Annotated in this window: 62 protein-coding genes, 4 tRNA genes and 1 rRNA gene (1 of these 67 only partly in view); all 67 read left to right on the plus strand. The window is 60.2% G+C overall.

Annotated elements, in window-relative coordinates:
- Positions 1–108 (plus strand): 5S ribosomal RNA (gene rrf, locus HV773_RS14930); the annotation flags it as partial.
- A gap of 142 nt (positions 109–250) precedes the next feature.
- Positions 251–336 (plus strand) — tRNA-Tyr (locus tag HV773_RS14935).
- A 54-nt stretch (positions 337–390) separates the two neighbouring features.
- Positions 391–464: transfer RNA gene (locus tag HV773_RS14940), tRNA-Gly, on the plus strand.
- Between the two features lie 32 nt (positions 465–496).
- Positions 497–571, plus strand: a tRNA-Thr gene (locus HV773_RS14945).
- Between the two features lie 110 nt (positions 572–681).
- Complete coding sequence (tuf, locus tag HV773_RS14950) at positions 682–1872, plus strand: elongation factor Tu (protein ID WP_129563002.1); 1191 nt, start codon at positions 682–684, stop codon at positions 1870–1872.
- Between the two features lie 70 nt (positions 1873–1942).
- Positions 1943–2018, plus strand: a tRNA-Trp gene (locus HV773_RS14955).
- A gap of 38 nt (positions 2019–2056) precedes the next feature.
- Positions 2057–2437, plus strand: coding sequence for a preprotein translocase subunit SecE (gene secE, locus HV773_RS14960; RefSeq protein ID WP_129563026.1), 381 nt, complete (start codon positions 2057–2059; stop codon positions 2435–2437).
- Between the two features lies 1 nt (position 2438).
- Complete coding sequence (gene nusG, locus HV773_RS14965; RefSeq protein WP_027821101.1) at positions 2439–2996, plus strand: transcription termination/antitermination protein NusG; 558 nt, start codon at positions 2439–2441, stop codon at positions 2994–2996.
- A 188-nt stretch (positions 2997–3184) separates the two neighbouring features.
- The gene (rplK, locus tag HV773_RS14970) at positions 3185–3616 is read left to right on the plus strand and encodes a 50S ribosomal protein L11 (protein WP_074987833.1); all 432 of its coding nucleotides are present in this window, start codon (positions 3185–3187) and stop codon (positions 3614–3616) included.
- Positions 3617–4312 carry a 50S ribosomal protein L1 gene (rplA, locus tag HV773_RS14975; protein ID WP_129563025.1) on the plus strand — a complete coding sequence of 232 codons (696 nt, stop codon included), beginning with the start codon at positions 3617–3619 and terminating at the stop codon, positions 4310–4312. It abuts the gene before it with no gap.
- A gap of 318 nt (positions 4313–4630) precedes the next feature.
- Positions 4631–5128 (plus strand): 50S ribosomal protein L10, encoded by a 498-nt coding sequence (gene rplJ, locus HV773_RS14980; protein WP_069269335.1) that lies wholly within the window; start codon positions 4631–4633, stop codon positions 5126–5128.
- A 75-nt stretch (positions 5129–5203) separates the two neighbouring features.
- Complete coding sequence (rplL, locus tag HV773_RS14985; RefSeq protein WP_103706970.1) at positions 5204–5575, plus strand: 50S ribosomal protein L7/L12; 372 nt, start codon at positions 5204–5206, stop codon at positions 5573–5575.
- A gap of 363 nt (positions 5576–5938) precedes the next feature.
- On the plus strand, positions 5939–10045 hold the full coding sequence (rpoB, locus tag HV773_RS14990; protein ID WP_129563024.1) for a DNA-directed RNA polymerase subunit beta: 4107 nt from the start codon (positions 5939–5941) through the stop codon (positions 10043–10045).
- Positions 10046–10066: 21 nt separating this feature from the next.
- A complete protein-coding gene (gene rpoC / locus HV773_RS14995; RefSeq protein WP_129563023.1) occupies positions 10067–14326 on the plus strand; it encodes a DNA-directed RNA polymerase subunit beta' in 4260 nt (1419 codons plus the stop codon).
- 251 nt (positions 14327–14577) lie between these two features.
- Positions 14578–14853, plus strand: coding sequence for a hypothetical protein (locus HV773_RS15000; RefSeq protein WP_129563022.1), 276 nt, complete (start codon positions 14578–14580; stop codon positions 14851–14853).
- 576 nt (positions 14854–15429) lie between these two features.
- Positions 15430–15795, plus strand: a complete 366-nt coding sequence (gene acpS / locus HV773_RS15005) for a holo-ACP synthase (protein ID WP_129563021.1) — start codon at positions 15430–15432, stop codon at positions 15793–15795.
- 21 nt (positions 15796–15816) lie between these two features.
- Complete coding sequence (gene fabG, locus HV773_RS15010) at positions 15817–16572, plus strand: 3-oxoacyl-ACP reductase FabG (RefSeq protein ID WP_129563020.1); 756 nt, start codon at positions 15817–15819, stop codon at positions 16570–16572.
- A 15-nt stretch (positions 16573–16587) separates the two neighbouring features.
- Positions 16588–17184 (plus strand): 3-hydroxyacyl-ACP dehydratase FabZ family protein, encoded by a 597-nt coding sequence (locus HV773_RS15015; protein ID WP_129563019.1) that lies wholly within the window; start codon positions 16588–16590, stop codon positions 17182–17184.
- Positions 17185–17195: 11 nt separating this feature from the next.
- Positions 17196–17486: an acyl carrier protein gene (locus HV773_RS15020; protein ID WP_129563018.1), complete on the plus strand. Its 291-nt coding sequence runs from the start codon at positions 17196–17198 to the stop codon at positions 17484–17486.
- Between the two features lie 60 nt (positions 17487–17546).
- Complete coding sequence (locus tag HV773_RS15025) at positions 17547–18746, plus strand: aminomethyltransferase family protein (RefSeq protein ID WP_175195317.1); 1200 nt, start codon at positions 17547–17549, stop codon at positions 18744–18746.
- A 204-nt stretch (positions 18747–18950) separates the two neighbouring features.
- Positions 18951–21509, plus strand: coding sequence for a beta-ketoacyl-[acyl-carrier-protein] synthase family protein (locus HV773_RS15030; protein WP_129563016.1), 2559 nt, complete (start codon positions 18951–18953; stop codon positions 21507–21509).
- Complete coding sequence (locus HV773_RS15035) at positions 21509–22783, plus strand: beta-ketoacyl synthase N-terminal-like domain-containing protein (protein WP_129563015.1); 1275 nt, start codon at positions 21509–21511, stop codon at positions 22781–22783. Before HV773_RS15030 ends, HV773_RS15035 begins: the two co-directional genes overlap by 1 nt.
- Positions 22764–23831: a hypothetical protein gene (locus HV773_RS15040; RefSeq protein WP_129563014.1), complete on the plus strand. Its 1068-nt coding sequence runs from the start codon at positions 22764–22766 to the stop codon at positions 23829–23831. The genes HV773_RS15035 and HV773_RS15040 overlap by 20 nt, the downstream gene beginning before the upstream one ends.
- A 64-nt stretch (positions 23832–23895) precedes the next feature.
- The gene (locus HV773_RS15045) at positions 23896–24603 is read left to right on the plus strand and encodes an ABC transporter ATP-binding protein (protein WP_129563013.1); all 708 of its coding nucleotides are present in this window, start codon (positions 23896–23898) and stop codon (positions 24601–24603) included.
- Positions 24587–25273 carry a hypothetical protein gene (locus tag HV773_RS15050; protein ID WP_129563012.1) on the plus strand — a complete coding sequence of 229 codons (687 nt, stop codon included), beginning with the start codon at positions 24587–24589 and terminating at the stop codon, positions 25271–25273. Before HV773_RS15045 ends, HV773_RS15050 begins: the two co-directional genes overlap by 17 nt.
- Entirely contained in the window at positions 25270–26598 is a 1329-nt protein-coding gene (locus tag HV773_RS15055; RefSeq protein ID WP_129563011.1) for an ABC transporter permease, read from the plus strand. Before HV773_RS15050 ends, HV773_RS15055 begins: the two co-directional genes overlap by 4 nt.
- 40 nt (positions 26599–26638) lie before the next feature.
- Entirely contained in the window at positions 26639–27394 is a 756-nt protein-coding gene (locus HV773_RS15060) for an SDR family oxidoreductase (RefSeq protein ID WP_129563010.1), read from the plus strand.
- Positions 27395–27404: 10 nt separating this feature from the next.
- Positions 27405–28268, plus strand: coding sequence for an outer membrane lipoprotein-sorting protein (locus HV773_RS15065; protein WP_129563009.1), 864 nt, complete (start codon positions 27405–27407; stop codon positions 28266–28268).
- 40 nt (positions 28269–28308) lie between these two features.
- Entirely contained in the window at positions 28309–29703 is a 1395-nt protein-coding gene (locus HV773_RS15070) for a hypothetical protein (RefSeq protein WP_129563008.1), read from the plus strand.
- Positions 29672–30652: an ACP S-malonyltransferase gene (locus HV773_RS15075; protein WP_129563007.1), complete on the plus strand. Its 981-nt coding sequence runs from the start codon at positions 29672–29674 to the stop codon at positions 30650–30652. Before HV773_RS15070 ends, HV773_RS15075 begins: the two co-directional genes overlap by 32 nt.
- Positions 30653–30783: 131 nt before the next feature.
- Complete coding sequence (locus tag HV773_RS15080; protein ID WP_217481915.1) at positions 30784–31710, plus strand: hypothetical protein; 927 nt, start codon at positions 30784–30786, stop codon at positions 31708–31710.
- 144 nt (positions 31711–31854) lie between these two features.
- The gene (gene recQ / locus HV773_RS15085; protein WP_129563005.1) at positions 31855–33702 is read left to right on the plus strand and encodes a DNA helicase RecQ; all 1848 of its coding nucleotides are present in this window, start codon (positions 31855–31857) and stop codon (positions 33700–33702) included.
- 302 nt (positions 33703–34004) lie between these two features.
- Positions 34005–34385: a 30S ribosomal protein S12 gene (gene rpsL, locus HV773_RS15090; RefSeq protein ID WP_027821136.1), complete on the plus strand. Its 381-nt coding sequence runs from the start codon at positions 34005–34007 to the stop codon at positions 34383–34385.
- Between the two features lie 185 nt (positions 34386–34570).
- A complete protein-coding gene (rpsG, locus tag HV773_RS15095) occupies positions 34571–35041 on the plus strand; it encodes a 30S ribosomal protein S7 (protein WP_006053291.1) in 471 nt (156 codons plus the stop codon).
- 133 nt (positions 35042–35174) lie between these two features.
- Positions 35175–37277, plus strand: a complete 2103-nt coding sequence (fusA, locus tag HV773_RS15100; protein WP_129563003.1) for an elongation factor G — start codon at positions 35175–35177, stop codon at positions 37275–37277.
- An 86-nt stretch (positions 37278–37363) separates the two neighbouring features.
- Complete coding sequence (tuf, locus tag HV773_RS15105; RefSeq protein WP_129563002.1) at positions 37364–38554, plus strand: elongation factor Tu; 1191 nt, start codon at positions 37364–37366, stop codon at positions 38552–38554.
- Between the two features lie 143 nt (positions 38555–38697).
- Positions 38698–39009, plus strand: a complete 312-nt coding sequence (rpsJ, locus tag HV773_RS15110; RefSeq protein WP_027819357.1) for a 30S ribosomal protein S10 — start codon at positions 38698–38700, stop codon at positions 39007–39009.
- Between the two features lie 200 nt (positions 39010–39209).
- Entirely contained in the window at positions 39210–39869 is a 660-nt protein-coding gene (gene rplC / locus HV773_RS15115) for a 50S ribosomal protein L3 (protein ID WP_129563001.1), read from the plus strand.
- The gene (rplD, locus tag HV773_RS15120) at positions 39869–40489 is read left to right on the plus strand and encodes a 50S ribosomal protein L4 (protein WP_129563000.1); all 621 of its coding nucleotides are present in this window, start codon (positions 39869–39871) and stop codon (positions 40487–40489) included. The genes rplC and rplD overlap by 1 nt, the downstream gene beginning before the upstream one ends.
- The gene (rplW, locus tag HV773_RS15125) at positions 40486–40800 is read left to right on the plus strand and encodes a 50S ribosomal protein L23 (RefSeq protein WP_028206513.1); all 315 of its coding nucleotides are present in this window, start codon (positions 40486–40488) and stop codon (positions 40798–40800) included. Before rplD ends, rplW begins: the two co-directional genes overlap by 4 nt.
- A gap of 2 nt (positions 40801–40802) precedes the next feature.
- Entirely contained in the window at positions 40803–41630 is an 828-nt protein-coding gene (rplB, locus tag HV773_RS15130) for a 50S ribosomal protein L2 (protein ID WP_129562999.1), read from the plus strand.
- A gap of 10 nt (positions 41631–41640) precedes the next feature.
- Entirely contained in the window at positions 41641–41916 is a 276-nt protein-coding gene (gene rpsS / locus HV773_RS15135; RefSeq protein WP_027797286.1) for a 30S ribosomal protein S19, read from the plus strand.
- A gap of 12 nt (positions 41917–41928) precedes the next feature.
- Complete coding sequence (gene rplV / locus HV773_RS15140; protein ID WP_004199272.1) at positions 41929–42258, plus strand: 50S ribosomal protein L22; 330 nt, start codon at positions 41929–41931, stop codon at positions 42256–42258.
- A gap of 11 nt (positions 42259–42269) precedes the next feature.
- Entirely contained in the window at positions 42270–43052 is a 783-nt protein-coding gene (gene rpsC, locus HV773_RS15145; protein WP_129562998.1) for a 30S ribosomal protein S3, read from the plus strand.
- A gap of 2 nt (positions 43053–43054) precedes the next feature.
- Positions 43055–43471 (plus strand): 50S ribosomal protein L16, encoded by a 417-nt coding sequence (gene rplP, locus HV773_RS15150; RefSeq protein ID WP_042269753.1) that lies wholly within the window; start codon positions 43055–43057, stop codon positions 43469–43471.
- A gap of 10 nt (positions 43472–43481) precedes the next feature.
- Complete coding sequence (gene rpmC, locus HV773_RS15155) at positions 43482–43676, plus strand: 50S ribosomal protein L29 (protein ID WP_028228156.1); 195 nt, start codon at positions 43482–43484, stop codon at positions 43674–43676.
- Positions 43673–43945: a 30S ribosomal protein S17 gene (gene rpsQ / locus HV773_RS15160; RefSeq protein WP_027797289.1), complete on the plus strand. Its 273-nt coding sequence runs from the start codon at positions 43673–43675 to the stop codon at positions 43943–43945. The genes rpmC and rpsQ overlap by 4 nt, the downstream gene beginning before the upstream one ends.
- A gap of 351 nt (positions 43946–44296) precedes the next feature.
- Positions 44297–44665: a 50S ribosomal protein L14 gene (rplN, locus tag HV773_RS15165; protein WP_028213345.1), complete on the plus strand. Its 369-nt coding sequence runs from the start codon at positions 44297–44299 to the stop codon at positions 44663–44665.
- A 9-nt stretch (positions 44666–44674) separates the two neighbouring features.
- Positions 44675–44983, plus strand: coding sequence for a 50S ribosomal protein L24 (rplX, locus tag HV773_RS15170; protein WP_027819348.1), 309 nt, complete (start codon positions 44675–44677; stop codon positions 44981–44983).
- A gap of 16 nt (positions 44984–44999) precedes the next feature.
- Positions 45000–45539 (plus strand): 50S ribosomal protein L5, encoded by a 540-nt coding sequence (gene rplE / locus HV773_RS15175; RefSeq protein WP_129562997.1) that lies wholly within the window; start codon positions 45000–45002, stop codon positions 45537–45539.
- A 7-nt stretch (positions 45540–45546) separates the two neighbouring features.
- Positions 45547–45852, plus strand: coding sequence for a 30S ribosomal protein S14 (gene rpsN / locus HV773_RS15180; RefSeq protein ID WP_028222620.1), 306 nt, complete (start codon positions 45547–45549; stop codon positions 45850–45852).
- A 14-nt stretch (positions 45853–45866) separates the two neighbouring features.
- The gene (gene rpsH / locus HV773_RS15185) at positions 45867–46262 is read left to right on the plus strand and encodes a 30S ribosomal protein S8 (protein ID WP_027819345.1); all 396 of its coding nucleotides are present in this window, start codon (positions 45867–45869) and stop codon (positions 46260–46262) included.
- Between the two features lie 18 nt (positions 46263–46280).
- Positions 46281–46811 carry a 50S ribosomal protein L6 gene (gene rplF, locus HV773_RS15190; protein ID WP_027819344.1) on the plus strand — a complete coding sequence of 177 codons (531 nt, stop codon included), beginning with the start codon at positions 46281–46283 and terminating at the stop codon, positions 46809–46811.
- Positions 46812–46823: 12 nt separating this feature from the next.
- Positions 46824–47189, plus strand: a complete 366-nt coding sequence (rplR, locus tag HV773_RS15195; protein ID WP_027819343.1) for a 50S ribosomal protein L18 — start codon at positions 46824–46826, stop codon at positions 47187–47189.
- A 14-nt stretch (positions 47190–47203) separates the two neighbouring features.
- Entirely contained in the window at positions 47204–47722 is a 519-nt protein-coding gene (gene rpsE / locus HV773_RS15200; protein WP_028206522.1) for a 30S ribosomal protein S5, read from the plus strand.
- Between the two features lie 11 nt (positions 47723–47733).
- Complete coding sequence (rpmD, locus tag HV773_RS15205) at positions 47734–47916, plus strand: 50S ribosomal protein L30 (protein WP_006400644.1); 183 nt, start codon at positions 47734–47736, stop codon at positions 47914–47916.
- Positions 47917–47950: 34 nt separating this feature from the next.
- Entirely contained in the window at positions 47951–48385 is a 435-nt protein-coding gene (gene rplO, locus HV773_RS15210; protein WP_028222618.1) for a 50S ribosomal protein L15, read from the plus strand.
- Between the two features lie 59 nt (positions 48386–48444).
- Complete coding sequence (gene secY, locus HV773_RS15215) at positions 48445–49791, plus strand: preprotein translocase subunit SecY (RefSeq protein ID WP_129562996.1); 1347 nt, start codon at positions 48445–48447, stop codon at positions 49789–49791.
- 8 nt (positions 49792–49799) lie between these two features.
- Positions 49800–50018, plus strand: a complete 219-nt coding sequence (gene infA / locus HV773_RS15220) for a translation initiation factor IF-1 (protein WP_004521905.1) — start codon at positions 49800–49802, stop codon at positions 50016–50018.
- Positions 50019–50038: 20 nt separating this feature from the next.
- Positions 50039–50155, plus strand: coding sequence for a 50S ribosomal protein L36 (gene rpmJ, locus HV773_RS15225; RefSeq protein WP_027819338.1), 117 nt, complete (start codon positions 50039–50041; stop codon positions 50153–50155).
- 35 nt (positions 50156–50190) lie between these two features.
- A complete protein-coding gene (gene rpsM / locus HV773_RS15230; protein WP_035531705.1) occupies positions 50191–50556 on the plus strand; it encodes a 30S ribosomal protein S13 in 366 nt (121 codons plus the stop codon).
- Positions 50557–50584: 28 nt separating this feature from the next.
- Entirely contained in the window at positions 50585–50989 is a 405-nt protein-coding gene (gene rpsK, locus HV773_RS15235; protein WP_006052224.1) for a 30S ribosomal protein S11, read from the plus strand.
- A 164-nt stretch (positions 50990–51153) separates the two neighbouring features.
- Positions 51154–51777, plus strand: a complete 624-nt coding sequence (gene rpsD / locus HV773_RS15240; protein ID WP_129562995.1) for a 30S ribosomal protein S4 — start codon at positions 51154–51156, stop codon at positions 51775–51777.
- Between the two features lie 124 nt (positions 51778–51901).
- Positions 51902–52879, plus strand: a complete 978-nt coding sequence (locus tag HV773_RS15245; RefSeq protein ID WP_103706956.1) for a DNA-directed RNA polymerase subunit alpha — start codon at positions 51902–51904, stop codon at positions 52877–52879.
- A 137-nt stretch (positions 52880–53016) separates the two neighbouring features.
- Entirely contained in the window at positions 53017–53409 is a 393-nt protein-coding gene (gene rplQ, locus HV773_RS15250; RefSeq protein ID WP_027797304.1) for a 50S ribosomal protein L17, read from the plus strand.
- Between the two features lie 257 nt (positions 53410–53666).
- Positions 53667–53999, plus strand: a complete 333-nt coding sequence (gene cutA / locus HV773_RS15255) for a divalent-cation tolerance protein CutA (RefSeq protein ID WP_129562994.1) — start codon at positions 53667–53669, stop codon at positions 53997–53999.
- Positions 53992–55653, plus strand: partial view of a protein-disulfide reductase DsbD gene (gene dsbD, locus HV773_RS15260; RefSeq protein ID WP_129562993.1) — the 5' portion only. Its footprint extends 321 nt past the window's final position; 1662 of the gene's 1983 nt are visible here — the first part of the coding sequence; it begins with the start codon at positions 53992–53994; its stop codon lies off the right edge, out of view. Before cutA ends, dsbD begins: the two co-directional genes overlap by 8 nt.

Consider the following 55653-nt stretch of genomic DNA (forward strand, 5'->3'; position numbering starts at 1 on the left):
GACCATAGCGAGCTGGTCCCACCCCTTCCCATCCCGAACAGGACCGTGAAACAGCTCCACGCCGATGATAGTGCGGATTGCCCGTGTGAAAGTAGGTAATCGTCAGGCTCCTTTACAAGCAAACCCCGGCCCTAAAAAGCCGGGGTTTTTGCTTTTCCGCTCTCCCTATAAGTGAGAGCGTTGTGGGTTCGACGCCGGATAAAGTGCTTGACACGGTTCGGATGTTAACCTACAATCATCAGTTCTCTACGGAGGGGTGCCCGAGTGGCTAAAGGGGGCAGACTGTAAATCTGTTGGCTTACGCCTACGTTGGTTCGAATCCAACCTCCTCCACCAGAATTCAGCTGTAATCAGGTTTGTGTCGGGAATCGACGGTAGTCAGCAAACTTAGCGGGTGTAGCTCAATGGTAGAGCAGAAGCCTTCCAAGCTTACGACGAGGGTTCGATTCCCTTCACCCGCTCCAGCGAAGCAATAAAGCGGTTCAGAGCAGTTTTTGCCCATGTGGCTCAGTGGTAGAGCACTCCCTTGGTAAGGGAGAGGTCGGCAGTTCGATCCTGCCCATGGGCACCAGCCGGTATCTAGCAGGCCTCCAGAGGCCTCGCATTGAGCAGGCAGCAGCAACTAGTGATTGTTTGCGCGCCCCGCGCAACGTACGGAAAAAATCCTCTTAGGAGTCGAAAATGGCCAAGGGTAAGTTTGAGCGGACCAAGCCGCACGTGAACGTGGGCACGATCGGTCACGTTGACCACGGCAAGACCACGCTGACGGCAGCAATCACGACGGTTCTGACCAAGAAGTTCGGCGGCGAAGCCAAGGCATACGACCAGATCGATGCAGCGCCGGAAGAAAAGGCACGTGGTATTACCATCAACACCGCGCACGTCGAGTACGAAACGGCTAACCGCCACTACGCACACGTCGACTGCCCGGGCCACGCTGACTATGTGAAGAACATGATCACGGGCGCGGCACAGATGGACGGCGCAATCCTGGTGTGCTCGGCCGCTGACGGCCCGATGCCGCAAACGCGTGAGCACATCCTGCTCGCCCGTCAGGTTGGCGTTCCGTACATCATCGTGTTCCTGAACAAGTGCGACATGGTCGACGACGCCGAGCTGCTCGAGCTAGTCGAAATGGAAGTGCGCGAACTTCTGTCGAAGTACGACTTCCCGGGCGACGACACCCCGATCATCAAGGGTTCGGCCAAGCTGGCGCTGGAAGGCGACACGGGCGAGCTGGGTGAAGTGGCGATCATGAACCTGGCCGACGCACTGGACACGTACATCCCGACGCCGGAGCGCGCAGTTGACGGCGCGTTCCTGATGCCGGTGGAAGACGTGTTCTCGATCTCGGGTCGTGGCACGGTGGTGACGGGTCGCGTCGAGCGCGGCATCGTCAAGGTCGGCGAGGAAATCGAAATCGTCGGTATCAAGCCGACGGTGAAGACGACCTGCACGGGCGTGGAAATGTTCCGCAAGCTGCTCGACCAGGGGCAGGCAGGCGACAACGTCGGTATCCTGCTGCGCGGCACGAAGCGTGAAGACGTGGAGCGCGGCCAGGTTCTGGCGAAGCCGGGTTCGATCACGCCGCACACGCACTTCACGGCTGAGGTGTACGTGCTGAGCAAGGACGAAGGCGGCCGTCACACGCCGTTCTTCAACAACTACCGTCCGCAGTTCTACTTCCGTACGACGGACGTGACGGGCTCGATCGAGCTGCCGAAGGATAAGGAAATGGTCATGCCGGGCGACAACGTGTCGATCACGGTGAAGCTGATCGCTCCGATCGCGATGGAAGAAGGTCTGCGCTTCGCAATCCGCGAAGGTGGCCGTACCGTCGGCGCCGGCGTGGTCGCGAAGATCATCGAGTAAGTTTTTGCCAGTCTCGTTGATCGGCTAAGTGGTTTCGGGGTTGGCGATGCCGCCAACCCCAAAATGGTTTAGGGGTATAGCTCAACTGGCAGAGCGTCGGTCTCCAAAACCGAAGGTTGGGGGTTCGATTCCCTCTGCCCCTGCCAACTTCTCGCACCTCTGGTGCGTTGTTCTTTAAGGTGTTATGGCGAATCCTTCCGTCGAAACTGTTAATACTTCCAGCGACAAGCTGATGCTTGCAGCGGGCGTATTGTTGGTTGTGGCCGGGTTCGTAGGGTTCTACTGGCTCGCTAGCCAGGAATGGTATGTCCGCGGTGCAGCGCTCGCAGTGGGCGTGATCGCGGGGGTGGTAGTCGGTCTTCTCTCGGCGCCCGGCAAGAGCTTCATCGCGTTTGCCAAAGACTCGTACAAGGAAGTTCGCAAGGTCGTCTGGCCGACTCGCAAAGAGGCCACGCAAACGACTTTGGTGGTCTTCGGTTTTGTGCTGGTAATGGCCATCTTCCTCTGGGTTTGTGATAAATCCATTGAGTGGGTGATTTTCTCGGCGATTCTGGGTTGGAAATGATATGAGCGATACACCGGCATCCCCGAGCGGAAAACGTTGGTATGTGGTGCACGCCTACTCCGGTATGGAGAAGAGCGTGCAACGTGCGCTTCAGGAGCGCATCGATCGTGCCGGCATGCAAGACAAATTTGGCCAGATCCTCGTTCCGACTGAAGAGGTGGTCGAGGTGAAGGGTGGTCACAAATCAGTGACCGAACGTCGTTTCTTCCCGGGCTACGTCCTGGTTGAAATGGAAATGACGGACGAAACGTGGCACCTCGTGAAGAACACGGCAAAGGTGACGGGTTTTGTCGGCGGGGCGCGTAATCGCCCGAGCCCGATTTCGCCGCGCGAGGTCGAAAAGATCATGTCGCAGATGCAGGAAGGCGTTGAGAAGCCGCGCCCCAAGACCCTGTTCGAAGTCGGCGAGATGGTCCGCGTGAAGGAAGGCCCTTTCACGGACTTCAACGGCAGCGTCGAAGAAGTCAACTACGAAAAATCGCGCGTCCGGGTCTCCGTCACCATATTTGGCCGCGCCACACCAGTCGAACTCGAATTCGGCCAGGTCGAAAAGCTGTAAAACGAACACGACGGATCGCATCTCTGGTGCGGTCCGTTTTTCCGCGCTTACGGTTCGCGTTATGGCCGTAGAGGAGCACCAGTAGTCCAATCTGCGAATGTGTGCGGTAGTTGGCACAGCGAAGATTGCGATGAAAGCGCGCTATCACTCACCTGAACGCTCACGCGTTCCAATGAGGTTTTTTCAACATGGCAAAGAAAATCATTGGCTTTATCAAGCTGCAGATTCCTGCAGGTAAAGCCAACCCGTCGCCGCCGGTCGGTCCGGCACTGGGCCAGCGCGGCCTGAACATCATGGAGTTCTGCAAGGCGTTCAACGCGCAGACTCAAGCGCTGGAACCGGGTCTGCCGATTCCGGTCGTCATCACGGCATTCGCGGACAAGAGCTTCACGTTCGTCCTGAAGACGCCGCCGGCTACGGTCCTGATCAAGAAGGCAGCGAAGGTCGACAAGGGTTCGGCCAAGCCGCACACCGACAAGGTCGCTACGATCACGCGCGCGCAAGCCGAAGAAATCGCCAAGACCAAGATGCCGGACCTCACGGCAGCCGATATGGATGCAGCGGTCCGCACGATCGCTGGTAGCGCCCGCTCGATGGGCATCGTCGTGGAGGGCGTGTAAATGGCTAAGGTTTCGAAGCGTCAAAAGGCCCTCGCAGCCAAGATCGACCGCCAGAAGCAGTACCCGATCGGCGACGCACTGTCGCTCGTGAAGGAATGCGCCACGGCGAAGTTCGACGAGTCGATCGATGTCGCAGTCCAGCTCGGCATCGATGCGAAGAAGTCGGACCAGGTCGTTCGCGGGTCGGTCGTCCTGCCCGCAGGTACGGGTAAGTCGGTTCGCGTTGCTGTGTTCGCACAAGGCGAGAAGGCTGAACAAGCCAAGGCGGCTGGTGCAGAGATCGTCGGCATGGAAGACCTCGCCGAGCAGATCAAGGGCGGCAACCTGAATTTCGACATCGTGATCGCTTCGCCGGACACGATGCGCGTCGTCGGTACGCTCGGTCAGATCCTCGGCCCGCGTGGCCTGATGCCGAACCCGAAGGTCGGCACTGTGACGCCGGACGTCGCTACCGCGGTCAAGAACGCGAAGGCGGGTCAGGTGCAATTCCGTGTCGACAAGGCCGGTATCATTCACGCGACCATCGGCCGTGCATCGTTCGAGCCGACCGCGCTGCGCAGCAACCTGGACGCACTCCTCGAAGCGCTGACCAAGGCGAAGCCGGCAACGAGCAAGGGCGTGTACCTGCGCAAGATCGCTGTTTCGAGCACGATGGGCGTCGGCGTTCGCGTCGACCAGTCGTCGCTGGCAGCTTAATTGCCGCAACAAGTTTTGCCGCGTTGACGCTCGATAGGGCGGCAGCGCGGATTTAAAGGGCTTTGGGCGGTTGTGAGATGGCATTTTGCGTCGCACGACCGGTTGTCAAAGACCGTTGGTGGAGGCGCAGTAGTTGGGTGCTTCCTTAATGCAAGCCAACGCAGATGGCGAACCCGAAAAAGTTTTGAAGTGTTGATGTGAGCAGGGCAGGCGGCAACGCCTGACAATGCAAGCTGATTTACTCCGGACTGGTCGGTCGCCGTTGTTGAATGCGGCACTTGGCGCAATCGCGTTGGGTGTCGAATCTGGAGGTTAACCGTGCCACTGAACAAAGAAGGTAAGCAGGCCGTCGTGGCTGAAGTCTCCGCGCAAGTCGCGAAGGCTCAGACCATGGTGCTGGCCGAGTATCGTGGAATCGCGGTTGGCGATCTGACCAAGCTGCGCGCGAAAGCGCGTGAGCAGCAGGTGTACCTGCGCGTGTTGAAGAACACGCTGGCGCGTCGCGCTGTCGAAGGTACCCCGTTTGCTCCGCTGGCAGAGCAGATGACTGGCCCCCTGATCTACGGCATCTCGGAAGATGCAATTGCTGCTGCGAAGGTCGTCAATGACTTCGCCAAGGGCAATGACAAGTTGGTCATCAAGGCTGGTTCCTACGAAGGCAAGGTGATGGACGTGGCAGGCGTGCAAGCGCTGGCCAACATCCCGAGCCGCGAAGAACTGCTCTCGAAGCTGCTGTTCGTTATGCAAGCTCCTGTTTCCGGCTTCGCGCGTGCTCTCGCCGCGCTGGCAGAGAAGAAGCAAGCAGAAGCTGCCTGATTTCAGGCAGTCGAACAAGCAAGAGCGAGCGAAGATCGCTAGCTGTTTCCGAATTCAAATCTGGAGTAATTTCAAATGGCAATCGCAAAAGAAGACATCCTCGAAGCCGTCGGCTCGATGTCGGTTCTCGAACTGAACGAACTGGTCAAGGCTTTCGAAGAGAAGTTTGGCGTGTCGGCAGCTGCTGTGGCAGTCGCTGGCCCGGCAGGCGCAGCAGCTGCTGCTGTTGAAGAGCAGACCGAATTCACGGTCAACCTGCTCGAAGCAGGCGCGAACAAGGTTTCGGTCATTAAGGCCGTTCGTGAACTGACGGGTCTCGGCCTGAAGGAAGCGAAGGACCTGGTCGACGGCGCACCGAAGCCCGTGAAGGAAGCGGTGCCCAAGGCTGCTGCTGAAGAAGCGAAGAAGAAGCTGGAAGAAGCCGGCGCGAAGGCTGAAATCAAGTAAGTTTCAGTGCGCTGTGCGAAGGCTGGCGGTTTATACACCGCCGGCCTTTTTGTGCTTTGTGGGGACTGCGTTTTTGTGCTCGATTTTTGAGAACTGGAGGCAGGATGCGGAACCTAGAAGCTAAAGAAAAACGTCGTTCGCCAGGTGAAAACCTCGAGGCACACGACGCTTCTCTTTGTCTTCTGAAGCGACTGCAGAAGGCAAGTTTGGTCGGGCAGCGGGCAAGTTATGACAAGCCGGTATCCGCTGCCGTCAGCCAGCGGTTGGTAGAGGCCAACCACCAAGCTTCCAGGGCTCGCGCAGCCATCGGGTCTCAGTCGGTGAACACTCGGGTCGTCCTACCCGCCGTGATTCGGAGATCGTATGCAATATTCCTTCACCGAGAAGAAGCGTATTCGCAAGAGTTTCGCGAAACGCCCCATCGTTCACCAAGTTCCTTTCCTGCTGGCTACCCAGCTTGAATCATTCAGCACGTTTCTGCAAGCAGAAACGGCGACCGCACAACGCAAACCGGAAGGTCTGCAGGCTGCGTTTTCGTCTGTTTTTCCCATTGTTTCCCATAACGGCTTTGCTCGTCTAGAGTTCGTGAGCTACATGCTCTCGCCGCCGGCATTCAACATCAAGGAATGCCAGCAGCGGGGCCTCACGTACTGTTCGGCGCTGCGTGCCAAGGTGCGTCTCGTTCTGCTCGACAAGGAATCGCCGAGCAAACCGGTCGTGAAGGAAGTGAAGGAGCAGGAAGTGTACATGGGCGAAATTCCGCTCATGACGCCTACGGGCTCGTTCGTCATCAACGGCACTGAGCGTGTCATCGTCTCGCAGCTGCACCGCTCGCCTGGCGTGTTCTTCGAGCACGACAAGGGCAAGACGCACAGCTCGGGCAAGCTGCTGTTCTCGGCACGTATCATTCCTTACCGCGGTTCGTGGCTCGATTTCGAGTTCGACCCGAAGGACGTGCTGTACTTCCGCGTCGACCGTCGCCGCAAGATGCCGGTCACGATCCTGCTGAAGGCCATCGGCCTCACGCCGGAACAGATCCTCGCGAACTTCTTCGTGTTCGACAACTTCTCGCTGATGCCGGAAGGCGCGCAGATGGAGTTCGTGCCGGAGCGTCTGCGTGGCGAAGTCGCGCGCTTCGACATTAGCGATCGCGAAGGCAAGGTCATCGTCCAGAAGGACAAGCGGATCAACGCGAAGCATATCCGCGACCTCGAAAACGCGAAGACCACGTTTATTTCGGTCCCCGAAGATTATCTGCTCGGCCGCGTGCTCGCGAAGAACGTCGTCGACGGCGATACGGGCGAAGTCATCGCGAACGCGAACGACGAAGTCACCGAAAGCGTGCTCGACAAGCTGCGCGAGGCGAAGATCAAGGACATCCAGACGCTCTATACGAACGATCTGGATCAGGGTCCGTACATCTCGTCGACGCTGCGTATCGACGAAACCGCCGACAAGATGGCCGCGCGCATCGCGATTTACCGCATGATGCGTCCGGGCGAGCCGCCGACCGAAGAAGCGGTCGAGGCGCTGTTCAACCGCCTGTTCTACAGCGAAGAAGCGTACGACCTCTCGAAGGTGGGTCGTATGAAGTTCAACCGCCGCGTGGGCCGCGACGAAATCGTCGGCCCGATGACGCTGCAGGACGACGACATCCTCGCGACCATCAAGATCCTCGTCGAGCTGCGCAACGGTAAGGGCGAAGTGGACGACATCGACCACTTGGGCAACCGTCGTGTGCGTTGCGTGGGCGAACTCGCGGAGAACCAGTTCCGCGCGGGTCTCGTGCGCGTCGAGCGTGCAGTCAAGGAGCGCCTCGGCCAGGCCGAAAGCGAAAACCTGATGCCGCACGACCTGATCAACTCGAAGCCGATTTCGTCGGCGATTCGCGAGTTCTTCGGTTCGTCGCAGCTGTCGCAGTTCATGGACCAGACCAACCCGCTCTCGGAAATCACGCACAAGCGTCGTGTTTCCGCACTGGGCCCGGGCGGTCTGACGCGTGAGCGCGCAGGCTTTGAAGTCCGCGACGTGCACCCGACCCACTACGGCCGCGTGTGCCCGATTGAGACGCCGGAAGGTCCGAACATTGGTCTGATCAACTCGCTCGCTCTGTACGCGCACCTGAACGAATACGGTTTCCTCGAAACGCCGTATCGCAAGGTCGTGGACAGCAAGGTGACCGACCAGATCGACTACCTGTCGGCGATCGAAGAAGGCCGTTACGTGATCGCTCAGGCGAACGCGGCAGTGGCCGACGACGGCACGCTGACCGACGAACTCGTCTCGTCGCGTGAAGCGGGCGAAACGCTGATGGTCACGCCGGACCGCATCCAGTACATGGACGTGGCGCCGTCGCAGATCGTTTCGGTTGCAGCCTCGCTGATTCCGTTCCTCGAGCACGATGACGCGAACCGAGCACTGATGGGTTCGAACATGCAGCGTCAGGCCGTGCCTTGCCTGCGTCCGGAAAAGCCGGTCGTCGGTACGGGTATCGAGCGCACCGTTGCGGTCGACTCGGGTACGACGGTTCAGGCGCTGCGTGGCGGTGTGGTCGACTACGTCGACGCCGGCCGTATCGTGATTCGCGTGAACGACGATGAGGCTGTCGCCGGCGAAGTCGGCGTGGACATCTACAACCTCATCAAGTACACGCGTTCGAACCAGAACACGAACATCAACCAGCGTCCGATCGTGAAGATGGGCGACAAGGTTGCGCGTGGCGACGTGCTGGCTGACGGCGCATCGACCGATCTGGGCGAGCTCGCGCTCGGCCAGAACATGCTGATCGCGTTCATGCCGTGGAACGGCTACAACTTCGAAGACTCGATTCTGATCTCGGAGAAGGTGGTTGCGGACGACCGTTACACGTCGATCCACATCGAAGAACTGAATGTCGTTGCACGCGACACGAAGCTCGGACCGGAAGAAATCACGCGCGATATTTCGAACCTCGCGGAAGTGCAGCTTGGCCGTCTCGACGAGTCGGGCATCGTGTACATCGGCGCGGAAGTCGAAGCAGGCGACGTGCTGGTGGGCAAGGTCACGCCGAAGGGCGAAACCCAGCTCACGCCGGAAGAAAAGCTGCTGCGCGCGATCTTCGGCGAGAAGGCTTCGGACGTGAAGGACACGTCGCTGCGTGTGCCCTCGGGCATGAGCGGCACGGTCATCGACGTGCAGGTGTTCACGCGCGAAGGCATTACGCGTGACAAGCGCGCGCAACAGATCATCGACGATGAACTGAAGCGCTATCGCCTCGACCTGAACGACCAGCTGCGCATCGTGGAAGGCGACGCATTCCAGCGTCTCGCCCGCATGCTCGAAGGCAAGGTCGCGAACGGTGGTCCGAAGAAGCTCGCGAAGGGCACGAAGATCGACCAGGCTTACCTGGAAGACCTCGACCACTACCACTGGTTCGACATCCGCCTTGCGGACGAAGAAGCAGCGGCGCAGCTCGAAGCCATCAAGAACTCGATCGAAGAAAAGCGTCACCAATTCGATCTCGCGTTCGAAGAGAAGCGCAAGAAGCTCACGCAAGGCGACGAACTGCCGCCGGGCGTGCTGAAGATGGTCAAGGTGTACCTCGCGGTGAAGCGCCGTCTGCAGCCTGGCGACAAGATGGCAGGCCGTCACGGTAACAAGGGCGTGGTGTCGAAGATCGTTCCGATCGAAGACATGCCGTACATGGCCGATGGCCGTCCGGCAGACGTTGTGCTGAACCCGCTCGGCGTGCCGTCACGGATGAACGTGGGTCAGGTTCTCGAAGTTCACCTGGGCTGGGCCGCTAAGGGTCTGGGCTGGCGTATTGGCGAGATGCTTGCGCGTCAGACGAAGATTGCAGAGCTGCGTGAGTTCCTCACGAAGATCTACAACGAGTCGGGCCACAAGGAAGACCTCGACAGCTTCAGCGACGACGAGATCCTCGAACTCGCGAAGAACCTGCGCGAAGGCGTGCCGTTCGCAACGCCGGTGTTCGACGGTGCGACCGAAGAGGAAATGGGCAAGATGCTCGATCTGGCGTTCCCGGACGACATCGCGCACAACCTCGGCATGACGCCGTCGAAGAACCAGGTGCGTCTGTACGACGGCCGCACGGGCGAAATGTTCGAGCGTACGGTGACCGTGGGCTACATGCACTACCTGAAGCTGCACCACCTTGTCGACGACAAGATGCACGCGCGTTCGACGGGTCCGTACTCGCTCGTCACGCAGCAGCCGCTGGGTGGTAAGGCGCAGTTCGGTGGCCAGCGCTTCGGTGAAATGGAAGTGTGGGCGCTCGAAGCGTATGGCGCTTCGTACGTGCTGCAGGAAATGTTGACGGTGAAGTCGGACGACGTGACGGGCCGTACGAAGGTGTATGAGAACCTCGTCAAGGGCGATCACGTGATCGATGCAGGCATGCCGGAATCCTTCAATGTGCTGGTGAAGGAAATCCGCTCGCTCGGTATCGACATCGACCTCGACCGCAACTAATCGGACTACGGAGAGAAGGCAATGAAAGCTCTGCTCGATCTATTCAAGCAAGTCCAACAAGAAGAAGTTTTTGACGCGATCAAGATCGGTCTGGCCTCGCCGGACAAGATCCGCTCGTGGTCGTTCGGTGAAGTGAAGAAGCCGGAGACCATCAACTACCGTACCTTCAAGCCGGAGCGGGATGGTCTGTTCTGCGCGAAGATCTTCGGGCCGATCAAGGACTACGAGTGCCTGTGCGGCAAGTACAAGCGCCTGAAGCACCGTGGCGTGATCTGCGAGAAGTGCGGCGTTGAAGTCACGCTGGCGAAGGTGCGTCGCGAACGCATGGGCCACATCGAGCTGGCCTCGCCGGTCGCTCACATCTGGTTCCTGAAGTCGCTGCCGTCGCGTCTGGGCATGGTGCTCGACATGACGCTGCGCGACATCGAGCGCGTGCTGTACTTCGAGGCATACGTGGTGATCGAACCGGGCATGACGCCGCTGAAGGCGCGGCAGATCATGACCGAAGAGGATTACTACAACAAGGTCGAAGAGTACGGTGACGAATTCCGTGCCGAGATGGGCGCGGAAGGCGTGCGCGAGCTGCTGCGTGCGATCAACATCGACGAACAGGTCGAGACGCTGCGCACGGAGCTCAAGAACACCGGCTCGGAAGCGAAGATCAAGAAGTACGCGAAGCGCCTGAAGGTGCTCGAGGCCTTCCAGCGTTCGGGCATCAAGCCCGAATGGATGGTGCTCGAAGTGCTGCCGGTGCTGCCGCCGGAACTGCGTCCGCTCGTGCCGCTCGACGGCGGCCGTTTCGCGACCTCGGACCTGAACGACCTGTATCGCCGCGTCATCAACCGTAACAACCGTCTGAAGCGTCTGCTCGAGCTCAAGGCGCCGGAGATCATCGTCCGCAACGAAAAGCGGATGCTCCAGGAAGCGGTTGACTCGCTGCTCGACAACGGCCGTCGCGGCAAGGCGATGACGGGCGCCAACAAGCGTCCGCTGAAGTCGCTCGCCGACATGATCAAGGGTAAGGGCGGTCGTTTCCGTCAGAACCTGCTGGGCAAGCGCGTGGACTACTCGGGCCGTTCGGTCATCGTGGTGGGTCCGACGCTGAAGCTGCACCAGTGCGGTCTGCCGAAGCTGATGGCGCTCGAACTGTTCAAGCCGTTCATCTTCAACAAGCTGGAAACGATGGGCGTTGCCACGACCATCAAGGCTGCGAAGAAGGAAGTCGAGAACCAGACGGCGGTGGTGTGGGACATCCTCGAAGAGGTGATCCGCGAGCATCCGGTGATGCTGAACCGTGCGCCTACGCTTCACCGTCTTGGCATTCAGGCTTTCGAGCCCGTGCTGATCGAAGGTAAGGCAATCCAGCTGCACCCGCTCGTTTGCGCGGCGTTCAACGCCGACTTCGACGGTGACCAGATGGCTGTTCACGTTCCGCTGTCGCTCGAAGCGCAGATGGAAGCGCGTACGCTCATGCTCGCGTCGAACAACGTCCTGTTCCCGGCCAACGGCGATCCGTCGATCGTGCCGTCGCAGGATATCGTGCTGGGCCTGTACTACGCCACGCGTGAAGCGATCAACGGCAAGGGCGAAGGCATGACGTTCACGGGCGTGTCGGAAGTGCTCCGCGCGTACGAGAACAAGGAAGTCGAGCTGGCCTCGCGCGTAAACGTGCGTATTACCGAGATGGTCCACAACGAGGACAAGTCGGAAGGCGCACCGGCATTCGTGCCGAAGATCTCGCTGTACGCGACGACCGTCGGCCGTTCGATCCTGTCGGAAATCCTGCCGCCGGGCCTGCCGTTCTCGGTGCTGAACAAGCCGCTGAAGAAGAAGGAAATTTCGCGTCTGATCAACACGGCATTCCGCAAGTGCGGTCTGCGCGAAACGGTGATTTTCGCCGACCAACTGATGCAGTCGGGCTTCCGCCTGGCAACGCGCGCTGGTATTTCGATCTGCGTGGACGACATGCTCGTACCGCCGCAGAAGGAAACCATCGTCGGCGACGCCGCGAAGAAGGTGAAGGAGTACGACCGTCAGTACATGTCGGGTCTCGTCACTGCGCAGGAACGCTACAACAACGTGGTCGACATCTGGTCGAACACGTCGGAAGCGGTCGGCAAGGCGATGATGGAGCAGCTCGCGACGGAACCGGTTATCGACCGTGACGGCAAGGAAACGCGTCAGGAATCGTTCAACTCGATCTACATGATGGCCGACTCGGGCGCGCGGGGTTCCGCAACCCAGATTCGCCAGCTGGCGGGTATGCGTGGCCTGATGGCGAAGCCGGACGGCTCGATTATCGAAACGCCGATTACCGCGAACTTCCGCGAAGGTCTGAACGTGTTGCAGTACTTCATCTCGACCCACGGTGCACGTAAGGGTCTGGCTGATACGGCACTGAAGACCGCGAACTCGGGTTACCTGACGCGTCGTCTCGTCGACGTCACGCAGGATCTCGTGGTTGTCGAGGACGATTGCGGCACGTCGAACGGCGTCGCGATGAAGGCCCTCGTGGAAGGCGGTGAAGTCGTCGAAGCGCTGCGCGACCGTATTCTCGGCCGTGTTGCGGTGGCGGACGTCGTCAATCCTGAAACCCAGGAAACGATCTACGCTTCGGGCGATCTGCTCGACGAAGATGCGGTGGAAACGATCGAGAGCCTCGGCATCGACGAAGTGCGCGTGCGCACGCCGCTGACTTGCGAAACGCGTTACGGTCTGTGCGCATCGTGCTATGGCCGTGACCTCGGCCGTGGCTCGCGCGTGAACGTCGGCGAAGCCGTCGGCGTGATCGCGGCACAGTCGATCGGCGAACCGGGCACGCAGCTCACGATGCGTACGTTCCACATCGGTGGTGCGGCATCGCGTGCGGCAGTGGCTTCGTCGGTGGAAGCCAAGTCGAACGGTACGGTTCGCTTCACGGCGACGATGCGTTACGTCACGAGCGCGAAGGGCGAGCAGATCGTCATCTCGCGTTCGGGCGAAGCCATCATCACCGACGATCACGGCCGCGAGCGCGAGCGTCACAAGGTGCCGTACGGCGCGACGCTGCTGCAACTCGACGGTGCGCAGATCAAGGCCGGCACTCAGCTTGCAACGTGGGATCCGCTCACGCGTCCGATCATCACCGAGTACGGCGGTACGGTGAAGTTCGAGAACGTCGAGGAAGGCGTGACCGTGGCCAAGCAGATCGACGACGTCACGGGTCTGTCGACCCTCGTCGTGATCGACGCGAAGCGCCGTGGTTCGCAAGCCGCGAAGAGCGTGCGCCCGCAGGTGAAGCTGCTCGACGCGAACGGCGAAGAAGTGAAGATCCCGGGCACGGAGCATTCGGTGCAGATCGGCTTCCAGGTCGGCGCACTGATTACCGTGAAGGACGGTCAGCAGGTTCAGGTGGGTGAAGTGCTCGCACGTATCCCGACCGAAGCGCAGAAGACGCGTGACATTACCGGTGGTCTGCCGCGTGTGGCGGAACTGTTCGAAGCACGTTCGCCGAAGGACGCAGGTATCCTGGCGGAAGTCACGGGTACGACGTCGTTTGGTAAGGACACGAAGGGCAAGCAGCGTCTCGTTATCACGGACCTCGAGGGCAACCAGAACGAGTTCCTGATCGCGAAGGAAAAGCAGGTGCTGGTCCACGACGGTCAGGTCGTCAACAAGGGCGAAATGATCGTGGACGGCCCGGCCGATCCGCACGACATCCTGCGTCTGCAGGGTATCGAGGCACTGTCGCGCTACATCGTGGACGAAGTGCAGGACGTGTACCGTCTGCAAGGCGTGAAGATCAACGACAAGCACATTGAAGTGATCGTGCGTCAGATGCTGCGCCGTGTTCAGATCACCGACAACGGCGATACGCGTTTCATCCCTGGCGAACAAGTCGAGCGTTCGGACATGCTCGACGAGAACGACAAGATGGTCGCGGAAGACAAGCGCCCGGCAACGTACGAGAACGTGCTGCTCGGTATCACGAAGGCGTCGCTCTCGACCGACTCGTTCATCTCGGCGGCGTCGTTCCAGGAAACGACCCGCGTGCTGACCGAAGCGGCGATTATGGGCAAGCGCGACGATCTGCGTGGCCTGAAGGAAAACGTGATCGTCGGCCGTCTGATTCCGGCTGGTACGGGTCTCGCCTTCCACAAGGCGCGCCGTGCGAAGGAGTCGTCGGATCGCGAGCGTTTCGACCAGATCGCAGCGGAAGAAGCGTTCGAGTTCGGTACGCCGGAAACCCCGGCTGCCGAAGAGCCGCAAGTGCAGCCGCAACAGCACACGACGGACGAGTAAGTTTCTGGCGAACATGTTTCGCCATTGGCTGAAAATGTCGGATGCAATCCGCCCGGGTCAACCGGGCGGATTTTTTTTGCCCGCAAGAACCGGGGCGCGATGCTTTGTCATGCCGCTCACGAACTGCCCTTCGAACACGCGGGTTCCCGGCACGGACGGGCCACGCATGCTAATGTGGCGCCTCGCGCGGCCCGCGCGTCTGTGGGACGGGCTTTGTCGTGTAACTTTCACCCATTCCGGAGGCGTGAATCATGTGGGTTGTTGGCGTTGGTCTGATATTGAATCTGGTGGCGTCGGTCGGCATCTTCTCGTATTTGCTGCACCAGGTCGGGATCCAGCCTGCGGCGATGTTCTTTGCGGTCTTTCTGGTCGTCTGGGCATTCATCATCATTGGATTCATCATGCAGGTCGCAGGAAAGGTGCGTACCGGCGCGCTGCTGATTTGTATCGGCTCGCTGGTCTTCGTGCCAGTCGGACTTGTCGCGATTATTGGCAGCATTCGGGTGGCGCGCAGGCGCGCTATCTGAGGTAATAACGCACTCTCGATGCCACGTTCGCGGCATCGAGTATTTTTTCGGATCTGGTGCACAATGAATATATCGATATCCTAAGTGAATGAATGTTTACTACAGTGGTTTCTGTTAAATCTGACGTATCTTGTTTTGAAAAATATTAATTAAATTTAGTGCGGCATCTTTTAATCCTCATTTTACAGATGAAATCCCGGTTGACCACCGGAATCATCCTCTCCAGCTCTGAATGACGTGCTCAAATGCGCGTCGAATTCTGTCTTGCGTCCGCCCTATCTAAGGCGTATTCCCAAGTGGGAAGTGGCTCTTTAAGGGCAATATTCTGTTGAGGAAAATCAAGCTGCAAGTCAAATCGCAGGAAATTTACAATTCTCTATTCTCTTACGGTCATCTAACGACTAAAGTTGCGCAACGCTGTAGTTCACGCCAGATGAAAAGCGCATGCTTCCAGATGGCCGATTTTTGAGCATTGAAGCGGAGAGCGTTTTGCGATAACAACGCTACAACGACCAAACAATGCTGGCGGCACTACAGCTTCAAATCAAATAAAGCGTACGGGGTATATCGTTAGATATGCGAATTGGTATAGACATCGTTGAAACGGGACGGATCGCGCAAGCGATCGAGCGCAGCGGCGAAGCATTCGTCGGGCGTTTGATTTCCGCTCAGGAAATGCTCGCCCACGCCGAGCCCGCTAATGTCGAGCGCCTCGCCGGCATTTGGGCTGCCAAAGAAGCCGCGGTAAAAGCACTCGGAACGGGCTTTCGCAACGGCATCACCTTTCACGACATCAAAATCCTTCACGATCCGCTTGGTAAGCCCTATTTCGAATTTTCGGGCGAGTTTGACAGGGTAATGCGGCTCGAAAATCTGATGACATCGATTTTGACAATCTCGCATTGCAAATCACATGCAGTTGCGGCGGCTGTGCTCGATTAATAAACCTGCAACAAAAAAATTATGGCCATCTATTCAGAACTTGAAGGTAAGACCGTGGTTGTGACGGGCGCCAGTGGCGATCTCGGTTTGGCGATTTGTCGCAAATACCTCGCGCTAGGCAGCAATGTGATCGCGCTATACAACAACACGAAGGCCAGTCTCGACGAGCTCGCGGCCGAACCCGAAAGCGCCGGGCGTTTGACCATCGCGAAATGCGATGTCGCAAACCGCGACGACGTCGAGCGTTTGCGCGGCGAACTGGAGCAGCGTTTCGAGGCCATTGACGTTCTCGTCAATAACGCCGGCATAAACAAAGACAACCTGGTTTCCACCATGACGTTCGAAGAGTTCGACGAGGTGGTGCGCGTCAATCTCCATGGGACGTTCAACATGACCCAGGGGATGTTGAGGCTGATGAGGCACGCGAAGCAAGCCAGCATCGTGAACGTCACTTCCGTAGCGGGCGTGACGGCGAGTTTCGGTCAGTCCAACTACAGCGCCGCTAAAGCGGGCATTTCCGGCTTCACGCGCTCGATTGCGAAAGAGCTCGCATCGAAAGGAATCCGGGTCAACGCCATTGCTCCGGGCATGATCGAGTCCCGAATGGTCAAGAAGGTGCCGCGCCATATCGTCCGGACCATCTTCGACGCTATTCCGCTGAACCGCTTTGGGCGTCCGGAAGAGATTGCCGAGGTGGTCGCGTTTCTTAGTTCTAACGCCGCAAGCTACATCGTCGGGCAGACGCTGGTGGCCGACGGTGGCCTTGTAATGCGCTAATTTGCGGAAATTTTCATGTCTAAACTAGATCGTAGTCTGATGCCCGCGCAGCAGTTGTTTGAGATCGGCGTGTGGCGATCGCCCATATTCATGGTGGACCGTATTGCCGATATCGTGATCGGCCCCAAGGCGAGCATTACTGCCGTCAAGCACGTCACCTTCAACGAGTCCTATATTGCCGGTCACTTTACCGACAATCCCGTCATGCCCGGCGTGATGATCGCGGAGATTTTCGGCCAGGCCGGCGAGTACTGCGCCTTCTTCAACGACGTCTGCGCGGCGTACGAGAAGGAGACCGGACGTGCCGCCAAGCGATTCGAAGACGTTGCTGAAATAATTAGTACACCAGAAGGAAGGCGAATCATCAAGGAACAGAAATCCCAGGTGATCGGGTTTCTTGCCGCCCAGAACGTCAAGTTCAAGAGGGTTGTTTATCCGGGTGACACGATTTATGCCGAGTGCCGGCTGGCGTTCACCGATACCCAAGGGTTCAATCACTTCAACGTGGAGGCGCGCGTTGGGCGCCACGTCGCTGTAGAGGGAACCATTATCAATTTCCGGACCTACCGGGACAAGCTCGGTAGCAATGTTGCTGCCGGAATCTCACGATAAAGAGCGAAAAAATGACCAACACAACGATCTTGGACGATGTCGAGCGACGCAAGGCAGTGCTCGAAAAACTCAAGGCGGGGCTGATTCAGCGTCTCAATCTTCCGCAGACCGTCGACCAAATCGACGACGACACGCCGCTGTTCGGCAGCGGCCTGCGTCTCGACTCGGTCGACGCAACCGAAGTGTTCGTGCTTCTCGACGAATCCTTTGGCATCCGCGTGTCGGAGGGCGACGAGCCTTCCTATCTGCGAAGCATCAATACGCTGGCGTCGTTCATTCTGGAACGCACCAAAGACGCGTAAGCCAACGCTGCCTGAAGAAAGTCCGATCAAAACTCGACACAAAGAGAAGACGAGCAAGCTATGACGAGCCTGAAAGACCTGCATATCAGCCACGGCGCAAAGATGGGCGTGCGCAATGGTGTTGAAATTCCGCTGAGCTACGGCGACACCGCGCGCGAAATCGCTGCCGCCCGCAAGCATATTCTGCTGACCGATTACTCCCATATGGGCATCGCGGAAATCGCCGGCGAGGATGCCTACGAAGTGCTCAATACCATCGTTGGCGGCGACGTTTCGGCGTTGCGCGACGAGCAAGGCATGTACACGGTGATGCTCGACGAGGACGGCAAGATCGTCACCGACGTCTACATCCTGTGCGATGAAGAGCGCTTCATCGTCGTGACGGAATGGCTGACGGGAAATCAACTGCGCGACCTGATGCAGGCCGCTGTCGACCGCTGCAAGGACGAATTCAGCGAAATCGACGGGGTGAAATCGCTCGATGGCGAACGTGGCGTGCTGCATTTCGAAGGCCCCTACGCATGGGAGCTGATGGCCGGGATGTTCGGCATGGACGTGATCGGCTTGCCGTTCCACGAATACATGTATGTCGGCGACGATGAAATTCTGTTCCGTGCGGGCAAGCACGGCGAGTTCTCGTACAAGATCATCATGCCGACCGATCGACTCGTCGATGTGTGGAAACAGGCCGTGGAAGCCGGCAAGAAGTTCGATATGGTCGTTGGCGGCCTCGACTATCAGCGTCAGGTGCGGATCGAGAATCCGTGCTGGGATCCGGCGGTACTGGCGGAGTTCTCGCGCTGCCCCATTGAGCTGCAGATGCAGTGGGCGCTGCGTTACACGAAGGACGATTTCGTCGGCAAGGCTGCGCTCGAACAACGTCTTGCACAGGGTGCGACCCGCCGCGCGGTGGGATTCGAGCTCCAGGGCGAGCACGCCGCCGCCGCAGTACAAGGCGACGCCATCTATTGCGGCGATCAGAGGATCGGCGAGGTGATGGTGTGCGGCACGGTCACGGAAGACGGCCGGCATGTGGGCCGCGCAATGTTGAACCAGGCGCTGGCCTATGCGGATATTGGTCCGCTGCGCGTGGTGACGGCGAAGGGCGATGCCCAGCTCAGAACTACCGCAATTCCGTTCCTGCGCAACTTCAGCTTCATGGTCAACCCGTCGGAGCACAGCTACGTCGATCCGGCGAAGCCGAAGCATCTGCTCGAGCAAGTCGAGCGCAAGAAGCAGGCGATGGCAGCGGCCAGCTGAGCGCCGAACGACGTAGTTCACGCAAGCATCGGGCAGTCGTGAAGACTGCCAGATCGATCCGCCTGCCGGGAGAGAGCAGGCGGATCGATACAAAGCCAAGGTAAGTGGCGATCAGGCGATTTTGCATCGGACTACATATCAATTGATGCCAGGTCGAGGCACCCAGAAATACTGGGTCCGGGTAGAGATAAGGTGGAAAAATATATGCAAACGCAGCGTAAGCGGGTCGTAGTCACGGGGATGGGGCATATGTCGTCCATCGCCGATAACGTGGACGAATTCAAGGCAGCGCTTTTCAATAAGGTCTGCGGGATTCATCCGAGCGAACACTATCAGCCCTGGTTCGATGGTGCGAACGCGTCGGAAGTGCTGCGCGATGTCGTCTATGAGGACTTGCCGGCCGATCGCGCGGAATTGCTCGACAAGGCCGCACTTTGGGCCTACAAGGTCGGCCACGAGGCGCTGAAGCGTGCGGATGCTTCGTCGGCGGAATTGCGGGCGAAAACGGGCTTGATCATCGGTATATCTTCCGCGGGCACGGAAGCCTATATGCCTATCCTCGAAGAGAATTACGAAATTTTTTCTCTCAGGAAAATGGTCGTTTCTGGCAGCTTCGCTTCGCCCAGCGCGATTGTTTCGGCGCTGCTCGGCCTGAAGGGCGGCTTCGAACTGGTGGCCACCGCGTGTACCGCGAGCACCAACGCAATCGGCATGGGGTTCGACCAGATTCAAAACGGCAAGAATCCGGCTGTGCTCGTCATCGGCACGGAACCGCTTTACCTGCCGACCTTTGCGGGTTTCTACGCACTGCACGCGATGAAGCGCGGCCCTGCGAGCCCGTTCTCGGGCGAACCGGGCATGTCGATTGGCGAAGGCGCCGGCGCGCTGATGCTCGAGGAGTACGAGCATGCGGTTGCGCGTGGCGCGACCATTTACGCGGAAATCGTTTCGTACGCAACGTCTGGGGATGCGTATCACGAGACGGCACCGGACCCGCGTGCGGAAGGCGCGGTCCAGGTGATGCGTTCGGCGCTGAACAATGCCGGCCTCGAGCCGCATGACATTCAGTACATCAACGCCCACGGAACCGGAACGGATGCCAACGACCGCTCCGAGACGCTGGCGATGAAGAAGGTGTTCCCCACTATCGCGAATATTCCGGTGAGCTCGACGAAGGCTTACGTGGGGCACAACATCGGGTCGGCCGGCATCATCGAATTGATCGCCTGCTACCTGACGCTGCCGGAAAAGAAGATTCTGCCGACGCTGAATTTCACCGTGCCGCGTCCCACGTGCGACCTGAACTACGTGCCCAACGAGTTTCAGTCGGCGGACGTTGGCGTGTTCATGAAGAACAACTATGCGTTTGGCGGCAACAACTGCTGCGTTATTTCCAGCACTCGCTCGGGTATCGTGCCGACAACGTCGTATGAGCCGAAGCGGGTCGGCATTACGGGTATGGGCGCAGTTGCATCGGCGGGGCATGACATCGAGGAAATCTTCGAAGTCGTCTGGAGCGGCAAGTCGTCTGGACGGAAGGTCAGGCTTACCGGCGAAGTCGAGGAAAGCCATTCGTTCGCGGGCCTCGTGGATCACCCGTCCGTGCGAAACGAAGTGAAGAGGCACCTGCTGAGTATTTTCAGCCCGGAAGTGGTCGAAACGCTCGGCGAGCGGGAGATCTGGGTGCACTCAGTCGACGACCTCGATCCGCGCAAGTATCTGCGCCGCTTCGACGAACGCAAGGCCAACCCCATTTGTACTTTCGCGTTGCTGGCCTTGACTCAGGCGCTCAAAGGCGCGAACCGGAAGATCCGTCGCGACGGTCACGACCTGGGGCTGGTGCTGGGCATGGCGAAAGGCCCGCGCACGACCGTCGAGACGTATATGCGCAGCATGATTCCGGAGCCCACCAAGGTCCGCACGTCGGAGTTTCCTGGCGCGCTGATGAATGCGATTGCCACGTTCTGTTCGATCACGGAAGGCATCAAGGGCTACAACACGACGCTGGCTACGGGCAACAACGCGGCATTCGGCGCGTTGGGTTACGGCTATGAGCTGATTCGTCAAAGCTTGCAGCCGCAGGTGATTGTGGGCGGTGCCGACGAGAGGCCCACGCAGTTCTGGTCCTATCTGCAAGCGATCAACGATGGCCTGCAACTGGCCGACCGTCCTGAAGCGTACGAAGTCTACGGCGAGAACGGCAAGGGCTACCTGATGGGCGAAGGCGCGGGCATGCTCTTCCTGGAGGATGTCGATTACGCCAAGGCGCGCGGCGTGCCGGTGCTTGCGGAGGTTCTCGGCTACGGCAGGGCGTGCGACGCAAGCTATTTCGACCGCGATGCAGTGGAGCCGCGATGTGCGTCGATCACGACGTCGATTCAGCAGGCGCTCGACGAGGCTGGAATCGGCTGCGACGAGATCGACCTGGTTTGCGGCAACAGCGACGGGACGGCGTTGCACAACGCGGCCGAACTGGGCGCGATTCGCACGATCCTGGGCGAGCGCGTGGCGCAGATGCCGGTGGTCAACTACAACGGCTACTTCGGCAATGTCGAGTCGTGCAGCGGGATGCTGAACATGATCGTCGTTCTGGAGATCATGCGCCGCGGCGAAATTCCGCCGATTCCCTATACGAAGACGTTCATCGCCAACGACATCCAGTTCGTCACCTCCCTCCAGCGCAAGCAGGTACGCACGGCGCTCGTCCTGGGCGCGACGGAAGGCGGCAATCACTACGCGTACGTGCTCCGGGCAGGTGCCTGATGACTGTCAACGTCCCGGTAGTGCTGGGCGGCGCCGGACTCCAATGTGCTTATGCGGGCAGTCCCGCCGAACTCGTTCGGCGGCTGACCGCCCGCGAGAGCGTGGCTGCCCAGCCGTGGTTCTCGAGCGATCGCGAAGCCACGGACCTGCGTCTTCCCGGGAATCCGCATCACGCGAGATTCTTCGTCGGGGAAGCGGCGCGGATGCCCATGATGGAGCGAGTTCAGCAAGTGCTGGAGCGAGTCATCGCTCAAGCACTGCAAAACTCGAATCTCGATGAAGCCAGCCTTGCAGACCCGGATTTGCGGGTCTATCTGGCCGGCCACGGCATGCGTCCCGATTACGGCGATTTCGCGGGTTACGAGAACCGGAACGACGAGGAAGATCGGCTGTATTTCCCGGAGAAACTCAAGGGACTGAATATCTCCAGTTACGCTCAGGACGAACTCGCTCATCGGCTTACGGCCCGGTATCGGCTGGCTTCACCGCCGATTCCGATCTATACGGCCAGTTGCTCCGCCATGTCCTCGCTTTACCTCGCCTGGCAGGCGATACGTTCGGGCTTCACGCGCAGGGCGCTGGTTGCCGGTTGGATGCAATACACGCTGCAGGACATTGTGTTCATGGGCGGGCAGGGCGTGTTGAGCGTCGGAAATTCACAGCCGTTCTCGGCGCAGAGCGGCGGCATGTTGCCTGCGGATGGCGCGTGCGCGCTCCTGCTCGAAGCCGGCGACGAAACGCCCAGCGTTACGACGTCGCCCGGAATACACATCGCCAGTTGCGTGTCGTATCAAAGCAGCGGAGAAGCGGGCGGCGCAATGACTGCGGATTTTCGCGCGATTGCCACCACGATGGAGCGGGCTCTCGAAGCAGCGGGACTCAAGCCCGAGGACATCGCATGCGTTGTTCCGCATGCCAATGGCGCGCCGGCGAGCGACAAGTCCGAAGCCATGGCGATGCTGAAGATATGGGGCAAAAACGGCGTGCCTGTCGTGACGTACAAGGCGCAGACCGGCTACATGTCGGTCTGTAGCGGGCTGCTCGATCTGTTTGTGATTTCCGATGCGCTCGCGAAGCAGGAGGTGGTTTCTGCTCAAACGCACCTGCCTTTCGACGACACGTTGCAGGTCGATGTCCATGCCAATCGTGACGTGCTGCCGCTCGCTGGCGGCCCGATTTTGAAGACCACACTCGGTCTCGACGGCTCCGTTATTGCGTGTGTCTTGACGCAGGGGCCACTGTCCGGAGGTTTGCATGAACTGCGTGGTTCCTGATAACGCGATCGGCGTGTTCGGGATAAGCATGGTGGAAAGCGGACATTCGTTCGTTCCCTTCGAGCCGAGCTGGTTCAACGCCAATGAAGCGCGTTTTTTCAAACAGGCGCAGCGGCGCCAGGCGCAGCAGGAATGGCTTTTCAGTCGATTCGGCTTGCCGGACACGGAGGTGGACAGCGAACAGATGCGCCGGGCCGCGTATCGCGAGGCGCTCAATGCTGTTGCAAAGGTGTGCCGAAATGCTTTCGACCAGGTGGGCAGGAAGCTGGAAACACAGATTCGCAAGCAACGGTCCGGATTCGTTTATTTCGACGCGTGGGGCGAGACGGCCACGTTCGAAGGCGCGAACAGCTGGCGGGACGTCATCAGTCTTGATCTGCTTCCGAAGCCGATCCTTCGGGACTATGGGTTCCGGGACTTCTCGTGCAAGGTGCGCGGGGAGCGCAATGGCTTCATGCACGCGATTCGTCTGGCGTCCGATCTGCTGAATTCCCATGAGATGGATACGGTCGTGGTAGCGGGTCTGTTTCGAAGCTTGCCCCTCATGGTGCTGTCTTCGGCGGCGGAGCGCGTGGCGTTGCATGGCGGAGCGCGCGCGAAGCTGGGCACGCCCTGCCCGAGTGTCGAGCGCGCCGGCTGTGTCGTGCTGCGCCGGCTTCCTGCGCAGGTCACGTCGATCGCCATCACGTCGTATAGCCAGTTGCCGGAGAGCCAGCAGCTTGCGCGCGAGCATCTCGCCAGCGAGTGGCAGACGCGCTGCAACGAGCGCACCGCATACGTCATGGCCGGCCTGCATCCGAGTGCCGCCATGCGTGAACTGGAGCGCGAGGCCTATGCGGCATCGGCTATTGGCAAGCGCTATCTCTCGGTTTGCGACGTCTATGGAGACAGCGGATGCATGAATCCCATGCTCGCGCTTTCCCATTTGACCAGTGCATCGGAGTGGCGAGCGCGTAGTCATGCGTTGATCAGCGCGGACGACGGGCGAGGCGGTGTCTGGGCGCTGGAATGCTGGAACGGCCTGCATGAAGCACAGGAGGTTGAGTGAGGAATGCTGAATATTTTTCGCAAGATGCATTGTGCGGCCGGCGGGCACGATGGGAGGAGCGGTCATGACGATTGACGTTCAACCCTTGCCGATCGTCCATATGCAGGGCGCTGGAAAGCGTTACGGAACTGGTGCCGGGGCGGTGCACGCCCTGAAGGGCATCGATCTCGCGATACGGCCGGGCGAATTCGTCGCGCTGTGCGGGCCGTCGGGCAGCGGCAAGAGCACGCTGCTGAATTTGATGGCTGGCATCGACGCGCCTACCGAAGGGCGCGCACTGCTCCTCAACCACGATTTCGGAAGTCTGAGCGACGTCGCGGCTGCTGCGCTGCGCGCGAAGACGATCGGCTTCGTGTTTCAGTTTTTTAACCTGCTGCCGGTCCTCAGCATATTCGACAACGTGTACTACCCGTTGATGCTCAACGGGCACAGCCGGGCCGAAGCGCGCGACGAAGTGATGTCGATGCTCGAGCGCGTGGGTCTGATCGCGCATTACAAACGCCGACCGGGCGAGCTTTCCGGTGGGCAGCAGCAGCGTGCCGCCATTGCGCGTGCGCTCGTGAAGCGTCCCGCGCTGGTCGTGGCCGACGAGCCGACGGGGAATCTGGATACGCATACAGGCGAGGAGATCGTCGATTTGCTGCTCGACATGAACAAAGAGTTGCAGACGACGTTTGTGATTTCCACCCACTCGCTGCAATTGAAGGACCGGGCGCGACGCGTCATTGAGATCGAGGATGGGAGGCTCAAGCGGGATGGGCAGCAAAATTAAGGCGCTATTGCGCGGCGCTATCGTCGCGACGCTCTTCGCGAGCGCGCAGGCTATGGCGGATACCCCGGCGAGCGATGCGGCGCAAAGCGCGGCGATGCTGTCCGCCCTGAGCAAGCAGAGCGCAGGCGACGCCCGTGCGCAGGCGATTCTCGCGATTGCGCAGCGCGTGTCGGGCTCCGACCTCGATCGCGCAGTGTCGGCACTCAGGACGACGCTCACGCGCAATCCAGCGGACCTCGACGCGAAGATGTACTACGGATACGGCCAGTTGCGCCTGGCGCTGCAGTATCTCGACAAAAAGAATTTCTTGCAGGCGGCAGAGCGCGCGAAGCAGGGATTTTTCTATGTCGACGAAGCGGCGGAGAGTGCGCCGGACAACTGGAGGCTGCGCTATCTGCGCACGCGAGTGGACGCTTTCTCGCCGCCTTCGAATGGACGCTGCGTGGTTGCGCTCAAGGATATCGGGTACCTCGATGCGGATGCGGCAGTGCCGCGCGATCTGATGCCGATGATCGGGCTCATGCGGGAGCGCGCTCAGGACGCGTGCCGCAAGAGCTGGTCGCTGGCGGGCGGCAGTCCTGAACGGGCCGCTTCGGCTCCGCCGCCGCCGCCGCTTGCGCCGGCCGAGATTGCCAGCGTGCTGGAACCCGTCGTGAAGGAGCTGCGATGAGCACTGCATTGTTTTATTTGTCGAACGCCGTGATGGTCTATGCCCTCGCGGTAGCGCTGGGCGCGTGCCTTTGGCGGCGCACCGACATTCAGTATGTTTTTCTGAACCTGTTTCGCCAGCGCAGGCGCTCGGGCATGACGTTGCTCGCCATCGTTCTCGGTGGTGTCGCGGTCTTTCTGTTCGGCGGCTTTGTCGACTACTCCTTCTGGGCTTTGCGCGAGCAGACGATCCGCACCAACGTCGGCCACATCCAGCTCTACGAAAAAGGCTATCTCGAGAGCGGCGCGGCAGTCGGCACCATGACGCATAGCATTTCCAACTATGACGAGATCGCGCGCATCTTGCGCACCGACCCGGTGATCGGGCCGCATATCAAGACCGTGACTGGCCGCATCGAGTTTTCGGGAATCATTTCCCGCTATGAAAGCGGCGTATCGACCTTTTTCACAGGCGTGGGCGTGGAGCCCGAGACCTCGCTCGAAATTGGCGCGCTCGATCGCGTGGTGTCCGGGAGCGATCTCTCGCGTATCCAGCCGCAGGGCGTGACGATCGGCTCGGGCGTTGCCGCGGCGCTGAAGGCGCAATACGACGACTACACCGATCTGCTCGTGGTGACGCCCGGGGGCGGGCAGAACGCGATGTCGGTACAGGTTCGCGGGGTTTTCTCCTCGGGCATCAAGGAGTACGACGACACCAACATCAAGCTGCCGCTCAAGACTGTGCAACGTCTGCTGCAGACCTCGAACGTGAGCCGGATCATCATCCTGCTCGACGACACGGACTATACCGACGCAGCCATGCGGCGCATCGACGAGATCATCAAGGCGCGCAATCTGTCGCTCGAAGCGCGTTCGTGGTCCGATCTCGCCGTGTACTACCACCAGGTCGTCAATCTGTTCGAGGGCATTTTCTTTTTCATCAAGGCGCTTGTCAGCGTGATCGTCGTCTTCATGATCGGTAACACGTTGATGATGAGTGTCATAGAGCGCACCCGGGAAATCGCGACGCTGCGCGCGCTCGGCCTTACTAAGCGCCACGTTGGCCGGCTCTTCATGCTCGAGGGCATCGTGATCGGCCTGCTCGGTGCGTTGATCAGCGTTGTGCTGGGGATCGGTCTCGCGGAGCTGATCAACATCAACGGCGTGCCGATGCCGCCTTCGCCGGGCTACACCCAGGGATATCTGGCTTTTGTCAGGTGGACCGGCGATTACCGCTTGTTCTGGTTTGCGTGCGCGCTGCCGCTGGTTACCGCTGTGATTGCATCGATCATGCCGGCGCGGCGAGCTGCAAATCTCGTCATTGCCGAAGCATTCCGATTTGTTTGAAGTACATATCAACATTTTTAGACCACCAAGGGAGAAGTAAATGAAGAAGCAGCGCGTTTTGATTACCGGGGCGGGCCGTGGCATTGGTTTCGCGATTGCACGGGTGCTGGCCGCGGAGGGCTACGACCTGTTGTTGAACTACCGCTCGGAGCAGGGTAAGTCGATTGCGAATCTGCAACGCTTCATGCAGAGCGATGAGGTGAAGGGTATCGATGTCAAGCTGGTCAAGGGCGATATCGCCGAGACCCGCGACGTCGAGAACATGATGAAAGCGCTGCGCGCCGATGGCGTCGATCAAATCGACCATCTCGTACTGAACGCTGCGGCCTCGCCCTTCAAGCCGTTCCTCGACATGAACAAGTTCGACTGGAAACTGCTGCTCAACAGCAACCTCGTTGGCAACGTTGCGTGCGTGAACGAAGTGGTTCCGATGATGAAGGATGGCGGCACGATCTGCATTCTCTCGAGCATGGGCAGCCGCGTGGTCATGCCGAAGTATCCGCTCGGCATCATGAAGTCGGCGCTCGAGAATCTTGTGCGCTACCTCGAAGTCGAACTCTATGACCGCAACGTGCGAGTCAATGGCGTCTGCGCCGGTCTCGTCAATACGGACATGGGACCGATTCTCAAGGAAATGTGGCCCGAAGCGGTTGCGCGCTTCGAAGCAGGCAATCGCCGCTGGGCGATCGAACCCGAAGAGGTTGCTGAAATCGTGGCGTTCCTGATGTCGCCGAAATCCTCGGCTATTCGCGGCGCGACGGTCCTTGCCGATCTGGGTGGCGGGTTGTCAGCTTGAGGAGGCGCCGATGAAATACAGGAAAGAAGCGCTGGTTGCGGCGTTGCTCGCGGGTGCTGCATCGGTCGCATCGGCAGACGATGCGATTCCGCTTGCTCCGCCGGCGCCCTCCGCGGCCCAGTCGTCTGCCCCGTCGGCGCCGAGCGAAAGCGGTGCTCCCGTGCAGCAGGACGCTCAGGCCCAGCAGATCATTCGCACGGCCGATCGCATCCGCGCGCCGAACGAATCGTTCCGCTACACCGTGAAGCTGAACGAGTTTCAGGGCGGCAAGAGCGTGATGCAGCAGACGCTCGACATCTCCATGCGCTTTTACAAGCCGGCGGAGCGTGCGAAGAAGGGCGATGCGCGCGCGCTCGTGCGCTTTGTCGAGCCGGTCAAGGACAAGGGCAAGGCCATGCTGTCGGACTACGAAAAGATGTGGTACTACGCGCCGGATCTGCGCCGGCCGATACCGATCTCCAAGCAGCAGCGGCTCATCGGGCAGATTTCGAACGGCGACGTGGTTGCGGCGGATTTCGATTATTCGTATGTCTCGCAGCTGCAGGGCGAAGAGGCTTGCGGCAAGACGACGTGCTATCGCCTCTCGTTGCAGCGGCGCTGGCCGTTCGTGACGTACCCGAAGATCATGTACTGGGTCGAGAAGGATACGTTCTATCCATGGCGAGCCGACTTCATGTCCGATTCCGGCGTGGTGATCAAGCGGTCGTATTACAGCGACTATCGTGCGGAGCTTGGGCAGATGCGTCCGCATCGAATCATCGTCGAGGATTCGCTTCGTAAGGAAAACTACACGACGATGGATTATTCCGATGTGCGCTTCGAGTCGCTGCCGGAAAGCTATTTCCAGGTCGACTATCTCATGCGGATGAACTGATCCGCACGAGCCGCTGTGGACATGACATGACAGGACAGAGATGGGGAAGAACCGGGTTGCATTAACGTGTTTTGCCGCGCTGGGGGCGCAGTGGTCCGCGACGCCAGCGCATGCGCTCGACTGCGCTTCCGCGCGCGGCTACGTGGGCCTCGAGGGCGTCGACACGTTCACGCGCGACAGCTTGTGGGGCGACGACGCGTTTCGCAGGAATTTCGCTTTTGATGGCTATGCCAGCGGGACGGTCTCGTGCCAGCTTTCCGAGCAGATCAGCGCGAAGGCGACGGCGGGCGCGCAGTACGCGGCGGGTACGGAAGATCCCGGCACGCTCGACGGCAAGAAGGACAGCGGCCTTGCCATTCTCAACGAGGGGTACGTCACCTGGAAGCCCTCTGATCAGATCTTCCTCGACGTCGGCAAAATCGAGCGCAATAACGGCAATCTGTTTTCGCAGAATCCGCTCGACGTGGTTCGCAATACGTCGGGAAATCTGCGCTCGACGCTCGTCAACAATGGCGACACGAACCGCTACGGGTTCTATCGTGAAGGGTCGGTGGGAGCGGGCGTGACCGCGTACAACGACTACGGCACGGTCGACCTCGCTTACTTGCCGAAACTTGCGACCAACAACGACCAGGCACAATCCGCGGAAAAATGGAGTTCGCTCGAGCGCACCAACTCCAACAATCGCTTTTACGCGGCATACACGTCTTCGGGGCTGAGCAATTTCAATCCTACCGTCGCGGCGGTGGTGGGCGACTACAACGTGCTCGCCCTGGGAACCAGCGGCTATTTGACGGACAACCTCATGCTGGGCGCGCAGGCGTCGGTCAGCAAGGGACAGCGCTGGCGCCATTTGAACATGGACAAGGCGGCGGCCATCCGCTCGTATGAGAACGTAGGCGATCCTTTTTCGATCGACCGGACCGGTGCGCGTACCGATATTGCCGTTGGCCTGCGCTACACCGATTCCGAGCGCACGGAATACGGCATCGAATACTACGGCCAGAGCCAGGGCTACAGCCGCAACGAATGGAAGAGCTACTTCGATACGGTCACGTTTATCAACGGCGGCTATGCGAAAGGCTTGCCGCCCCCCGTCGCCAACAGCCTGGCGTCGGGCTACGACCAATATTCGAGCCTTTTCGGCTCGGAGACGGACAACGCGAATCGCGGGGGCAACCTGCTCGGCAAGCATTATGCGACCGTCTTCGTCAGTTCAAAGAAGCAGGCGATTCGCAAGCTCGACTGGACCGCGTCGGCGACGACGAATCTGGTCGACGGCAGTGCGTACGTCAACGCACGAGTGAGCACCTATGCAAACAATCACGTCGAGCTGTACACGGGCGTATCAATGAGTTTCGGCTCGAGCCGTTCTGAATTCGGGCAATTCGGCAGGAGGGGATATGTTTATGCAGGAACGCGAATCATCGTTTGAGCGTGTGATTTCCGATCACGTTTTTCTGTTCCCGGGGCAGGGAAATCCGGCCATCGGCATGGGGGCCGAAGTTTGCGACGTGTCGCCTGCCACGACCGCTGTGTGGGACTGCGCGAGCGACTATTCCGGGGTCGACGTGCGCAAGCTGTGCCGCAGAGGGCCGATGACCAGGCTTACGCGCACGCGCTTTCAGCAGCTTGCCGTGACCACGGTGAGCGTCGCGATGTTCGAGCGCCTGCGCGAGAGCGTGGCGATCGAGCGGCCGGTGTTCGCCGGGCACAGTGCGGGCGAATACGCGGCGCTCTATGCGGCCGGCGCCTTCGACATGCCCACGCTCTTCAAGGCGATTACCGCGCGTGCCAACCTGATGGAGGAAATGGCCGAGGCGAGCGATGGCGCGATGTACGTGGTGAAAGGCATCGAGCGGCCCACGCTGCAGCGCATGCTCGACGAATCGGGCGCTAGTGAACGCGTGCAGATCGCCAACGACAATTCACCGCGTCAACAGGTCCTCTCCGGGACGGCATCGGACGTCAAGGCGATGATCGCGGAGGTGCAGCGCGGTGGCTACGACGTCGTGAAGCTGCCGGTCAACGGCGCGTGGCACAGCCATCTGATGGCGCCGGCCGTGCCGCGTTTGCGCGAGGCGCTTCGCTCGCTTGCGGTTCGCAAGCCGGTGCATCCGGTCTATATGAATCTGAGCGCCCGCATTGAAGAGGATGTGGACGTCATCGTCGAAAACCTGTGCGGCCACCTGACCCAAACGGTGCGCTGGCGGGAAACGATGGATACGATGCTCGCGCGCGGCTGCAAGCATTTCGCCGAAATGGGGGCGAAAAGAATGCTCACGCACATGCTCGCGTCGCATTACGCCGTGGGCGCGCAACTCGACGTTTCGTGCTTCGACGACTGGTCCGCGCAATGCGAGCCAGCCGAGCCAATCTGCTGAGCGAGGTTGCGATGGTGCCGAGTTCTTCCGAATACCTCCGGCGTCGTGTGAGCGCGACCGCCGCCGTGACTGCCGTGATTGCCGCTGTACTGGTGTCTTCGCTGACGCGTAACGCACCAGACCTTTCGATCGTGCAGGCGATTGCGGGGCTCGGCATGATTTCCGCGTCGGTTTTTTTTGCCATTGCCCGTGACAGTGGCGGCTATTGGTTCTACACGATTCGCGCGGGCAAGGTCTTCGATCAGAATCCGCAATGGCCGCCCGATACCGAGGACAGGACGTGGCAAGGCATGCTGGCGCGAAGTCCCTGGCTGGCGGCGGTGGTGGGCTTTGCGTTTGCGGCGCTCAGTTGTGCGTTAGCGATGACATTCGTTCCGCAGCATCTCGCCCTTTATGCCTGGTGCTACACCCTGGTGCTGCTGCCTGCCGCGACGGCGGGCTTTTCGCTTCTGGCGGCGCACGCGGGGGCTCACGACGCGCTGAGGATTCTCGGCGGCAAGTCCGCGGCGCCGTCGCCGCACCGCGCGCGGCGGCTGATCGCGGCCGATCTGTTTTTCGCTATTGTCACCAATTTCACACTGGTGCTGCCGGTGCGGGACAAGCCCGCCTACTCGCTCGAGCACGGTTACGGCTACGCGCCGTTCGTGGTGGCCTTTGCGATCTTGCTGGTGATTGTGTGCGCTTTCATGATTGGCTTTGCGTCCCGGTCAAGGCGCGCCACGTTGACGGGCGAACTGCTGATGGGCAAAGCGGATGAGCAGTTCATCAGGCTCGCCGGAGCGCCGAGCCGCTGGTTCGGCGTGTCCGCAATCGGTCGCTATACGCTCTATCTGGTATCCACCGTCATCTGGGCGGCGCTTGTATGCGCGGCATTCGAGAAGTGGGCGCCAGGGGCGGGCTTCGTGCCGCTTTATTGCGTTGCCCTCGTGCCGCTGGTGTTCATGTATGCCGGCGAGCGTTGCGTGTCGATGCACCGTGATCTGACCGAAGCCCGGGACGGCGAGCGCCGTGTGCTATTGACGTTCAAGGACGTGAAACTGGCATTGCCCACGGATTAGCATTGCCTGCCTGAGGGCGGGCGATGTCGGGCCGCGCGCCAGCCTGCCCGTCTGCCGATTGGCCAATGTCGCGGAGATTGGCGGTCGGGGCGGGTGGGGGTTGGTAAAATGCGGCAACTCCGCATCATCACCTGTGCCGCCTTCATGTCCCGCTCCCTCGAAATCCTCAACGAAGTCTTCGGTTATCCCGCCTTTAGAGGGCAGCAGGCCGAGATCGTCGAGCATGTCGCGGCGGGCGGCGATTCCCTGGTGCTCATGCCCACGGGCGGCGGCAAGTCGCTGTGCTATCAGATCCCGGCGCTCGTGCGCCACGAAGCGGGCCACGGCGCCGGCATCGTGGTGTCGCCGCTCATCGCGCTCATGCAGGACCAGGTGGCCGCGCTCACCGAAGTGGGCGTACGCGCCGCGTATCTGAATTCCACGCTCACCGGCGCCGAGGCCGCCGCCACCGAGCGCGCGCTGCGCGAGGGCGACATCGATTTGCTCTATGTCGCGCCCGAGCGGCTCATGACGGCGCGCTTTCTCGATCTGCTCGAGCGCGCGCGCATCGGCCTCTTTGCCATCGACGAAGCGCACTGCGTGTCGCAATGGGGGCACGACTTCCGGCCCGAGTACATTCAGCTCTCGATCCTGCACGAGCGTTTCCCCGACGTGCCGCGCATCGCGCTTACCGCCACCGCGGATGCGATCACGCGCGACGAGATCGTGCACCGTCTCGCGCTCGACGACGCGCGCATCTTCGTGTCGAGCTTCGACCGGCCGAATATCCGCTACCGCATCGTCGAGAAGGACAATGCGCGCACGCAACTGCTCGACTTCATCCGCGCGGAGCACACACGCGCCGACGGCACGACCGATGCGGGCGTTGTCTACTGCCTCTCGCGCCGCAAGGTGGAAGAGACCGCGGAGTGGCTGAAGGGGCAGGGCGTACGCGCCTTGCCGTACCACGCCGGCATGGAGTTCGAGGTGCGCCAGAAGCACCAGGAACTCTTCCAGCGAGAGGAAGGCGTGGTCATGTGCGCAACCATTGCGTTCGGCATGGGCATCGACAAGCCGGACGTGCGTTTCGTCGCGCACCTCGACCTGCCCAAGAGCGTGGAAGGCTACTACCAGGAAACCGGCCGGGCGGGCCGCGACGGGCTGGCGGCCAATGCGTGGATGGCCTATGGTCTCGGCGACGTCGTGCAGCAGCGCAAGATGATCGACGAGTCCGACGCCGACGAGCAGCACAAGCGCGTCCAGACCGGCAAGCTCGACGCGCTGCTCGGCCTGTGCGAGACGGCCACATGCCGCCGCGTGCGCCTGCTCGCGTACTTTGGCGAAGCGAGCAAGCCCTGCGGCAACTGCGACACCTGCATCGAGCCGCCGGCCACGTGGGACGCCACGCGCGAGGCGCAGATGGCGCTTTCGTGCGTGTTCCGTGCGCAGCGCGCGAGCGGTTTCAACTTCGGCGCCGGCCACCTGATCGACATTCTGCGCGGCAATCGCAGCGAAAAGATCATGCAGCGCGGGCACGAGAAAATTTCGACGTTCGGCATCGGCTCGGCGCTTTCTGAAGCCGAATGGCGTGCCATTTTTCGGCAACTGGTGGCGTTCGGCTATCTCACCGTCGATCACGACGGCTTTGGCGCGCTCGTGCTCACGGAGGCAAGCAAGCCCGTGCTCAAGGGCGAGCAGCAGGTCACGATGCGCCGCTATGTGAAGCCCACGCGCACCCGCACCTCGTCGAGCCGCACCAGCGAGCGCGCTGATCCGACCCTCGGCATGAGCCCGCGCCAGCGTGCGCGCTGGGAGCGCCTGCGGCTGTGGCGCACCGATACCGCGAAGAGCGAGGGCGTACCCGCCTACGTGATCTTCCACGACGCCACGCTGGCGGAGATCGCCCGCAACGGCCCCGAGTCGGTCGACGAATTGCGCGATATTCCGGGTATCGGCGCCCGCAAGCTCGAGCGCTTCGGCGAGGAGCTGGTCGAGGTCGTCGGCGACGATTGAGCGCGCTGGTGCAGCGGCACATCGCCGCGGCATCGGCATGGTGCGCCCGCTGCGTGTCACGCAACCGCCACATCCTCCGTCGTCCGAAATGTCGCAAGCCGTTGACTCGCTTGGCATTTTCGGAATATCATGCTGGGTTCCGGTTTCTGGGATGCTTGCGTGCGTCGGTTAGTTTGACTAATTCGTCGGCTGGTCAGCGCAAAAAATGCCTGCCATTTTCGGAATCCGGAGTTCGATACGCATGGTTTTCCGCTTTGCCCGGGAATAAATGCGTCGATTTTGTTCAATTTCAGGAATAAACAATGCCAACCATCAATCAACTGGTTCGCAAAGGCCGCACTTCGGAAGTCACGAAGAGCAAGTCGCCGGCCTTGCAGGACTGCCCGCAGCGTCGCGGCGTGTGCACCCGCGTGTACACGACGACGCCGAAGAAGCCGAACTCGGCACTTCGTAAGGTCGCCAAGGTTCGTCTGACGAACGGCTTCGAAGTCATTTCGTACATCGGTGGTGAAGGCCACAACCTGCAAGAGCACTCGGTTGTGCTGATCCGCGGCGGCCGTGTGAAGGACTTGCCGGGTGTGCGTTACCACATGGTTCGCGGCTCGCTGGATACCCAGGGCGTCAAGGATCGTAAGCAGGCTCGTTCGAAGTACGGCGCAAAGCGCGCGAAGGCTGCGAAGTAAGAGTCAAGTGTCGTCGTGCTCGCAAGAGTGCCGGCGATAAAAGCGACAGGTGCCGGATTGGCCGGTGCTGTCGAGTAAGTGGTCACCCGACCAGGCTGGTAAGTCGTGAGATGAATCGGGTTAGTTGGTGGCCGCGGAGCGTTGGGTTTTCTCCACGCTTCAACTGAAAAGTTAAAGGAAGAAACATGCCGCGTCGTCGCGAAGTCCCCAAGCGGGAAGTGTTGCCGGATCCGAAGTTCGGCAACGTTGATGTAGCCAAGTTCATGAACGTGCTGATGCTCTCCGGCAAGAAGTCGGTTGCCGAGCGTATCGTGTACGGCGCTTTCGAACAGATCCAGACCAAGGGTGGCAAGGACCCGCTGGAAGTGTTCACTGTTGCGCTCAACAACGTGAAGCCGGTGGTGGAAGTGAAGAGCCGCCGCGTTGGTGGTGCGAACTATCAGGTTCCGGTCGAAGTGCGCCCCTCGCGTCGTATGGCATTGGCGATGCGTTGGCTGCGTGAAGCCGCGAAGAAGCGTAGCGAGAAGTCGATGGCCCTGCGTCTGGCAGGTGAACTCTCCGAAGCGGCCGAAGGCCGTGGCGGCGCGATGAAGAAGCGCGACGAAGTTCACCGGATGGCAGAAGCGAACAAGGCGTTCTCGCACTTCCGCTTCTAAGAGAAAGCCCCTACCGGGGTTTGCTCAAAAAGCGGAAAAAAATCCGGGCGGGTGCGCTTATCGAGCGCCTCGCCCGTTTGTGTTCAGGCGCGTTGGGTCGAACCCGGCGCGCACCTCCCCATAGAGGATCAAAGTGGCTCGCAAGACTCCTATCGAGCGCTACCGCAATATCGGTATTAGCGCTCACATCGATGCCGGCAAGACGACGACGACCGAGCGCATTCTGTTTTACACCGGCGTGAACCACAAGATTGGTGAAGTTCACGACGGCGCTGCGACCATGGACTGGATGGAGCAGGAGCAGGAGCGTGGCATCACGATTACCTCCGCTGCTACCACCGCGTTCTGGAAGGGCATGGCTGGTAACTATCCGGAACACCGCATCAACATCATCGACACCCCGGGCCACGTCGACTTCACGATTGAAGTCGAGCGCTCGATGCGCGTGCTCGACGGCGCGTGCATGGTTTACTGCGCAGTGGGCGGCGTGCAGCCGCAGTCGGAAACGGTGTGGCGTCAGGCGAACAAGTACAAGGTTCCGCGTCTCGCATTCGTCAACAAGATGGACCGTACCGGCGCGAACTTCTTCAAGGTCTACGACCAGTTGAAGACCCGCCTGAAGGCAAATCCGGTTCCGGTCGTGGTGCCGATCGGTGCGGAAGACACCTTCAAGGGCGTCGTCGATCTGATCAAGATGAAGGCGATCATTTGGGACGAAGCCTCGCAAGGCACGAAGTTCGACTACGTCGACATCCCGGCGGAACTCGCTGACACGTGCAACGAGTGGCGCGAAAAGATGATCGAGTCGGCGGCCGAAGCCAGCGAAGAGCTGATGGAAAAGTACCTCGGCGGCGAAGAGCTGAGCGAAGCGGAAATCGTCAAGGCGATCCGCGACCGGACCATCGCGTGCGAAATCCAGCCGATGCTGTGCGGCACTGCGTTCAAGAACAAGGGCGTGCAGCGCATGCTCGACGCCGTGATCGACTTCCTGCCGTCGCCGGTGGACATTCCCCCGGTCAAGGGTGAGCTCGAAAACGGCGAGACGGCCGAGCGCCGCGCAGCCGACGACGAGAAGTTCGCGGCACTCGCGTTCAAGATCATGACCGACCCGTTCGTCGGCCAACTGATCTTCTTCCGTGCGTACTCGGGCGTCGTCAACTCGGGCGACACGGTGCTGAACTCGACCAAGGGCAAGAAGGAGCGCCTCGGCCGTATTCTGCAGATGCACGCGAACAACCGTGAAGAAATCAAGGAAGTTCGTGCAGGCGACATCGCTGCGGCGGTGGGCCTGAAGGAAGCGACCACGGGCGACACGCTGTGCGACCCGGCGAACCCGATCATTCTGGAACGCATGGTGTTCCCGGAGCCGGTGATTTCGCAGGCCGTCGAGCCGAAGACCAAGCCTGACCAGGAAAAGATGGGTATCGCCCTGAACCGCCTGGCACAGGAAGACCCGTCGTTCCGCGTCCAGACGGACGAAGAATCGGGCCAGACCATCATTTCGGGCATGGGCGAACTCCACCTCGAAATTCTGGTTGACCGCATGAAGCGCGAATTTGGCGTGGAGGCGACCGTCGGCAAGCCGCAGGTTGCATACCGCGAAACGATCCGTGCAACGGCGAAGGACGTGGACGGCAAGTTCGTCAAGCAGTCGGGTGGTCGCGGCCAGTACGGTCACGCGGTCATCACGCTCGAGCCGAACGAGCAGGGCAAGGGCTACGAGTTCCTCGACGAGATCAAGGGTGGTGTGATTCCGCGTGAATACATCCCTGCGGTCGACAAGGGTATCCAGGACACGCTGAAGGCCGGCGTGCTGGCGGGCTTCCCGGTCGTCGACGTCAAGGTTCACCTGACGTTCGGTTCGTACCACGATGTTGACTCGAACGAAAACGCGTTCCGCATGGCCGGTTCGATGGCGTTCAAGGAAGCAATGCGCAAGGCGCAGCCGGTCATCCTCGAACCGATGATGGCCGTCGAAGTCGAAACGCCGGAAGACTACATGGGCAACGTGATGGGCGACCTGTCGGGCCGTCGCGGTATCGTTCAGGGCATGGAAGACATGGTTGGCGGCGGCAAGATCGTTCGCGCCGAAGTGCCGCTCTCGGAAATGTTTGGCTACTCGACGTCGCTGCGCTCGCTCACGCAGGGCCGCGCAACGTACACGATGGAATTCAAGCACTACGCAGAAGCACCGCGTAACGTGGCCGACGCGATCATCAGCGCGAAGGCGAAGTAAGCATCGGCGCAAAAGCGAACCGGGCATTAGCGCCTGGTTCGCATCGCTCAGTCACCGATTCACCACTTTTTTGAAAGAAGAGAAACATGGCAAAAGGTAAATTCGAACGGACCAAGCCGCACGTGAACGTGGGCACGATCGGTCACGTTGACCACGGCAAGACCACGCTGACGGCAGCAATCACGACGGTTCTGACCAAGAAGTTCGGCGGCGAAGCCAAGGCATACGACCAGATCGATGCAGCGCCGGAAGAAAAGGCACGTGGTATTACCATCAACACCGCGCACGTCGAGTACGAAACGGCTAACCGCCACTACGCACACGTCGACTGCCCGGGCCACGCTGACTATGTGAAGAACATGATCACGGGCGCGGCACAGATGGACGGCGCAATCCTGGTGTGCTCGGCCGCTGACGGCCCGATGCCGCAAACGCGTGAGCACATCCTGCTCGCCCGTCAGGTTGGCGTTCCGTACATCATCGTGTTCCTGAACAAGTGCGACATGGTCGACGACGCCGAGCTGCTCGAGCTAGTCGAAATGGAAGTGCGCGAACTTCTGTCGAAGTACGACTTCCCGGGCGACGACACCCCGATCATCAAGGGTTCGGCCAAGCTGGCGCTGGAAGGCGACACGGGCGAGCTGGGTGAAGTGGCGATCATGAACCTGGCCGACGCACTGGACACGTACATCCCGACGCCGGAGCGCGCAGTTGACGGCGCGTTCCTGATGCCGGTGGAAGACGTGTTCTCGATCTCGGGTCGTGGCACGGTGGTGACGGGTCGCGTCGAGCGCGGCATCGTCAAGGTCGGCGAGGAAATCGAAATCGTCGGTATCAAGCCGACGGTGAAGACGACCTGCACGGGCGTGGAAATGTTCCGCAAGCTGCTCGACCAGGGGCAGGCAGGCGACAACGTCGGTATCCTGCTGCGCGGCACGAAGCGTGAAGACGTGGAGCGCGGCCAGGTTCTGGCGAAGCCGGGTTCGATCACGCCGCACACGCACTTCACGGCTGAGGTGTACGTGCTGAGCAAGGACGAAGGCGGCCGTCACACGCCGTTCTTCAACAACTACCGTCCGCAGTTCTACTTCCGTACGACGGACGTGACGGGCTCGATCGAGCTGCCGAAGGATAAGGAAATGGTCATGCCGGGCGACAACGTGTCGATCACGGTGAAGCTGATCGCTCCGATCGCGATGGAAGAAGGTCTGCGCTTCGCAATCCGCGAAGGTGGCCGTACCGTCGGCGCCGGCGTGGTCGCGAAGATCATCGAGTAAATCGGGTAGAATATCCGGCTTGCTGTAAGCAGTAGAAGTTGACGTACTTGGGACCGGCCTGCGGCTCTCCGCCGCAGGCCGGTCCCGCGCTCTTTATATTGTCTGGCGGCGCAAGTCCGCCTCGCTCTTTTCAAGGAATTGCCATGCAGAACCAAAAAATCCGTATTCGCCTGAAGGCTTTCGACTATCGCCTGATCGATCAATCGGCTGCTGAAATCGTCGAAACGGCGAAGCGGACGGGTGCCATCGTTCGCGGTCCGGTGCCGCTGCCGACGCGCATCCAGCGTTTCGACATCCTGCGTTCGCCGCACGTCAACAAGACGTCGCGCGATCAGCTCGAAATCCGTACCCACCTGCGCCTGATGGACATCGTCGACCCGACGGACAAGACCGTTGACGCGCTGATGAAGCTGGACCTGCCGGCTGGCGTGGACGTCGAAATCAAGCTGCAGTAAGAGTCTCGAGCGCGACCGGGATCGCCTGATCGCGCTAAGTCTTTGATTGCTTGCGGGAATCGTGGAAGGACGTTATACTTGACGTCTTTTCGCGCATCTGCGCAAAAAATCGGTGTGTCCCTTTCTGGCCTTTACCCAGAAAACATGCCGGTACTTTGTAAATTAGCCCCGACCAATCGCAGTCGGGAATGGAGAAAACGATGAGCCTTGGACTCGTAGGTCGCAAGGTTGGCATGACGCGTATCTTCACGGCTGACGGGGATTCGATTCCCGTGACCGTGCTGGACGTGTCCGACAACCGCGTGACGCAGATCAAGACTGTAGAAACCGACGGCTACACGGCCGTGCAGGTTACTTTCGGTACTCGCCGCGCATCGCGCGTGACGAAGCCGCTCGCAGGTCATCTCGCCAAAGCTGGCGTTCAAGCCGGTGAAATCCTCAAGGAATTCCAGATCGACGCCGCCAAGGCTGCCGAACTGTCCGCTGGCGCTGTGATCGGTGTGGAACTCTTCACGGAAGGCCAGAAGATCGACGTGCAAGGCACCTCGATCGGTAAGGGCTACGCCGGTACCATCAAGCGTTACAACTTCGCTTCGGGTCGTGCTTCGCACGGTAACTCGCGCTCGCACAATGTGCCGGGCTCGATCGGTATGGCGCAGGATCCGGGTCGTGTGTTCCCGGGTAAGCGCATGACCGGTCACATGGGTGACGAAACCGTAACGGTGCAAAACCTCGAAATCGCCCGTATTGACGCAGAGCGCAAGCTGCTGCTGGTCAAGGGTGCCGTGCCGGGTGCTAAGGGCGGCAAGGTTTTCGTGACGCCGGCCGTCAAGGCGCGCGCCAAGAAAGGAGCGCAATAATGGAACTGAAGCTCCTGAACGCTAATGGTCAAGAAGGTGCTGCAGTCAACGCGTCGGACGTCGTGTTCGGCCGCGACTACAACGAAGCACTGATTCACCAGATCGTTGTCGCCTACCAGGCGAACGCGCGCAGCGGTAACCGCGCGCAGAAGGATCGTGAGCAAGTCAAGCACACCACCAAGAAGCCGTGGCGCCAGAAGGGTACGGGCCGTGCTCGTGCCGGTATGTCGTCGAGCCCGCTGTGGCGTGGCGGTGGTCGCATCTTCCCGAATTCGCCGGAAGAAAACTTCTCGCACAAGGTCAACAAGAAGATGCATCGCGCAGGCCTCTGCTCGATCTTCTCGCAGCTGGCCCGCGAAGGCCGCATCTCGGTCGTCGAAGAGTTCTCGCTCGAAGCGCCCAAGACGAAGCTGCTGGCCGAAAAGTTCAAGGCCATGGGTCTCGAATCCGTGCTGGTCATTACCGACACGGTCGACGAGAACCTGTTCCTGGCGTCGCGCAACCTGCCCCACGTGGCAGTCGTTGAGCCGCGCTTTGCCGACCCGCTCTCGCTGATCTACTTCAAGAAGATCCTGATCACGAAGGCTGCGGTTGCCCAGATCGAGGAGTTGCTGTCATGAGCGAGATTCGCAAGAACGATCATCGTTTGATGCAGGTCCTGCTCGCACCGGTGATCTCCGAAAAGGCGACCCTGGTGGCTGAGAAGAACGAACAAGTCGTCTTCGAAGTCGCGCCGGACGCGAACAAGCAGGAAGTCAAGGCTGCTGTCGAGCTGCTGTTCAAGGTGGAAGTCGAGTCCGTCAACGTGCTGGTCCAGAAGGGCAAAGCCAAGCGCTTTGGCCGCTTCAACGGCAAGCGCAAGGACGTGAAGAAGGCGTACGTCTGCCTGAAGCCCGGCCAGGAAATCAACTTTGAAGCGGAGGCCAAGTAATCATGGCAATCGTGAAAGTTAAGCCGACCTCGCCGGGTCGCCGCGCGATGGTGAAGATCGTCAACAAGGATCTGCACAAGGGCGCGCCGTACGCACCGCTGCTCGAAAAGCAATCCGTGAAGGCGGGCCGTAACAACAACGGTCACATCACCACGCGTCACCAAGGTGGCGGTCACAAGCAGCATTATCGTGTGATCGATTTCCGTCGTACGAAGGATGGCATCCCCGCGAAGGTGGAGCGTCTCGAGTATGACCCGAACCGTAGCGCGAACATTGCGCTGGTTCTTTACGCAGACGGCGAGCGCCGCTACATCATCGCGCCGAAGGGCGTGACGGTTGGCACGCCGCTGATGTCGGGTTCGGAAGCGCCGATCCGTGCAGGCAACACGCTGCCGATCCGCAACATTCCGGTCGGTACGACGATCCACTGCATCGAAATGCTGCCGGGCAAGGGCGCGCAGATCGCGCGTTCGGCTGGCACGTCGGCCATGCTGCTGGCTCGCGAAGGCGTCTACGCGCAGGTTCGTCTGCGTTCGGGCGAAATCCGTCGCGTGCACGTTGAATGCCGTGCAACGATCGGTGAAGTCGGCAACGAAGAGCACAGCCTCCGTCAAATCGGTAAGGCTGGCGCGAACCGCTGGCGCGGTATCCGCCCGACGGTCCGTGGCGTTGCGATGAACCCGGTCGACCACCCGCACGGTGGTGGCGAAGGCAAGACTGCGGCTGGTCGCGACCCGGTGAGCCCGTGGGGCACGCCGGCGAAGGGCTATCGCACCCGCAGCAACAAGCGCACGACGAGCATGATCGTCCAGCGCCGTCACAAGCGTTAAGGAGTAGGCAATGGCACGTTCTATTAAGAAAGGTCCGTTCTGCGACGCCCATTTGCTGAAGAAGGTTGAGGCGGCTGCAGCTACGCGCGACAAAAAACCGATCAAGACCTGGTCGCGTCGTTCGACGATCCTGCCGGACTTCATCGGCCTGACGATCGCCGTGCACAACGGCCGTCAACACGTTCCGGTGTATGTCACGGAAAACATGGTCGGCCACAAGCTTGGCGAGTTCGCACTGACCCGTACGTTCAAGGGTCACGCGGCCGACAAGAAGGCCAAGAAATAAGGGGCAATCAAGATGGAAGTGAAGGCAATTCATCGCGGTGCCCGCATCTCGGCGCAGAAGACGCGTCTTGTGGCTGACCAGATCCGCGGTCTGCCGGTTGACAAGGCACTGAACGTTCTGACGTTCTCGCCGAAGAAAGCGGCTGGCATCGTGAAAAAGGTTGTGCTCTCGGCGATCGCAAACGCGGAACACAACGAAGGCGCCGATATCGACGAGCTCAAGATCAAGAGCATCTACGTCGACAAGGCTGCTTCGCTGAAGCGTTTCACCGCACGCGCAAAGGGTCGCGGTAACCGCATCGAGAAGCAATCCTGTCACATCACTGTGACGGTCGGGAATTAAGGAGCCATACGATGGGACAGAAAATTCATCCGACTGGCTTCCGTTTGGCCGTCAGCCGCAATTGGGCTTCGCGTTGGTACGCGAACAACAACAATTTCGCGGCGATGTTGAAGGAAGACATCGGTGTTCGTGAATACCTGAAGAAGAAGCTGAAGAACGCTTCGGTGGGCCGTGTTGTGATCGAGCGTCCGGCTAAGAACGCTCGCATCACGATTTACAGCTCGCGTCCGGGTGTGGTGATCGGCAAGAAGGGCGAGGACATCGAACTCCTCAAGGCCGAACTCCAGAAGCGCATGGGCGTTCCGGTTCACGTGAACATCGAAGAAATCCGCAAGCCGGAAACCGATGCTCAACTGATCGCTGACTCGATCACGCAGCAGCTCGAGCGCCGCATCATGTTCCGTCGCGCAATGAAGCGCGCGATGCAGAACGCGATGCGTCTGGGTGCCCAAGGCATCAAGATCATGAGCGCCGGCCGTCTGAACGGTATCGAAATCGCACGTACCGAGTGGTACCGCGAAGGTCGAGTGCCGCTTCACACGCTGCGTGCTGACATCGACTACGCAACCTCGGAAGCGAAGACGACGTACGGCATCATCGGCGTGAAGGTTTGGGTCTACAAGGGCGACACGCTCGGCCGCAACGACGCACCGGTGGTGGAAGAAGTCGCCGAAGAAAAGCGTCCGCGCCGCAATGCGCGTCCGGGCGATCGTCGTCCGCGCCGTGATGGTGAAGGCGCACCGGGTGCCCGTCGTGGCGCACCGCGTCGCGGCGACGGCAAGAGTGGAGAATAACGATGCTGCAACCGAAACGCAGGAAGTATCGCAAAGAGCAGAAGGGTCGTAACACCGGTATCGCAACGCGCGGCAACGCGGTTTCGTTCGGTGAATACGGTCTGAAGGCTATCGGTCGTGGTCGCCTGACCGCGCGTCAGATTGAAGCGGCGCGTCGTGCAATGACGCGTCACATCAAGCGTGGCGGCCGCATCTGGATCCGTATCTTCCCGGACAAGCCGATTTCGCAAAAGCCGGCGGAAGTGCGTATGGGTAACGGTAAGGGTAACCCTGAGTACTACGTCGCTGAGATCCAGCCGGGCAAGATGCTGTACGAAATGGATGGTGTGTCCGAAGAACTGGCCCGTGAAGCCTTCCGTCTGGCTGCAGCCAAGCTGCCGCTGAAGACGGTCTTCATGGTTCGCCAACTCGGCGCCTAAGGAGTGAATGATGAAGGCTTCTGAACTTCACCAGAAAGACAAGGCCGCGCTCAACCAAGAGCTGTCGGACCTCTTGAAGGCGCAATTCGGCCTGCGCATGCAACTCGCGACCCAGCAGCTCACGAACACGAGCCAGCTGAAGAAGGTTCGTCGCGACATCGCACGTGTGCGGACCGTCCTGACTGAGAAGGCGAACCAGAAATGAACGAAAGCGTGAAAACCTCGCTTAAGCGGACGCTGGTCGGCAAGGTCGTCAGCAACAAGATGGACAAGACGGTCACCGTCTTGGTCGAGCGCCGCGTCAAGCACCCGATCTACGGCAAGTACGTTGTGCAGTCGAAGAAGTACCACGCTCACGACGAATCGAACACGTACAACGAGGGTGACCTCGTTGAAATCCAGGAAACTCGTCCGATTTCGAAGACGAAGGCTTGGACCGTGTCGAAGCTGATCGAAGCAGCACGCGTCATCTAAGAGCCGTTTCAGATGATGCAGTACCCCGGGGCCTCCCCGGGGTAGAGAAGTTGTTGAAATCGCTAAAGATTTCGCTTGCGAGACCAAGATTATCGAGTTATAGTCTTGGTCTTCCCTCTTTATGAGGCTCGTTGTTGGCAAAGCAGCGGGCAAAGTAGTGGGGGAGGTGGTTCGGGCGCCAGTCCGGATCTGCAAGATTCACCGGAATGCGATGGCCGGTTTCGTTTGCCGTCGCTGCTGTTCTAACCCAAGCAGCTGAGCGGTCGTTCTAGTGGCGGCGCGGCTGACGGGACCAAGACTGACCGGATGTGCCATGGTGGTGCAACCGGATTAAGTTGGGAAAGATAAACCATGATCCAGACCGAAACTCGGCTTGAAGTAGCCGACAACACGGGTGCGCGTGAAGTCATGTGCATCAAGGTGCTCGGCGGCTCGAAGCGTCGTTATGCCAGCATTGGCGACATCATCAAGGTGAGCGTCAAGGAAGCAACGCCGCGCGGGCGCGTGAAAAAGGGCGAAATCTACAACGCTGTTGTAGTTCGCACCGCCAAGGGCGTGCGCCGTCAAGACGGCTCGCTGATCAAGTTCGATGGCAACGCCGCCGTGCTTTTGAATACCAAGCTTGAGCCGATCGGCACCCGCATTTTCGGGCCGGTTACGCGTGAGCTGCGTAGCGAACGATTCATGAAGATCGTTTCGCTGGCGCCGGAAGTGCTGTAAGGAGTCGCGATGAACAAGATTCGCAAGGGTGACGAAGTTATCGTCGTTACCGGCAAAGACAAGGGCAAGCGCGGTGTTGTGGTGGCCATCGGCGAAGAGCGCGTGACTGTCGAAGGCATCAACATTGCTAAAAAGCATGTGAAGCCGAACCCCATGAAGGGTACGACGGGTGGCGTGGAAGCCAAGGCAATGCCGCTGGCTATCTCGAACGTCGCATTGGTCGACGCGAACGGCAAGCCGTCGCGCGTGGGCATCAAGGTCGAAGGGGACAAGAAGGTTCGTTTCCTGAAGACGACCGGTGCTGTCCTGAGCGCCTGACGCTGCGGAGTAAAAAATGGCACGTTTGCAAGAATTTTATAAAGAGAAGGTCGTTCCCGGCCTGATCGAGAAGTTCGGTTACAAGTCGGTCATGGAAGTGCCGCGCCTCACCAAGATCACCCTGAACATGGGTGTTGGTGAAGCCGTCGCTGACAAGAAGGTCCTCGAGCACGCCATTGGCGACCTCACGAAGATCGCCGGCCAGAAGCCTGTCGTGACGAAGTCGCGCAAGGCAATCGCCGGCTTCAAGATCCGCGAAGGTTACCCGATCGGCACGATGGTCACGCTGCGTGGCCAGGCAATGTACGAATTCCTGGACCGTTTCGTGACGGTTGCGCTGCCCCGCGTGCGCGACTTCCGTGGCGTGTCGGGCAAGGCGTTCGACGGCCGTGGTAACTACAACATCGGTGTGAAAGAGCAGATCATTTTCCCCGAAATCGACTACGACAAGATCGACGCGCTGCGTGGGCTGAACATCAGCATCACGACGACCGCGAAGACCGACGAAGAAGCAAAGGCACTGCTCGCCGGCTTCAAGTTCCCGTTCAGAAACTGAGGTTACCGTGGCTAAACTGGCACTGATTGAACGTGAAAAGAAGCGCGCTCGTCTGGCAGCGAAGTTCGCGCCGAAGCGCGCAGCGCTGAAGGCGATCATCGACGACCAAGGCAAGTCGGAAGAAGAGCGTTACGCAGCTCGCCTCGAACTGCAACAACTGCCGCGCAACTCGAACCCCACCCGCAAGCGTAACCGCTGTGCGATCACGGGTCGTCCGCGTGGTACGTTCCGCAAATTCGGTCTCGCACGTAACAAGATTCGTGAAATCGCGTTCCGTGGTGAGATCCCTGGCATCACCAAGGCGAGCTGGTAATAGGAGAAACATAAATGAGCATGAGTGATCCTATCGCCGATATGCTGACTCGCATCCGCAATGCGCAGATGGTCGAGAAGGTTTCGGTTGCTATGCCCTCGTCGAAAGTGAAGATTGCCATTGCGCAGGTTCTGAAGGACGAAGGTTATATCGACGACTTCGCGGTGAAGACCGAAGGTGCGAAGTCGGAATTGAACATCGCGTTGAAGTACTACGCTGGCCGTCCCGTTATCGAGCGCATCGAACGCGTTTCGAAGCCGGGCCTGCGCGTGTACCGCGGCCGCAACGACATCCCGCAGGTCATGAATGGCCTGGGCGTTGCGATCGTGTCGACGCCCAAGGGTGTGATGACGGACCGCAAGGCGCGCGCTACTGGCGTCGGCGGCGAAGTTATCTGCTACGTCGCTTAAGACCTAAGGAGAAGAAACATGTCTCGAGTAGGTAAGAGCCCGGTCGCGCTGCAAGGCGCAGAAGCGACGCTCAGCGACGAGAAGATTACCGTCAAGGGCGCGCTGGGTACGATTTCGCAAGCTGCGAACCGCCTCGTGAAGGTGGTGAACGAAGACGGCGTGCTCAAGTTTGAGCCGACGGACGACAGCCGCGAAGCCAATGCGATGTCGGGCACGATGCGCGCGATCGTCGCGAACATGGTGCAAGGCGTGACGAAGGGTTTCGAGCGCAAGCTGACGCTGGTTGGCGTCGGTTACCGTGCTCAAGCGCAAGGCGACAAGCTGAACCTGTCGCTGGGTTTCTCGCACCCCGTGGTGCACCAGATGCCCGAAGGCGTCAAGGCTGAAACCCCGTCGCAAACGGAAATCGTGATCAAGGGGATCGACAAGCAGAAAGTTGGCCAGACCGCTGCCGAAGTGCGCGGTTATCGCCCGCCGGAGCCCTACAAGGGCAAGGGTGTGCGTTACGCCAACGAGGTTGTGATCCTCAAAGAAACGAAGAAGAAGTAAGGGTGCGCAATCATGGATAAGACTCAATCTCGCCTGCGCCGCGCTCGTCAGACGCGTCTCAAGATCGCTGAGCTGCAGGTCGCGCGTCTGGCCGTGCATCGCACGAACACGCACATTTATGCGCAAGTGTTCTCGCCCTGCGGCACCAAGGTGCTGGCCAGCGCATCGACGCTTGAAGCCGAAGTGCGTGCGCAACTGGCTGACCAGTCGGGCAAGGGCGGCAACGTCGCCGCTGCCTCGCTGATCGGCAAGCGTATTGCAGAAAAGGCTAAGGCCGCCGGCATCGAATCCGTCGCCTTTGACCGCTCGGGTTTCCGCTATCACGGCCGCGTCAAGGCGCTGGCTGATGCTGCGCGCGAAGCCGGGCTCAAGTTCTAAGGAAGGAATTCGTCATGGCAAAGATGCAAGCGAAAGTTCAGGCTGACGAACGCGACGACGGCCTTCGCGAAAAAATGATTTCGGTCAACCGCGTGACCAAGGTCGTGAAGGGTGGCCGTATTCTCGGCTTCGCCGCACTGACCGTGGTTGGCGATGGTGATGGCCGCGTCGGTATGGGCAAGGGCAAGTCGAAGGAAGTGCCCGTTGCTGTCCAGAAGGCGATGGAACAAGCGCGTCGCAACATGTTCAAGGTGCCCCTGAAGAACGGCACCCTGCAACACGAAGTGCACGGCAAGCATGGCGCATCGGTCGTCCTCCTCGCCCCGGCGAAGGCAGGTACGGGCGTGATCGCCGGCGGCCCGATGCGCGCAGTGTTCGACGTGATGGGCGTGCAGAACGTCGTGGCCAAGAGCCACGGTTCGACGAATCCGTACAACCTCGTTCGTGCAACGCTGGACGGTCTGCGCAAGCAGTCGACCCCGGCCGACATCGCGGCGAAGCGCGGCAAGTCCGTCGAAGACATTCTGGGCTAAGGGTGGGAACCATGTCTGAAAAAACTGTCAAGGTTCAGCTCGTCAAGAGCCTGATTGGGACCCGCGAATCGCACCGTGCCACCGTGCGCGGTCTCGGCCTGCGTCGCCTGAACTCGGTTTCCGAGCTGCAGGACACGCCGGCAGTGCGCGGCATGATCAACAAGGTCTCGTACCTCGTCAAGGTCATCGCTTAAGCGCACTCGGACCAAAAGACTCCAGGAGTTGAAAATGGAATTGAATAACCTGAAGCCGGCAGAAGGCGCGAAGCACGCAAAGCGTCGCGTCGGTCGCGGCATCGGCTCTGGCCTCGGCAAGACCGCTGGCCGTGGTCACAAGGGTCAGAAATCGCGTTCGGGCGGCTTCCACAAAGTCGGCTTCGAAGGCGGCCAAATGCCGCTGCAGCGTCGTCTGCCCAAGCGTGGCTTCACCTCGCTGACGAAGGAATTCGTTGGTGAAGTGCGCCTCGCGGACATCGAGAAGCTGCCGGTCGACGAAATCGATCTGCTGGCTCTCAAGCAGGCAGGCCTCGTTGGCGAAATGACCCGCAGCGCAAAGATCATCGCTACTGGCGAGATCAAGCGCAAGGTCGTGGTCAAGGGCCTGGGTGCGACGAAGAATGCGCGTGCTGCGATCGAAGCAGCAGGCGGTTCTTTTGCCGAGTGATTGTGGGTGGTGCGTGCGGGCTTGCCCGCCGTCACTAACATCTGCATCGGAGAAGCTACTTGGCTAACAGCCCGAGTCTCGCAAAAACCGGTCGCAGCGCTCCAAAGTTCGGCGACCTGCGCCGGCGTGCAATGTTCTTGCTGCTGGCGTTGGTCGTTTATCGCATCGGAGCGCACATTCCGGTTCCCGGTATCGACCCGGACCAACTGGCGAAGCTCTTCCAGAGCCAGTCAGGCGGCATCCTGGGCATGTTCAACATGTTCTCGGGTGGCGCGCTGTCTCGCTTCACGATCTTCGCGCTGGGTGTGATGCCGTATATCTCGGCGTCGATCATCTTGCAGCTGATGGCGATCGTCTCGCCGCAGCTCGAGGCGCTGAAGAAGGAAGGGCAGGCTGGACAACGCAAGATCACGCAGTACACGCGGGTCTTCACGGTGGTGCTGGCAACCTTTCAGGCTTTCGGCATCGCGGTCGCGCTGGAAAATCAGCCTGGCCTCGTGATCGATCCGGGCATGGTGTTCCGCCTGACGACGGTGGTGACGCTGGTGACGGGCACGATGTTCTTGATGTGGCTTGGTGAGCAGATCACGGAACGCGGGCTTGGCAACGGCATTTCGATCATCATCTTCGGCGGGATCGCAGCGGGTTTCCCGAATGCGATTGGTGGTCTCTTCGAACTGGTTCGCACCGGCTCGATGGGTCCCATCTCGGCGATCATCATCGTGGTGCTGATCGCAGCCGTGACGTACCTGGTGGTGTTCATCGAACGCGGCCAGCGCAAGATCCTCGTGAACTATGCGAAGCGTCAGGTTGGCAACAAGATTTACGGTGGGCAGTCGTCGCACCTGCCGCTCAAGCTGAACATGTCGGGCGTGATTCCGCCGATCTTCGCATCGTCGATCATCTTGTTCCCGGCAACCATCCTGAACTGGTTCAGTTCGGGGTCGCGGACCGGCTGGTTCGCGGACACGCTGCACAACGTGGCCGAAGCTCTCAAGCCGGGCCAGCCTGTGTACGTGTTGCTGTACGCGTTGGCGATCGTTTTCTTCTGCTTCTTCTACACCGCTTTGGTGTTCAACAGCAGGGAAACGGCTGACAACCTGAAAAAGAGTGGCGCGTTCGTACCTGGCATCCGCCCGGGCGATCAGACGGCTCGCTATATCGACCGCATCCTCACGCGTCTGACGCTGGCCGGTGCGATCTATATCGTGTTCGTTTGCCTGCTGCCCGAGTTTCTGGTGCTGCGCTGGAATGTGCCGTTTTATTTTGGTGGTACGTCGCTGCTGATCATTGTCGTCGTCACAATGGACTTCATGGCGCAGGTGCAGTCGTACGTGATGTCGCAACAATATGAATCGCTGCTCAAGAAGGCCAACTTCAAGGGCGGCGGCGTCCCGATGCGTTGAAAGGACCTATGGCCAAAGACGATGTAATCCAGATGCAGGGTGAGGTGATCGAAAACCTCCCCAACGCAACCTTCCGGGTGAAGCTGGAAAACGGCCATGTCGTTCTCGGGCATATTTCCGGAAAAATGCGGATGCACTACATCCGCATTCTCCCGGGCGACAAGGTGACGGTAGAGTTGACGCCTTACGATCTGTCGCGTGCGCGGATCGTGTTCCGGGCGAAGTGATTTAGAAAAAGGGTAATATCATGAAAGTGATGGCATCGGTAAAGCGCATTTGCCGCAACTGCAAAATCATCAAGCGCAACGGCGTCGTTCGCGTGATCTGCAGCTCGGACCCGCGCCACAAGCAGCGTCAAGGCTGATTAGCGCGCTTGCGCTTTTTGTTTGAGGAAAAACAATGGCTCGTATTGCAGGGGTTAACATCCCGAACCACCAGCACACTGAAATCGGCCTGACGGCAATTTTCGGTGTTGGCCGCACGCGTTCGCGCAACATCTGCGTTGCCGCGGGTGTGCCGTTCAACAAGAAGGTCAAGGACCTGGACGACGCGGATCTCGAAAAGCTGCGTGAGGAAGTGGGCAAGTTTGTCGTCGAAGGCGATCTGCGCCGTGAAGTGACGATGAACATCAAGCGCCTGATGGACCTCGGCTGCTACCGCGGCGTGCGCCATCGCAAGGGCCTGCCCCTGCGTGGCCAGCGCACGCGCACCAACGCACGTACGCGCAAGGGTCCGCGCCGCGCAGCACAGTCGCTGAAGAAGTAAGCGGAACTGACAGTTACAGGAAAACGTAATGGCTAAGGCTTCGAACAACTCCGCGGCGCAACGCGTTCGCAAGAAGGTCAAGAAGAACGTCGCCGAGGGCGTGGTTCACGTTCACGCGTCGTTCAACAACACCATCATCACGATCACCGATCGTCAAGGCAACGCGCTTGCCTGGGCAACCTCGGGCGGTCAGGGCTTCAAGGGTTCGCGTAAGTCGACCCCCTTCGCAGCTCAGGTCGCAGCTGAGTCGGCTGGCCGTGTCGCAATGGAATACGGCGTCAAGAACCTCGAAGTGCGTATCAAGGGCCCCGGTCCTGGCCGCGAATCGGCGGTGCGCGCGCTGCATGGTCTTGGCATCAAGATCACCGCGATCTCCGACGTGACGCCGGTCCCGCACAACGGCTGCCGTCCGCCGAAGCGCCGCCGTATCTAAGGCGTCGCTTAAGCCGAATGCCTGAGCCGCCGGAAACGGCGACCCAGGCTCTCGGCGTTATTGAATTGACTAAGCCCACCGTTCGGTTCAAAGAGCCGGACTAGCGTGAAACCGCGGGTTCGCCCATTCAGGTTTTGCGTGATCAATTATCGAAGGAAAGCAACGTGGCACGTTATATCGGCCCGAAGGCCAAGCTGTCCCGCCGTGAAGGCACCGACCTCTTCCTGAAGAGCGCACGCCGCTCGCTCGCCGACAAGTGCAAGCTCGACAGCAAGCCGGGTCAGCACGGCCGCACCTCGGGCGCCCGCACGTCCGACTACGGTACGCAGCTTCGCGAAAAGCAAAAAGTGAAGCGCATCTACGGCGTGCTCGAGCGCCAGTTCCGCCGCTACTTCGCGGAAGCGGATCGTCGCAAGGGCAACACCGGCGAAAACCTGCTGCAACTGCTCGAGTCGCGTCTCGACAACGTCGTGTACCGCATGGGCTTCGCATCGACCCGCGCTGAAGCGCGTCAGCTCGTGAGCCACAAGGCTCTCACGCTGAACGGCGTCGTCGCGAACATCCCGTCGATGCAAGTGAAGGCAGGCGACATCGTTGCAATTCGCGAAAAGGCGAAGAAGCAGGCGCGTATCGTCGAAGCCCTGTCGCTCGCTGAGCAAGGCGGCATGGCAGGTTGGGTGTCGGTCGACGCGAAGAAGTTCGAAGGCACGTTCAAGGGCATGCCTGAGCGCAGCGACATCGCTGGCGACATCAACGAAAGCCTGATCGTCGAATTGTATTCGCGTTAATCGAATTGACGGCCGGGGTAGCCTCTGTGCTTCGCGCAGGAGGTGGCCTCGGCTGTTTTTTTCAGGTTGTGGCCATCTCAGCCTTATCGGTGTAACGAGCCGAGGGTATTGAAAAGGAAAACCTATGCAAACCAGTTTGTTGAAACCCAAGATCATCGCTGTGGAATCGCTCGGCGACAACCACGCGAAAGTGGTCATGGAGCCGTTCGAACGCGGTTATGGCCATACCTTGGGTAACGCGCTTCGGCGCGTTCTGCTGTCGTCGATGGTTGGCTACGCGCCGACCGAAGTGACGATCGCAGGCGTCGTGCACGAATACTCGACGCTCGACGGTGTGCAAGAGGATGTGGTCAACCTGCTGTTGAACCTGAAGGGCGTGGTCTTCAAGCTGCATAACCGTGACGAAGTGACGGTTACGCTGCGCAAGGAAGGCGAAGGCGTTGTCACCGCTGGCGACATCGAACTCTCGCACGACTGCGAAGTCATCAACCCGGAACACGTCGTTGCGCATCTGACGAAGGGCGGCAAGCTCGACGTGCAGATCAAGATCGAGAAGGGCCGTGGCTACGTGCCGGGCAATGTGCGCCGTTACGGCGACGATTCGGCCAAGATCATCGGCCGCATCGTGCTGGACGCGTCGTTCTCGCCGGTTCGCCGCGTGAGCTACGCCGTGGAAAGCGCGCGTGTCGAACAGCGTACCGACCTCGACAAGCTCGTGATGAACATCGAAACCAACGGCGTGATCTCGCCTGAGGAAGCGATCCGCCAGTCGGCGCGCATCCTCGTGGATCAGCTGTCGGTGTTCGCTGCACTGGAAGGCACCGAAACGGCGGCGGAAGCACCGTCGCGCGCGCCGCAGATCGATCCGATCCTGCTGCGTCCGGTGGACGATCTCGAACTCACGGTTCGCTCGGCGAACTGCCTGAAGGCCGAGAACATCTACTACATCGGCGACCTGATCCAGCGCACCGAGAACGAGCTGCTCAAGACCCCGAACCTGGGTCGCAAGTCGCTCAACGAGATCAAGGAAGTGCTCGCTTCGCGCGGTCTCACGCTCGGCATGAAGCTCGAAAACTGGCCGCCGGCCGGGTTGGACAAATAAGTCGACAAGTAAGTAATGTGGCACGGACGCGGATTTTCCTTTAAAATCCGCGTCTTGCCTTTTTCACCTACCGGCCCGTGCCTTCATGGGAAGGCGATAGAAGAGCTGGACCAAAACTTTGTTTCAAGGAAATTGAAATGCGTCACCGTCATGGTCTGCGGAAACTGAACCGCACGAGCAGCCACCGTCTGGCAATGCTCCGTAACATGTCCAATTCGCTCATCGAGCACGAAGTCATCAAGACGACGCTGCCGAAGGCGAAGGAACTCCGTAAGGTTGTCGAGCCCCTCATCACGCTGGGCAAGAAGCCGTCGCTCGCAAACCGTCGTCTGGCGTTCAACCGCCTGCGCGATCGTGACTCGGTCACGAAGCTGTTCGACGTGCTCGGTCCGCGTTTCGCGAACCGTCCGGGCGGCTACCTGCGCATCCTGAAGTTCGGTTTCCGTGTTGGCGACAACGCACCGATGGCTCTGGTCGAACTGCTCGACCGTCCGGAAGTCGCGGAAGAGAACGTCCAGGAAGCGGAATAAGCTTTCGGTCGCTTGACGCAGTTGTAAATTGCGGATTGAGCGGCGCGCAAAAAAGCCAGGCCTAGCCTGGCTTTTTTGTTTTCGGCGACGGATTAAACGGCGCGCGCGCGCGTTTGCTATCTGTCACCGCTGTGCCGTTGCTCCGCATGCCGATGGCGCATGAGCGAAGCCAATCGATGCCGGTGGTACGATTACGCTCTGCCTTAGGCGCCGTCGGCTCTCGCGCCGTGGGGCGGGGCACCGTGACGGAGCTTGTCGTGACCCTCAATGTAATCCTGATGTTGACCACCCTGCCCGACGAGGACGCTGCCGAAAAGCTGTCGTCAACGGCGCTCGAAGCCCATCTCGCGGCCTGTGTGACGCGGCTTGGCCCGGTCCATTCGCAGTATCACTGGCAGGGCAGGATCGAGTCCAGCGACGAGGTCCAACTGCTTTTCAAGACGAGTCTCGCGCGCGCGGCCGAGCTCGAACAGTTCATCCAGACCCAGCATCCTTACGACACGCCCGAAATTCTCTCGTGGCAGGTCACGGCGTCGAACGCCTATGGCCAATGGGTCAATGCCGAGACACAGCGTCCCATTCATGTTTAAGCGTTTCGATCGGCGCTTGCGTGCCGCGCCGTACACCTCGTTTCTGGCTTTTCTCGCACTTATTGGCTGCCTGCTGCCGTTGCTGTTCGGTGCAGCCACCGCCCGTGCTGACGACGATTTCCTGCCGCCAGATCAGGCCTTCACGTTCAGTGCGAGCGAGGAGCCGGGCGTCGTCGACGTTCACTTCAAGATTGCCGATGGCTATTACATGTATCGCGAGCGCTTTGCATTTGCGACGCGCAACGGTACGGCCACGCTCGGTGATGTGCAGATTCCTCCCGGACATGTGAAGTTCGATACTACGTTCAACAAGAACGTCGAGACGTACCGCAAGGAGCTGACGATCCGCGTGCCCGTGAAGCAGGCAAACGGGGCATTCGATCTTGCGGTGACCTCGCAGGGATGCGCGGACGCGGGTATCTGCTATCCGCCGGCGAAGCATGTCTATCACGTGAGCGGCGCGGCGCTTCAGGCCGCTGCGGGTGGTCAAAGCGCAGCGGGCGACGGCGCGGCTGCTACTTTGGCCACGCCTTCGACATCGACGGATAACGCGCAGCAGCCGTGGTACGAGCGCGCGACGAGCGCGGATTACGCGCAATCGCTGCTACAAGGCGGCGGTTTTTTCGGCGTGGTTGGTTTGTACTTTCTCGCGGGCATCGTGCTGAGCCTGCTGCCCTGCTCGTATCCGATGATTCCGATTCTCTCGGCCATCATCGTGGGTGAGGGCGCGCAGGTCACTCGTACCCGCGGTTTCGCGTTGTCGTTCGTCTATGTGCTCGGTATGGCACTGGTCTATACCGTGCTCGGCATTGCCGCCGCGCTGGTCGGGCAGAGCCTCGGCGCGTGGCTGCAGAACCCTTGGGTGCTCGGTGTGTTTGCTGGGCTGCTTACCGCGTTTGCGCTCATGCTGATCGCCGGCTACGACCTCGCACTGCCGCAGCGCTGGCAGGATGGCGCGTCGCGCGCGTCACAGGGCCGCTCGGGTGGCAAATTCGTGGCTGTTGCCGTGATGGGCGCGCTGTCCGCGCTGGTAGTGGGCGCCTGCATGACCGCGCCGCTTTTCGCGGTGCTTGCGTTCATCGCGCACACCGGCAACGCCGTGCTCGGCGGCGCTGCGCTTTTCGCGATGGGCCTTGGCCTTGGCGTCCCGCTCATGATCATCGGGCTCGGCGCGGGTACGCTGCTGCCGCGCGCGGGCACGTGGATGGACGGCGTGAAGGTCTTCTTCGGCATCGCGCTGCTCGCGGCCGCGCTGTGGATCGTATGGCCGGTGCTGGGCGCCAGCGCGCAAATGTTGCTGGCCGCGCTCTGGCTTCTGCTCGCCGCCGCCGCGCTTGGGCTCTTTACGCCGAACGCGGGCGCCGCTAACGTCTGGCGACGTCTTGGGCGCGGCGTTGGCGCGGCGTTCGCGATTTGGGCCGCGACGCTCATCGTCGGTCTTGCGGCGGGCTCGGCCGATCCGCTGCGTCCGCTCTCCGTGCTGGCCGCACGCGCGGGTGGCGCGACGGGCAACGGCACGGCGCAGGCCAGCACGGCCGAAGCCGATGCGCTGGCCTTCGCGCCGGTGCGCTCGTCGGCGCAACTCGACGCGATGCTCAAGACGGCGGGCAAGCCCTCGATGCTCGACTTCTACGCTGACTGGTGCGTGAGCTGC

The organism is Paraburkholderia caffeinitolerans (assembly GCF_902859945.1).
GTDB lineage: Bacteria > Pseudomonadota > Gammaproteobacteria > Burkholderiales > Burkholderiaceae > Paraburkholderia > Paraburkholderia caffeinitolerans.

What these genes read in the sequence shown, in the direction of transcription:
- tuf (WP_129563002.1), top strand. Translation starts at nt 682, where the DNA reads ATGGCCAAGGGTAAGTTTGAGCGGACCAAGCCGCACGTGAACGTGGGC.
- secE (WP_129563026.1), top strand. Translation starts at nt 2,057, where the DNA reads ATGGCGAATCCTTCCGTCGAAACTGTTAATACTTCCAGCGACAAGCTG.
- nusG (WP_027821101.1), top strand. Translation starts at nt 2,439, where the DNA reads ATGAGCGATACACCGGCATCCCCGAGCGGAAAACGTTGGTATGTGGTG.
- rplK (WP_074987833.1), top strand. Translation starts at nt 3,185, where the DNA reads ATGGCAAAGAAAATCATTGGCTTTATCAAGCTGCAGATTCCTGCAGGT.
- rplA (WP_129563025.1), top strand. Translation starts at nt 3,617, where the DNA reads ATGGCTAAGGTTTCGAAGCGTCAAAAGGCCCTCGCAGCCAAGATCGAC.
- rplL (WP_103706970.1), top strand. Translation starts at nt 5,204, where the DNA reads ATGGCAATCGCAAAAGAAGACATCCTCGAAGCCGTCGGCTCGATGTCG.
- rpoB (WP_129563024.1), top strand. Translation starts at nt 5,939, where the DNA reads ATGCAATATTCCTTCACCGAGAAGAAGCGTATTCGCAAGAGTTTCGCG.
- rpoC (WP_129563023.1), top strand. Translation starts at nt 10,067, where the DNA reads ATGAAAGCTCTGCTCGATCTATTCAAGCAAGTCCAACAAGAAGAAGTT.
- HV773_RS15000 (WP_129563022.1), top strand. Translation starts at nt 14,578, where the DNA reads ATGTGGGTTGTTGGCGTTGGTCTGATATTGAATCTGGTGGCGTCGGTC.
- acpS (WP_129563021.1), top strand. Translation starts at nt 15,430, where the DNA reads ATGCGAATTGGTATAGACATCGTTGAAACGGGACGGATCGCGCAAGCG.
- fabG (WP_129563020.1), top strand. Translation starts at nt 15,817, where the DNA reads ATGGCCATCTATTCAGAACTTGAAGGTAAGACCGTGGTTGTGACGGGC.
- HV773_RS15015 (WP_129563019.1), top strand. Translation starts at nt 16,588, where the DNA reads ATGTCTAAACTAGATCGTAGTCTGATGCCCGCGCAGCAGTTGTTTGAG.
- HV773_RS15020 (WP_129563018.1), top strand. Translation starts at nt 17,196, where the DNA reads ATGACCAACACAACGATCTTGGACGATGTCGAGCGACGCAAGGCAGTG.
- HV773_RS15025 (WP_175195317.1), top strand. Translation starts at nt 17,547, where the DNA reads ATGACGAGCCTGAAAGACCTGCATATCAGCCACGGCGCAAAGATGGGC.
- HV773_RS15030 (WP_129563016.1), top strand. Translation starts at nt 18,951, where the DNA reads ATGCAAACGCAGCGTAAGCGGGTCGTAGTCACGGGGATGGGGCATATG.
- HV773_RS15035 (WP_129563015.1), top strand. Translation starts at nt 21,509, where the DNA reads ATGACTGTCAACGTCCCGGTAGTGCTGGGCGGCGCCGGACTCCAATGT.
- HV773_RS15040 (WP_129563014.1), top strand. Translation starts at nt 22,764, where the DNA reads ATGAACTGCGTGGTTCCTGATAACGCGATCGGCGTGTTCGGGATAAGC.
- HV773_RS15045 (WP_129563013.1), top strand. Translation starts at nt 23,896, where the DNA reads ATGACGATTGACGTTCAACCCTTGCCGATCGTCCATATGCAGGGCGCT.
- HV773_RS15050 (WP_129563012.1), top strand. Translation starts at nt 24,587, where the DNA reads ATGGGCAGCAAAATTAAGGCGCTATTGCGCGGCGCTATCGTCGCGACG.
- HV773_RS15055 (WP_129563011.1), top strand. Translation starts at nt 25,270, where the DNA reads ATGAGCACTGCATTGTTTTATTTGTCGAACGCCGTGATGGTCTATGCC.
- HV773_RS15060 (WP_129563010.1), top strand. Translation starts at nt 26,639, where the DNA reads ATGAAGAAGCAGCGCGTTTTGATTACCGGGGCGGGCCGTGGCATTGGT.
- HV773_RS15065 (WP_129563009.1), top strand. Translation starts at nt 27,405, where the DNA reads ATGAAATACAGGAAAGAAGCGCTGGTTGCGGCGTTGCTCGCGGGTGCT.
- HV773_RS15070 (WP_129563008.1), top strand. Translation starts at nt 28,309, where the DNA reads ATGGGGAAGAACCGGGTTGCATTAACGTGTTTTGCCGCGCTGGGGGCG.
- HV773_RS15075 (WP_129563007.1), top strand. Translation starts at nt 29,672, where the DNA reads ATGTTTATGCAGGAACGCGAATCATCGTTTGAGCGTGTGATTTCCGAT.
- recQ (WP_129563005.1), top strand. Translation starts at nt 31,855, where the DNA reads ATGTCCCGCTCCCTCGAAATCCTCAACGAAGTCTTCGGTTATCCCGCC.
- rpsL (WP_027821136.1), top strand. Translation starts at nt 34,005, where the DNA reads ATGCCAACCATCAATCAACTGGTTCGCAAAGGCCGCACTTCGGAAGTC.
- rpsG (WP_006053291.1), top strand. Translation starts at nt 34,571, where the DNA reads ATGCCGCGTCGTCGCGAAGTCCCCAAGCGGGAAGTGTTGCCGGATCCG.
- tuf (WP_129563002.1), top strand. Translation starts at nt 37,364, where the DNA reads ATGGCAAAAGGTAAATTCGAACGGACCAAGCCGCACGTGAACGTGGGC.
- rpsJ (WP_027819357.1), top strand. Translation starts at nt 38,698, where the DNA reads ATGCAGAACCAAAAAATCCGTATTCGCCTGAAGGCTTTCGACTATCGC.
- rplC (WP_129563001.1), top strand. Translation starts at nt 39,210, where the DNA reads ATGAGCCTTGGACTCGTAGGTCGCAAGGTTGGCATGACGCGTATCTTC.
- rplD (WP_129563000.1), top strand. Translation starts at nt 39,869, where the DNA reads ATGGAACTGAAGCTCCTGAACGCTAATGGTCAAGAAGGTGCTGCAGTC.
- rplW (WP_028206513.1), top strand. Translation starts at nt 40,486, where the DNA reads ATGAGCGAGATTCGCAAGAACGATCATCGTTTGATGCAGGTCCTGCTC.
- rplB (WP_129562999.1), top strand. Translation starts at nt 40,803, where the DNA reads ATGGCAATCGTGAAAGTTAAGCCGACCTCGCCGGGTCGCCGCGCGATG.
- rpsS (WP_027797286.1), top strand. Translation starts at nt 41,641, where the DNA reads ATGGCACGTTCTATTAAGAAAGGTCCGTTCTGCGACGCCCATTTGCTG.
- rplV (WP_004199272.1), top strand. Translation starts at nt 41,929, where the DNA reads ATGGAAGTGAAGGCAATTCATCGCGGTGCCCGCATCTCGGCGCAGAAG.
- rpsC (WP_129562998.1), top strand. Translation starts at nt 42,270, where the DNA reads ATGGGACAGAAAATTCATCCGACTGGCTTCCGTTTGGCCGTCAGCCGC.
- rplP (WP_042269753.1), top strand. Translation starts at nt 43,055, where the DNA reads ATGCTGCAACCGAAACGCAGGAAGTATCGCAAAGAGCAGAAGGGTCGT.
- rpmC (WP_028228156.1), top strand. Translation starts at nt 43,482, where the DNA reads ATGAAGGCTTCTGAACTTCACCAGAAAGACAAGGCCGCGCTCAACCAA.
- rpsQ (WP_027797289.1), top strand. Translation starts at nt 43,673, where the DNA reads ATGAACGAAAGCGTGAAAACCTCGCTTAAGCGGACGCTGGTCGGCAAG.
- rplN (WP_028213345.1), top strand. Translation starts at nt 44,297, where the DNA reads ATGATCCAGACCGAAACTCGGCTTGAAGTAGCCGACAACACGGGTGCG.
- rplX (WP_027819348.1), top strand. Translation starts at nt 44,675, where the DNA reads ATGAACAAGATTCGCAAGGGTGACGAAGTTATCGTCGTTACCGGCAAA.
- rplE (WP_129562997.1), top strand. Translation starts at nt 45,000, where the DNA reads ATGGCACGTTTGCAAGAATTTTATAAAGAGAAGGTCGTTCCCGGCCTG.
- rpsH (WP_027819345.1), top strand. Translation starts at nt 45,867, where the DNA reads ATGAGCATGAGTGATCCTATCGCCGATATGCTGACTCGCATCCGCAAT.
- rplF (WP_027819344.1), top strand. Translation starts at nt 46,281, where the DNA reads ATGTCTCGAGTAGGTAAGAGCCCGGTCGCGCTGCAAGGCGCAGAAGCG.
- rplR (WP_027819343.1), top strand. Translation starts at nt 46,824, where the DNA reads ATGGATAAGACTCAATCTCGCCTGCGCCGCGCTCGTCAGACGCGTCTC.
- rpsE (WP_028206522.1), top strand. Translation starts at nt 47,204, where the DNA reads ATGGCAAAGATGCAAGCGAAAGTTCAGGCTGACGAACGCGACGACGGC.
- rpmD (WP_006400644.1), top strand. Translation starts at nt 47,734, where the DNA reads ATGTCTGAAAAAACTGTCAAGGTTCAGCTCGTCAAGAGCCTGATTGGG.
- rplO (WP_028222618.1), top strand. Translation starts at nt 47,951, where the DNA reads ATGGAATTGAATAACCTGAAGCCGGCAGAAGGCGCGAAGCACGCAAAG.
- infA (WP_004521905.1), top strand. Translation starts at nt 49,800, where the DNA reads ATGGCCAAAGACGATGTAATCCAGATGCAGGGTGAGGTGATCGAAAAC.
- rpmJ (WP_027819338.1), top strand. Translation starts at nt 50,039, where the DNA reads ATGAAAGTGATGGCATCGGTAAAGCGCATTTGCCGCAACTGCAAAATC.
- rpsM (WP_035531705.1), top strand. Translation starts at nt 50,191, where the DNA reads ATGGCTCGTATTGCAGGGGTTAACATCCCGAACCACCAGCACACTGAA.
- rpsK (WP_006052224.1), top strand. Translation starts at nt 50,585, where the DNA reads ATGGCTAAGGCTTCGAACAACTCCGCGGCGCAACGCGTTCGCAAGAAG.
- HV773_RS15245 (WP_103706956.1), top strand. Translation starts at nt 51,902, where the DNA reads ATGCAAACCAGTTTGTTGAAACCCAAGATCATCGCTGTGGAATCGCTC.
- rplQ (WP_027797304.1), top strand. Translation starts at nt 53,017, where the DNA reads ATGCGTCACCGTCATGGTCTGCGGAAACTGAACCGCACGAGCAGCCAC.